At 34.9% G+C, this 57,671-nt stretch carries 58 protein-coding genes (2 of these 58 only partly in view); all 58 read right to left on the bottom strand.

Annotation, left to right across the window (positions count from 1 at the left end; genetic code table 11):
- On the bottom strand, window positions 1-223 hold the 5' portion of the coding sequence (locus tag I7804_RS09020; protein WP_248403023.1) for a hypothetical protein. The gene continues 869 nt to the left of window position 1, outside the view; the window shows 223 of its 1,092 coding nt (coding positions 1-223); the start codon lies at window positions 221-223; its stop codon lies beyond the left edge, outside the window.
- 160 nt (window positions 224-383) lie between these two features.
- On the bottom strand, window positions 384-539 hold the full coding sequence (locus I7804_RS09015) for a hypothetical protein (RefSeq protein WP_248403022.1): 156 nt from the start codon (window positions 537-539) through the stop codon (window positions 384-386).
- A 53-nt stretch (window positions 540-592) separates the two neighbouring features.
- Window positions 593-1,042 (bottom strand): DUF4869 domain-containing protein, encoded by a 450-nt coding sequence (locus I7804_RS09010; RefSeq protein WP_248403020.1) that lies wholly within the window; start codon window positions 1,040-1,042, stop codon window positions 593-595.
- A 186-nt stretch (window positions 1,043-1,228) separates the two neighbouring features.
- Entirely contained in the window at window positions 1,229-1,453 is a 225-nt protein-coding gene (locus I7804_RS09005; protein WP_248403018.1) for a hypothetical protein, read from the bottom strand.
- Between the two features lie 10 nt (window positions 1,454-1,463).
- Complete coding sequence (locus I7804_RS09000) at window positions 1,464-1,754, bottom strand: DUF4298 domain-containing protein (protein ID WP_248403017.1); 291 nt, start codon at window positions 1,752-1,754, stop codon at window positions 1,464-1,466.
- Window positions 1,755-1,820: 66 nt separating this feature from the next.
- Entirely contained in the window at window positions 1,821-2,597 is a 777-nt protein-coding gene (locus I7804_RS08995; RefSeq protein WP_248403015.1) for an Rpn family recombination-promoting nuclease/putative transposase, read from the bottom strand.
- A gap of 461 nt (window positions 2,598-3,058) precedes the next feature.
- On the bottom strand, window positions 3,059-4,348 hold the full coding sequence (locus I7804_RS08990) for a GNAT family N-acetyltransferase (protein ID WP_248403014.1): 1,290 nt from the start codon (window positions 4,346-4,348) through the stop codon (window positions 3,059-3,061).
- A gap of 443 nt (window positions 4,349-4,791) precedes the next feature.
- Window positions 4,792-4,983, bottom strand: coding sequence for a hypothetical protein (locus I7804_RS08985; RefSeq protein ID WP_248403013.1), 192 nt, complete (start codon window positions 4,981-4,983; stop codon window positions 4,792-4,794).
- Between the two features lie 149 nt (window positions 4,984-5,132).
- On the bottom strand, window positions 5,133-6,914 hold the full coding sequence (locus I7804_RS08980; RefSeq protein ID WP_248403012.1) for an RsiV family protein: 1,782 nt from the start codon (window positions 6,912-6,914) through the stop codon (window positions 5,133-5,135).
- A 361-nt stretch (window positions 6,915-7,275) separates the two neighbouring features.
- Window positions 7,276-8,445: a hypothetical protein gene (locus I7804_RS08975; RefSeq protein WP_027217147.1), complete on the bottom strand. Its 1,170-nt coding sequence runs from the start codon at window positions 8,443-8,445 to the stop codon at window positions 7,276-7,278.
- Window position 8,446: 1 nt separating this feature from the next.
- Window positions 8,447-8,854, bottom strand: coding sequence for a hypothetical protein (locus I7804_RS08970; protein ID WP_022755426.1), 408 nt, complete (start codon window positions 8,852-8,854; stop codon window positions 8,447-8,449).
- Window positions 8,855-9,139: 285 nt separating this feature from the next.
- Complete coding sequence (locus tag I7804_RS08965) at window positions 9,140-9,946, bottom strand: endo alpha-1,4 polygalactosaminidase (protein WP_248403011.1); 807 nt, start codon at window positions 9,944-9,946, stop codon at window positions 9,140-9,142.
- A gap of 163 nt (window positions 9,947-10,109) precedes the next feature.
- A complete protein-coding gene (locus I7804_RS08960) occupies window positions 10,110-10,817 on the bottom strand; it encodes a PDDEXK nuclease domain-containing protein (RefSeq protein WP_331477789.1) in 708 nt (235 codons plus the stop codon).
- 88 nt (window positions 10,818-10,905) lie between these two features.
- A complete protein-coding gene (locus I7804_RS08955) occupies window positions 10,906-11,328 on the bottom strand; it encodes a hypothetical protein (protein ID WP_248403009.1) in 423 nt (140 codons plus the stop codon).
- 231 nt (window positions 11,329-11,559) lie between these two features.
- Window positions 11,560-11,871: a glutaredoxin-related protein gene (locus tag I7804_RS08950; protein ID WP_248403008.1), complete on the bottom strand. Its 312-nt coding sequence runs from the start codon at window positions 11,869-11,871 to the stop codon at window positions 11,560-11,562.
- Window positions 11,872-11,883: 12 nt separating this feature from the next.
- Window positions 11,884-12,510 carry a class I SAM-dependent methyltransferase gene (locus I7804_RS08945; protein ID WP_248403006.1) on the bottom strand — a complete coding sequence of 209 codons (627 nt, stop codon included), beginning with the start codon at window positions 12,508-12,510 and terminating at the stop codon, window positions 11,884-11,886.
- A complete protein-coding gene (locus I7804_RS08940; protein ID WP_248403004.1) occupies window positions 12,498-13,676 on the bottom strand; it encodes an HNH endonuclease domain-containing protein in 1,179 nt (392 codons plus the stop codon). Before I7804_RS08940 ends, I7804_RS08945 begins: the two co-directional genes overlap by 13 nt.
- Window positions 13,677-13,744: 68 nt before the next feature.
- Complete coding sequence (locus tag I7804_RS08935) at window positions 13,745-14,164, bottom strand: hypothetical protein (protein WP_248403003.1); 420 nt, start codon at window positions 14,162-14,164, stop codon at window positions 13,745-13,747.
- Window positions 14,165-14,468: 304 nt separating this feature from the next.
- Entirely contained in the window at window positions 14,469-14,669 is a 201-nt protein-coding gene (locus I7804_RS08930; protein ID WP_027219126.1) for a hypothetical protein, read from the bottom strand.
- A gap of 174 nt (window positions 14,670-14,843) precedes the next feature.
- Window positions 14,844-15,155, bottom strand: coding sequence for a glutaredoxin (locus I7804_RS08925; protein ID WP_022755431.1), 312 nt, complete (start codon window positions 15,153-15,155; stop codon window positions 14,844-14,846).
- A gap of 12 nt (window positions 15,156-15,167) precedes the next feature.
- On the bottom strand, window positions 15,168-15,341 hold the full coding sequence (locus I7804_RS08920) for a hypothetical protein (RefSeq protein WP_248403001.1): 174 nt from the start codon (window positions 15,339-15,341) through the stop codon (window positions 15,168-15,170).
- Window positions 15,304-15,753, bottom strand: a complete 450-nt coding sequence (locus I7804_RS08915) for a class I SAM-dependent methyltransferase (RefSeq protein WP_248402999.1) — start codon at window positions 15,751-15,753, stop codon at window positions 15,304-15,306. The genes I7804_RS08920 and I7804_RS08915 overlap by 38 nt, the downstream gene beginning before the upstream one ends.
- Before the next feature lie 51 nt (window positions 15,754-15,804).
- Window positions 15,805-16,800: an HNH endonuclease gene (locus tag I7804_RS08910; RefSeq protein WP_248402997.1), complete on the bottom strand. Its 996-nt coding sequence runs from the start codon at window positions 16,798-16,800 to the stop codon at window positions 15,805-15,807.
- Between the two features lie 11 nt (window positions 16,801-16,811).
- Window positions 16,812-17,963, bottom strand: coding sequence for a cysteine desulfurase family protein (locus I7804_RS08905; protein ID WP_248402995.1), 1,152 nt, complete (start codon window positions 17,961-17,963; stop codon window positions 16,812-16,814).
- Between the two features lie 2 nt (window positions 17,964-17,965).
- Window positions 17,966-18,346 (bottom strand): DNA sulfur modification protein DndE, encoded by a 381-nt coding sequence (gene dndE, locus I7804_RS08900; RefSeq protein ID WP_248402993.1) that lies wholly within the window; start codon window positions 18,344-18,346, stop codon window positions 17,966-17,968.
- Window positions 18,347-18,350: 4 nt separating this feature from the next.
- Window positions 18,351-20,015 carry a DNA sulfur modification protein DndD gene (dndD, locus tag I7804_RS08895; RefSeq protein WP_248402992.1) on the bottom strand — a complete coding sequence of 555 codons (1,665 nt, stop codon included), beginning with the start codon at window positions 20,013-20,015 and terminating at the stop codon, window positions 18,351-18,353.
- Entirely contained in the window at window positions 19,901-20,227 is a 327-nt protein-coding gene (locus I7804_RS19280) for an AAA family ATPase (RefSeq protein WP_248405958.1), read from the bottom strand. The genes dndD and I7804_RS19280 overlap by 115 nt, the downstream gene beginning before the upstream one ends.
- A 53-nt stretch (window positions 20,228-20,280) precedes the next feature.
- Entirely contained in the window at window positions 20,281-21,822 is a 1,542-nt protein-coding gene (gene dndC / locus I7804_RS08885) for a DNA phosphorothioation system sulfurtransferase DndC (RefSeq protein ID WP_248402991.1), read from the bottom strand.
- Window positions 21,823-21,826: 4 nt separating this feature from the next.
- Window positions 21,827-22,888 (bottom strand): DNA sulfur modification protein DndB, encoded by a 1,062-nt coding sequence (gene dndB, locus I7804_RS08880; protein ID WP_248402990.1) that lies wholly within the window; start codon window positions 22,886-22,888, stop codon window positions 21,827-21,829.
- 67 nt (window positions 22,889-22,955) lie between these two features.
- Window positions 22,956-23,615 carry a hypothetical protein gene (locus tag I7804_RS08875; protein WP_248402989.1) on the bottom strand — a complete coding sequence of 220 codons (660 nt, stop codon included), beginning with the start codon at window positions 23,613-23,615 and terminating at the stop codon, window positions 22,956-22,958.
- An 8-nt stretch (window positions 23,616-23,623) separates the two neighbouring features.
- Window positions 23,624-26,692: a hypothetical protein gene (locus I7804_RS08870; RefSeq protein WP_248402988.1), complete on the bottom strand. Its 3,069-nt coding sequence runs from the start codon at window positions 26,690-26,692 to the stop codon at window positions 23,624-23,626.
- A 1-nt stretch (window position 26,693) separates the two neighbouring features.
- The gene (locus I7804_RS08865; protein ID WP_248402986.1) at window positions 26,694-27,479 is read right to left on the bottom strand and encodes a hypothetical protein; all 786 of its coding nucleotides are present in this window, start codon (window positions 27,477-27,479) and stop codon (window positions 26,694-26,696) included.
- Window positions 27,473-29,950 carry a helicase-related protein gene (locus tag I7804_RS08860; protein WP_248402984.1) on the bottom strand — a complete coding sequence of 826 codons (2,478 nt, stop codon included), beginning with the start codon at window positions 29,948-29,950 and terminating at the stop codon, window positions 27,473-27,475. The genes I7804_RS08865 and I7804_RS08860 overlap by 7 nt, the downstream gene beginning before the upstream one ends.
- 1 nt (window position 29,951) lies before the next feature.
- Complete coding sequence (locus I7804_RS08855) at window positions 29,952-33,011, bottom strand: SNF2-related protein (protein ID WP_248402982.1); 3,060 nt, start codon at window positions 33,009-33,011, stop codon at window positions 29,952-29,954.
- 30 nt (window positions 33,012-33,041) lie between these two features.
- Window positions 33,042-33,824: a hypothetical protein gene (locus I7804_RS08850; protein ID WP_248402980.1), complete on the bottom strand. Its 783-nt coding sequence runs from the start codon at window positions 33,822-33,824 to the stop codon at window positions 33,042-33,044.
- A complete protein-coding gene (locus I7804_RS08845; RefSeq protein WP_248402978.1) occupies window positions 33,817-34,386 on the bottom strand; it encodes a hypothetical protein in 570 nt (189 codons plus the stop codon). Before I7804_RS08845 ends, I7804_RS08850 begins: the two co-directional genes overlap by 8 nt.
- Complete coding sequence (locus tag I7804_RS08840; RefSeq protein ID WP_248402975.1) at window positions 34,386-35,561, bottom strand: hypothetical protein; 1,176 nt, start codon at window positions 35,559-35,561, stop codon at window positions 34,386-34,388. Before I7804_RS08840 ends, I7804_RS08845 begins: the two co-directional genes overlap by 1 nt.
- Before the next feature lie 25 nt (window positions 35,562-35,586).
- Window positions 35,587-37,104 carry a hypothetical protein gene (locus I7804_RS08835; RefSeq protein WP_248402973.1) on the bottom strand — a complete coding sequence of 506 codons (1,518 nt, stop codon included), beginning with the start codon at window positions 37,102-37,104 and terminating at the stop codon, window positions 35,587-35,589.
- A gap of 155 nt (window positions 37,105-37,259) precedes the next feature.
- A complete protein-coding gene (locus tag I7804_RS08830; RefSeq protein WP_248402971.1) occupies window positions 37,260-40,202 on the bottom strand; it encodes a UvrD-helicase domain-containing protein in 2,943 nt (980 codons plus the stop codon).
- A gap of 2 nt (window positions 40,203-40,204) precedes the next feature.
- Window positions 40,205-41,851, bottom strand: coding sequence for a UvrD-helicase domain-containing protein (locus tag I7804_RS08825; protein WP_248402969.1), 1,647 nt, complete (start codon window positions 41,849-41,851; stop codon window positions 40,205-40,207).
- A gap of 14 nt (window positions 41,852-41,865) precedes the next feature.
- Window positions 41,866-42,291, bottom strand: coding sequence for a hypothetical protein (locus I7804_RS08820; protein ID WP_248402967.1), 426 nt, complete (start codon window positions 42,289-42,291; stop codon window positions 41,866-41,868).
- Between the two features lie 740 nt (window positions 42,292-43,031).
- Window positions 43,032-43,766 carry a hypothetical protein gene (locus tag I7804_RS08815; RefSeq protein ID WP_248402964.1) on the bottom strand — a complete coding sequence of 245 codons (735 nt, stop codon included), beginning with the start codon at window positions 43,764-43,766 and terminating at the stop codon, window positions 43,032-43,034.
- On the bottom strand, window positions 43,766-43,996 hold the full coding sequence (locus I7804_RS08810; protein WP_027206638.1) for a hypothetical protein: 231 nt from the start codon (window positions 43,994-43,996) through the stop codon (window positions 43,766-43,768). The genes I7804_RS08815 and I7804_RS08810 overlap by 1 nt, the downstream gene beginning before the upstream one ends.
- Before the next feature lie 14 nt (window positions 43,997-44,010).
- Window positions 44,011-45,750, bottom strand: coding sequence for a transposase (locus I7804_RS08805; protein WP_027218046.1), 1,740 nt, complete (start codon window positions 45,748-45,750; stop codon window positions 44,011-44,013).
- Window positions 45,751-46,221: 471 nt separating this feature from the next.
- A complete protein-coding gene (locus I7804_RS08800) occupies window positions 46,222-46,680 on the bottom strand; it encodes a hypothetical protein (protein ID WP_248402962.1) in 459 nt (152 codons plus the stop codon).
- 20 nt (window positions 46,681-46,700) lie between these two features.
- Window positions 46,701-47,306: a hypothetical protein gene (locus I7804_RS08795; RefSeq protein ID WP_248402960.1), complete on the bottom strand. Its 606-nt coding sequence runs from the start codon at window positions 47,304-47,306 to the stop codon at window positions 46,701-46,703.
- A gap of 960 nt (window positions 47,307-48,266) precedes the next feature.
- Window positions 48,267-48,575: a hypothetical protein gene (locus I7804_RS08790; RefSeq protein WP_248402958.1), complete on the bottom strand. Its 309-nt coding sequence runs from the start codon at window positions 48,573-48,575 to the stop codon at window positions 48,267-48,269.
- 11 nt (window positions 48,576-48,586) lie between these two features.
- A complete protein-coding gene (locus I7804_RS08785; RefSeq protein WP_248402957.1) occupies window positions 48,587-49,996 on the bottom strand; it encodes a hypothetical protein in 1,410 nt (469 codons plus the stop codon).
- Window positions 49,989-50,414, bottom strand: coding sequence for a hypothetical protein (locus I7804_RS08780; protein WP_248402955.1), 426 nt, complete (start codon window positions 50,412-50,414; stop codon window positions 49,989-49,991). The genes I7804_RS08785 and I7804_RS08780 overlap by 8 nt, the downstream gene beginning before the upstream one ends.
- A 4-nt stretch (window positions 50,415-50,418) precedes the next feature.
- A complete protein-coding gene (locus I7804_RS08775; RefSeq protein WP_248402953.1) occupies window positions 50,419-51,549 on the bottom strand; it encodes a hypothetical protein in 1,131 nt (376 codons plus the stop codon).
- Window positions 51,550-52,016: 467 nt separating this feature from the next.
- Entirely contained in the window at window positions 52,017-52,436 is a 420-nt protein-coding gene (locus I7804_RS08770) for a hypothetical protein (RefSeq protein WP_248402951.1), read from the bottom strand.
- A gap of 336 nt (window positions 52,437-52,772) precedes the next feature.
- Window positions 52,773-53,897, bottom strand: coding sequence for a hypothetical protein (locus tag I7804_RS08765; RefSeq protein ID WP_022755906.1), 1,125 nt, complete (start codon window positions 53,895-53,897; stop codon window positions 52,773-52,775).
- A gap of 58 nt (window positions 53,898-53,955) precedes the next feature.
- On the bottom strand, window positions 53,956-54,108 hold the full coding sequence (locus tag I7804_RS08760) for a hypothetical protein (protein WP_248402949.1): 153 nt from the start codon (window positions 54,106-54,108) through the stop codon (window positions 53,956-53,958).
- A gap of 12 nt (window positions 54,109-54,120) precedes the next feature.
- Entirely contained in the window at window positions 54,121-54,774 is a 654-nt protein-coding gene (locus I7804_RS08755; RefSeq protein ID WP_248402947.1) for a M15 family metallopeptidase, read from the bottom strand.
- A 53-nt stretch (window positions 54,775-54,827) separates the two neighbouring features.
- The gene (locus tag I7804_RS08750; protein WP_248402945.1) at window positions 54,828-55,205 is read right to left on the bottom strand and encodes a hypothetical protein; all 378 of its coding nucleotides are present in this window, start codon (window positions 55,203-55,205) and stop codon (window positions 54,828-54,830) included.
- Window positions 55,206-55,430: 225 nt separating this feature from the next.
- On the bottom strand, window positions 55,431-57,206 hold the full coding sequence (locus I7804_RS08745) for a methyl-accepting chemotaxis protein (RefSeq protein WP_248402944.1): 1,776 nt from the start codon (window positions 57,204-57,206) through the stop codon (window positions 55,431-55,433).
- Window positions 57,207-57,370: 164 nt separating this feature from the next.
- The gene (locus I7804_RS18965) at window positions 57,371-57,505 is read right to left on the bottom strand and encodes a hypothetical protein (RefSeq protein ID WP_282570399.1); all 135 of its coding nucleotides are present in this window, start codon (window positions 57,503-57,505) and stop codon (window positions 57,371-57,373) included.
- Between the two features lie 143 nt (window positions 57,506-57,648).
- Window positions 57,649-57,671, bottom strand: the 3' end of a protein-coding gene (locus tag I7804_RS08735; protein WP_248402942.1) for a hypothetical protein. It continues 124 nt past the right edge of the window; the window shows 23 of its 147 coding nt (coding positions 125-147); its start codon lies beyond the right edge, outside the window; its stop codon occupies window positions 57,649-57,651.

Genomic DNA, 57,671 nt, shown 5'->3' with positions numbered 1-57,671 from the left:
TTGTAAGATACCTATGTGTTTTACCTACTGACATATTCATCGCATAATCTTTAGGTGAATCGAAAAGGAAGTCCCACCAGAAAGAGACTACATAGTTCTCTTTAGAAAAGCCCGCATTCGGGCCATAACGAAACAATAGCGCTGCCATCACACCTGCAGCCACTATAAATAAACCGAATACAATCCGGCTTTCTTTCTGATTTTTCTTTTGTTTTGTTGTCATAAATCCCTGTCCCCAAATAAAACTTTAATCATTAAAACCAATTCATTCTACCTTAAATCGATAGCATTTACAAATTGCACGGTATATAGTAGCAAAGCTCCCGATATAATGATATCAATCACTATATCGGGAGCCTCATATTCTTTATCATCCCCCACATTCATACCTTATATTTACTAGCATTAACAACTTCCTCAATGCTGTTATAAACAGGCTCTGAAAAAAGATCGTTTACTTCTTGAACCAGCCCAAGTTCCATAGTAAGCTTTATAAACGATTCCAGCGAGATCTGGCCTGTCTTTTCGAATTTCCGCAAAGTGGCATAGCTAACATTACTTCTTCCTGCCAACTGCTTTTGTGTTATTCTCCTTAAATCAAATGATTGTCCAATACAGATTCCACTAGATCAACACCATTGTGAACTGTCTTCCCAAGATTCACGATCTCAATATTCAAATTGTCTTTTCCAAAATCCATCAGATATCCAAGCCTTATAGTAAGATCTTTTTTCTCTGCAATTTTCAAAATCCACTTCGCACAGTTGTCACCACAAGCAGATGCATTAAATATATGCTCGGAATCATTATTCATAAGGATCAAAGTCTTAACGCCACCAGACAACCTTTCAACAGGTATAGACCCAAGGAACGGACTGTCTATAACTCGAGGTCCAATAACATCCGATTTATCTATATCCTTTATCATCTCAACAGAAAAGCTGTCAGTTATCCATTCATCTTCATAACTATTATTAAAAAACACATCCGGATTAAAAATATAATTATCGGATTCCAAATCTCCGTAGTATATTTTAAGCATGGCTGTATATTCTCCTTTTTTGATTATGCATCACTACCATTATAACGCATTTCCCGTCATGAATCTTCACAATCCTAAAACAAACAAAAGCCCGGACATTACATCCAGGCCTTCCTGCATATGCTCAATATCAGACATCTTAATTAATTGTACCAGTTTCAACGAATAGTGAACGAGCCTTGTTCACTATCTCCGATACCTATCCACATTAACCCCTTCTCTTCTCGCGATCCGTAGCAGCTCTTCATGCGACGCTTCCTTAACTTCAAGCGCATCCAGAAATCCAAGATCGCCCGAATAAGCCACCCCCTCGGCAAAAAACTCTTCGATCAGATCATCGCGAAGCCGCTCATAATCTATATCTCCGCCACCAGAATTCTTCTTATTATCATGATGAGAAAAAAAGCCCATGATCTCCCTCCTAGTCTTCGCCAGTCTCAATCATCCTCATAATCTCACTATTTCGCTCCAAAAGATCATAAATCCCATCCTCAGAAAGAACCCCACGCTTTATATCAGCAGGAATCTCGCCCCGCTCATCCATGGCAAAGTCCTCTTTCCACTGGTCACCGGAATAGTAATCTTCAAGCCATCGAACCTTGTCCTGCAAGCTCTTATAATCATCGATAGCCCTCTCCAATGAATCCTGCGCAGCGGTGACCTCATCGAAGATTGCTTCCATCTCTGAAATACGCTTAATCTCCCTATTCATAACACCTCTCATATCTGTTAAAAAAGCCCAGACATTCCATCCAGGCTTTCCTACATCCGATCAATATCAGATCATCTTATACTCTTCAAGAATCTTCTTTACAGCCTCCACTGTAATGCCCGATTTCTCAGCAATCTTCTCTATTGGCATACCATCTTCAAATCGCGTGAGAATTCGACCAATTTCAATTCCACGGTTTAACTCTTGATCCAATTGTTCTTTGTAAGTCATATACTCTTTCCTCCAAAGGCTCTTTTCTATGGCTTCTTTGACTTTAGCATCAATCCTGGATGTCAGATTACTATCCGCGTCTTTGCCTGCCAGATAATCTATCAGAGACTTCATATCTTCTGATACATCATCTTTGTCGCCACCGGCACAGATAAAGGTTCTGTTTGTACCATCATCAAGTAAAAGATTCTCTACTTCCCTGCACATAGGCTCGAATGAATATTTGTGATATCCCATTTTGAAAAGATCAAATGTACAAAGAAAAATGATATAACTATCAGGAAGTTCCTTGTATTCCTTACCTTTCTCCAGGTAATCAACATCTATCATTCCCTGATAGTATCTGCTTCTAAGAGGAAGCTCCAACGTATCAGACCTCTGCATTTCGATGTCGTAGACAGTCTTCTCATCATCCTCAAAATACACATCAAATCTTACGCCGTGGCCATCTTCCGAAACCTTGATAGCCTTCTGCTTTTCTGTCTTAACGATGCTGCCAATTTTGCGTCCAATGACAAGTTCAGTAAGTTCTTTGCACAGGTCTTCATTCTCCTGCAGAATCTTACAGAACATAAAGTCATCTTGGAACTTTAGTTCTTCATAATCCTTCATTAGTATCTCCTATTATTATAAAATTGGGGAATGTACTGTGCAACTGAATTGTTGCAACCATCTCGACTGAGACGTTATCAGAAATTCCAACGAAGGATATTCTAACATCGGCATCTGTCTAAGTAAAGAATTTTATTAGTATACCCCAAATACGCCTAATTATAGATACACTCAAATGTGGTACAATTCAGCTAACAAGAGGGATCCGCAGTCATTTTTCGCAGTTTGAGAATTATTTGTGAATGGAGAATAAAATGGCGTTAACTTACATAGATGACCTATTCATGTTACAAGTCAGATTATTTAGATTAGCCCAGGTACGCTGGAATAAAAATCCGAAAGAATGTGTGGCAATCTTTAATAAGTATGATATTAACTCATATATTGAAAAGAAGACATCGCTCTACCACCTAAAAAAGCCCAGACATTACATCCAGGCTTTACATGATTACTAATTTGCATTATGCTTTCTTGCATATATAAAGCAGATGATTAGTATTTCCAAGAAGTTCTCTCTTTTCACAAACTGATAAGTACCATTTTGAAATAGCTTCAAAGTCCTTGTCAGATACCGAGAAGTCAACCCTGTGCTCAAGAGGCTCTATAAGACCGTCTACACCTGTAGTTGTGATATGCTCTATCTCTTTTTTCTCAAACAGGTCTTCAAACTCAGCAACATCATAGCCAGTAAAGAGCTGCTCTTTGAAGTGTCTGACTTTATGATCATCCGTGAAGTTTTCAGCCTGTCCCTCTGACCAGTTGCCATAGAAATAGTTGGAATACATGATTGCGTATACAGAGATGAATGCAAACATGATAATTCCGCCTTTTTTGGTCACTCTGATAGCTTCATCTATAGCCTTTAATGCATCCTCCTTGTCATAAAGGTGATACATAGGTCCAAGGACAAGTGTAAGATCGTATGTATCATCTTCAAGATCTTTAAGGTCTGTAGCATCTCCAAGATATGATGCAAGATTTGAAAGATCCTTACTTCCTAAACGAAGTTTATCAAGGTTACTCTGGACGAATTCAACTGCTGTTACGTCCATTCCCTCCTTGGCAAGAGCTATGGAATAGCGGCCAGTACCTGCGCCAACTTCAAGGACTTTGGAACCCTTACCTGCGTAGCGGTGAATATAGTTCATGGTAGTCGCATACTCTAGTCTCCCATGAACAGTTCGCTCCAGTCTGCCATCTTCAACATAGCTGTTATAATATCCGCTTACGATCTCTTTTCTGGAAGACCCCTCTTTGATTGCATTTATTCTTGTATAATAATGTGTTTCATCTTCATGATGTATGTACGCGCCGTTCTTTAGTTGAACCTTTAAACTTGCCGGATTATCTTTGTTAACAGAAAGATATGCTTCATGGATACTAATTTCACGGGCTTTTTTTAGAGTCATTGCAAGTCCTTTGGTAGCATAACCCTTGCCTCTATACTTGGGAGATATACAGTAGCCGATGTGGCCTGCGCCTTCTCTTAAGGCATCATTTAGGCAGTGACGCAGGTTAAACACGCCTACATATTTATCAGTATCTACTAAAACGAAGGTTGTATCAGGAACAAAACCTTCCGGAAGCTCTCTTCCCATAGACCAGTTTCTCTTCTTCTCGATCCATTCAAGGAACTGTTCATAGTTATAGCCGTACACGCTGTTAATATAACCATTCTCGTTTTCCGGAAAAGTCATATAAAGCTCATAAGTCTTCTTGTAATCTGAGTCCTGTACTCTTACTAGTTCCATATTATTCCTCCTGTTATATAAAAAATTAAGCCCCATCAAACGTATGTTTGATGAGGCTTATAAGCAGGTGTTATGCATATACTGTTATCAGCTTATGCCTATTCCTTGATCCTCATCGACCATACCAAAAGTAAACCCCTGATTATTATTATTCACGGGTGTTTCGGTAGTATTATTAAAATTGTCAACAAGGATATAAAATGTCATATTGATATTCTCCGCAAAAAGCATTCGCACACGCTACACAGCTACTGCTTTTCGATCAAATGTTTTCTGTTAGTATACTTTCAGCTTTTGTGATTGTCAACTATAAAAAATAATCAAAATTTTCTCGCAAAGATGCTGACTGGACCTGTTGTAGTCTTCAGTATAGGCATAGATACGCCTTGCTCCTTTATCCTTGAAAAGGTAATCAAAAAATGCATACGCTGCTTCCGTGTAATTTACAATCCTCTATCATCCATGTCATCCTCAAAGTCAAGCCAGGCATTCAGTCGATCATCTTCTCTTTCACGCTTTAACTCTCTCTGTCTTCGGTCAAAGTCCTTGCGCTCCTTCTTGCTCATACCGCCTACAAGGCTCTTATATTCTTTATCTGTAAGTCTTACATCTTTATCTTTTTTACCGAAAAGCATAGAATCAACGCCCTTTCTAAATAACAACAGCCACTTACAAAGACAAAAATACAAATCGTCTGTTATCCATGCTACTACTTTAGTTAATTATTTAATCACAAAAGCATTTTATAAAGGGATGATGCATCGAGGGGCCTATCCTATATGTATCAGCCGACATACTCAAGACCCGGGAAGATATCCTGAATAGATACACCGTCAACTGTTCCTTCATATCCAATGTTATCAATATATAATCTAAGATACTGCCCGTCTGATGAAAGAAGATCTACAAAAGATACTCCATCAGTTGATACAATAGTAAAGCCTGTACCGGATTGTACAGTTATCATATCTCCTGTAGACTCCAAGCTATCATCAAGCTTCTCCATCTTAACACTCTTTGCTGATACGATATCTTCTGTGGAGACTTTAACAATAACGCATGTTTTAGGATCCGCCTGCGGCATTCCGTCATCGCCAATAGAGTAATAATTGTAGTAAGTGAAAGTTCCAAGGGCTGAGCTTGTGTCAACAATTATAAAACTATCTGCACTTGAAAGCACCTTAGGGCCGCTATACTCTGTATCTACATCGATCCACACTCCAGTATAGCCAAAAATATCTACCTTCTCACAGCCACCATCAGTTACATCAAATACGTATGTATCATAATAATCATTGCCAAATGCAGTCGAAAGATGAATATACTCTCTGCCGTCATCCATTACAAAATGATAGACATTGTAAGCTCCCGTTTCTTCACCATAGTAGTCATCAAATTCAGCACTGCCATCTCCATATACAAGAACAAAGCTGCTCTTCTGACTGTTATATATTATGTAATTTTCATCCTCATATGCTTCATTTTCAGACTCATAAAAAGGTATTTCTTCTTTGTAGCAATATGTCCTACTTGTATCGAATCCAAGATTTTCATTTACTATCTCTTCGTCATAATCAAATACAACTTCAAATGAACCGGATGCATAATCAGCTATGTCATACTGATTGAATACTATATGTATACCATCTATGGTCATATACCAGTTGTATCCAAGCTCGTAATCTTCAGCGCCGGATTCTATACTTTTCTTTTCATCAGGATCATACTTATAGTGACTAAGGGATTCGTCAAGATCAAAGAAAGTTCCTTCGCCGTCTTCTGCATTATCAATGAGGTCCGCTTTAATAATTGTGGCAAACTCGTCTTCTGAAACGCTTACAACATCACCAAGGCTTATCTCTTCGCCATTTGAAACGTAATAGTTGTAGCCATATACTGCATAATATCCATGAACTCCTCCACCATAAAAATCTTCAGTTTCAAGGATACTCAGTACCATACTATCTGACCTTGTTATCTCCTGATGTTCATCATCATAATATTCACCAAAATAATCAGGATCAGATTCATATTGAGACTTAGCCATACCATACATCTCTTCGAATTCTGAATCATAATTATCAAGCATAGTATCAGCACTGGCTTTAAGTGTCTTAGCAAGTTCCGGATATTCATCCTCAAGATCAGCGACAACCATTATAGCGTTTTGTGATTTCTCACAAAGATCAACTTTTTTACCGTCGTCAGATAATTTAGAGCCTGATCTATTAACTGATTTATATGAAGGAGCTCCGCTTCCATATACGTTTACAAGCTTATATTCCTTCTCTTCTGAATCTGACTCTTCAATTTCTTCTTCCTCTAAAGTCTCAGCTTCAGTCGCAGCATCGCTAGAAGATTCATCCTCTTTGGAGCTATCTTCATTTGATTCATCAGTCTTTTTAGTATCTTCTTCAGACTCATCTTTGGATGAATCTTCACTGCTATCTTTGGCAGCGCACTCTTCCTTAGTATCGCTATAGCCAGGCAGTTCAATTCCCGGAATAGAACAGCCTGATAATAAAAGTGCTGCGCATAAAGGCGCAATTATGTTAGCTCTTTTCATTCCTATCCTCCACATAATTAATAAGTCAAACACTGAAATAGTAGCACAATTATCTGTTATATACCAAAGCATATGACCAAAATACAAACTTGGTGGATGAACAGAAAAAGAGCCAGCAAGCTTCTATAAAAGAAATAGAAGCATCCGTAAAGATGCTTCTATTGTTGTTAAGCCTTCCACTTAAACGGCAGGAACTCTCCGGTTGTTAAACCTTCCACTTAAACGGCAGGAACTCTCCGGTTAATACATCTTTAAAGGACTTTTATTTCTTTTTCTACTTATATTTTACAACAACTGCTTAATGATTCAATTGACAAAATACTATTGTATTCATTCGCTTTCTTTGTACAAAATAATCACTTCAAAACCTGATCTCACTAAGATTTGCACCTGAAGAGAACTTCTCATACATATCTATTTTCCTACGATACATCTCAGTAACAAATTTGATTCTCTCCTCACTTACCTGAGAATCTTTACGATACATATCCTCTATATAATAGGCATCAGGCAATAAGCTAACATCTATAAGTTTCCTGTTTTGAACATATTTAAGAAGTTCAAGTTCACTTTCCTTAAACCCTTGAGCCTGCTGAGACAGAACAAATTTATCTGTTATTGGAACTATATCTCTTTCGACCATCATGCTCTTACCACTGTCATAAATTGGGGCCATCGATATAAATTTTAAAGATTCCGCATCCCTTAATACAGAGATGTTAGTAAGATGCCTGTCTCTATTACTAAAAATAAAGTCTATCAGTATCTCAAATTCAAGATATTCTCTTACTATATTTCTATCAAGTCCATTCTTATCACACACATTTATAAAGTGCTCATATCTTGAAATATTATTTGGCTTTTGTTCGCTTGTTATAACTGCATATGCTGAAACAAGCTCTTTTTGCTGAGAAGTAAACAAGTCGGAAATGCAGCCATAATCATAATTCTTGCCATCAATATGCAGGAGCGAATAGCAGACACTATCTCTGCCCTGAGCTTTTATAGCATCGCCTATTATCACTTCATTGATGCTCTCACTGGAATAGATATCGTGGTTCCCCTTAACAAGTTTTCTGATTCCATTATCTATAATCCATGTCTTTTCCAGATTACCCTGAAGAGACGAATTGGGCTGATATTCCCTAACTTCATCATCGTTATAACTGATGTTACCAAGCAGTAGATTTTCCTTAAAATCATTATCAAAAAGATTAACATCTTCCCATGTAAGTCCAGATCCCAAAGGCCTGATCCAATAATAATCAGTCAGGCTAAGGCCCAGATTGTGCGTAAGAAAAAGACCACTTGTCTCGATCCCATTTTCTCTAAGCATTTTTTCAATTTTGCCCTGCTTTATAGGAATTGCTCTATCTCTCCACCATTCGATGATACCCCTGGGACTGGTCCTGTTTTGCAAAGGCAAAATATCGAGATTCTCCTTTTTACCAAGCTTTACAATATTACCGTCTTCACCAATCTGAAGCATCATTATTTCTTCATTTTTGCGCATAAGCGTAAACATAGCCATATTATTCACCACCTAACAGATCACTCTCATACTCATTCTCTAATGACATCCAGGCATAATCAGAAATGAAATTCTCCGGTACATCCTCTCTCTTATCAAGCAGCTTAATCTTACGGACACCATCAATGATATAATCCATCTCATACTGATTATCCTTAGACAAAAGAAGCTTTCCAGAAATCCCATATTCATCGCTATGGGTATCCTCTACAAAAACATCTCCTCTATCCCTATATATAGCTTCTGTAATGGCCCTATTAACAAATTCTCCAAAAGATTCACCCATATTCATAGCATGATTCTTAATAAAATCAAGATTGCCTTTACTCGTTCTAACCCTGATCTGATCGGTTGAGTTTATATATTTCTGTGTCGCAGCCTTCTGCGCCTTGGTATAAATCGCACCCATAATACACCTCTTATAATATAGATACACTATATTTATATGTATAGTGTATCTATATACAAAATGCTTGTCAAGGCACTTAAAGCTGCTGTCTGCGCTAGGGTATCATATAGAGTCAGGCAGCCTTTTCTAATATCACTACTTAACAGGGACCGTTTAACAGAACACAGATATCAATTCGAAAATTCCAGGTCACAGGCAAGCGTTCACATTCTGTTAACTTAACACGGTACATCATTTAGATCATAAAAGTTCCATGACTGCAACATCCTCTAAATATCAAGAAAGTCAGAGATCAAGTTCCAGTGAATCCGATATATAATACTTAAAGCCATGCGCCTTGCAATAACGGCGTATCTTCATGGACAAAAGCGGATCATCAGTGTATTCCAAAAGGTATATATCAATGCCCTCATCTGCATATGTCTCTATATAGTCCTTAAAATATTCCTCGTCATCTGCAGCAGCTTCATGGAACTCTTCCTCGTCCCAGTCAATACTTGTAAGTACGGATTCCTGATTGATACCTGTTATGATATCATCTGCATCCCCGCCTTCATCTGTATATGCAGTAACAAAAGCATCTCCGCCGTTAACAACAACCTCTGCTCCTGTAGCTATGAGACCTTTCATGATAACAGTAAGTCCTTCAAAGATCTCCTTTTCAGGATACTGATAATAGACATCACAATTATCTACAAAAAATCCATCTATTCCTTTATCCAAAAGGTCAGGCGCCAGTATATCAAGGATGAACTCCTGCCATCTGCCTGAAGAGACATCTACCCACTTCTCTTCTTCCCAGTGTTCATAGACATCAAGTGTCAGATCTTCATATTCATCATAATAATCACGGAACGATTCTATAGAGCCAACGTTTATATAGCTATAAACCTCATGGCCCTGCTCCTTGAAATCCTCTATATCCTCTTTGTCAAAATACTGGGCATCTATCACCACCGTCTTATAATCCGAAAGATCCTCAAGATCGCCATCATAGCTTAAGAACACGCCGTACTCACCCTCCCCATAAGAGCAGGCTGATAAGGCCAGTGCTGTTATAATTGTAGCGACTATTAAGTTATATTTTTTCATTCCATACCTCGAGTTCTTCTGACGTTTTCTATTCTTACGATATTTCTCAAACTCGTAGCATAGTCTCTAAATACTGTTGCCCTTGAAATATCAAACTCCTCTAATCAATATGATTTCATAATAGTACCAGGTTCAAAAAAACTATCTCAATGTCATAATCTAACTACTCTTCAAGTTGCGGAATATTAGCCAATTCCTGCAGTTTCTTTCTCAGCACTTCCTTATCCGGCAACTGTAACTGGTACTGCGATACCATCATCGGAGACATGGTACGGCTCATTGCATATTCGACCACCTCATCATTCTTTGATGCACAGAGAATTAAGCCAACACTAGGATTTTCATCAGGCTTCTTCACCTGCCTATCAAGTCCTTCCAAATAGAAGTCCATCTTTGATACATATTCCGGTTTAAATTTGCCGGTTTTAAGTTCAATAGCCACAAGGCAGCGTAACGTTCTGTGGTAAAACAGTAGATCTATCCTGAAATCTTCACCACCAACGGTTATGGCATATTCTTCATCGATAAACGTAAAGTCCTTACCTATTTCAAGCATGAACTGCTTCATTCCGGAAATCAGGCCTTTACGAAGGTCTTTCTCAAGGAAACCGGTTGGCAAATCCAAGAACTCTATTACATAAGAATCCAAGAAAGGGTTTAACTCAGCTTGAACCTTTTCCGGCAAGATTTTATCCTTTGAAAGCATATAGCGCTCATAATATCCGCTGTCCATTTGGCGTTCCAACTGTCTTTTGGTATAACGCTCTTTAATTGCAAGCCGAATATAGAATTCACGCTCTTCATCGGATTTACAGCCTGACATTATCAACAGATGATTTGTCCAACTCAATTGTGTCACCAGTGGTGACATTTTCTTATCTTAATGGTACAAAATACCAAAATATATCCTACCATGAATAGCACTTGTTTTCAATGAAAAAGCGTGTAACCATGCGGTTTTATCGGGTTATATCATTCTTCTTTTGTACCGGTTTTCTTTCCTCATTCTGTCGTCTTGCTTCTTCCTGCGCCTCGGCAAGTTTTGCCCTAAGCGATACCCTTGTCTGCTCCGCATGTCCAGCGATCTTTCTTCCTATTTCCTTAGCCTTTTCGATTACCGATGTCAGCTTCTTCATCATTTTCTTCAGTACCGGAAGTGTCTTTTCAGGATTTGGAATCTCCACATATACCTTCCCGTTGCTTGATCTGACCGGATGTTCCAGTGCTTTGGCAAAACCGGTTATACTGTCGTAGTCAGCTTTATCTGCCCCCAAGTCTGTCAGTCCGTCCTTAAGTTCTTTCAATGCCGGGAGTTCTTTTTTCTCTAATTCTTCAAGCCATTTTTCTGTGTCTTCTTCGGCAATCAGCTTTGCTTCCTGCATAATAGTACCAGGTTCAATAAACTCATTTTAGCCACTGCTCGCATCTGGGCCAGCATGATCTTTTTAGTCCTCTGTGGTTTTTACTGTATTTCCCAGTCAGAGAATAAAAAAATCCAGCAAAGGGATAAACGTTTACACAGTGTGATTAACTCCACTTTTAAACATTCATCCATTTGCCGGATTCTTCCCGATGCTCTGCTCGCTAATCAATATGATTTAGGAAAAAACTTGTCAGCACCCTTTCCTGCCGTTCTTGTGATCATCAATAGAACAAGCCCCCAGCGTACCATACTCAATAAGTCCCGCATCAGCCGGGTCGATCGACACCCTGCCATCCTCAAATACAAAAGCAGGGATACCTACATCACCGATTTCCTTGCAATGATCAAATACAGGATTGGTATCACGAAGTCTTGTGAAAGCACTCATATTACGGATATTCTCACCGATATTTATGTACTCGAATTCATCTTCTCTGCCCTTGATCTGCTCATGAACGTAATCACAATATGGGCAAGTGGGCATACCGTAGATCTTGATCATATAGACCTCCTATCATTGACATATACCAATAACATTGATCCACTTCTCATCTTCTCTTCCCGGTCTTGAGTCACCACCAACTACACTACTTACAATCTCAAATCCCGCTTCCTCAAAAAGCTTAGTAGCGCTCTCCTCAGTATAATCACTAAATACTCTCTCTCCTCTGACAGTCGTTCCCTCGCCATACTTAAAGGATGCGTAAATAGCTCCACCAGGTTTTAGAGCCCTCTTCATCTTCTGTAATACCTCCGGAAGATCATCTGAAGGCACATGCAGCAGCGAAGCACACGCCCAGATTCCATCAAATTCCTTATCAAAAGAAATATCTTCAAAACGCATATTAAGAACTTCCCTGCCAATATACTCAGAAGCTCTCTTGCACATCTCCTTGGATGCATCAAAAGCTACAACATCATATCCTTCTGACAAAAAAGCCTTACTATCTCTACCACTTCCGCAGCCAGCATCAAGGATCTTGCCCCCATCAGGAACATATTTCAAAAAGCCACTCCTTACTCCTGACATGTCAGCATTCACAGAGCCCTCAAAGAAGCTGTCTGCGTTATTGTTATAATATTCAACATTCTTATCTATCATACTAACCTCAAGCCATGTATCAAAGTCTACCAGTTCCAAATCTCATACCCCTGCCTTCTGGCAGAGTCATACACCGGTTGCATATTCTTCTCAAGAATCCCAAAGAACTCCTCTTTAGAATTCCCCTTACGATATAGCTCCTGCCCTGCCCATATAGAATGCAGATTGTCACGAAGGCAAGACTCAAAAAGCTTATGAATATGCTCCTTGTCATGGATCATCTCGTATAACAGATACTGATTCTGGGCAAATCTCCTGAAGAAAGGATCCCACTTTGGAAGTCTGTTATTCTTAGCAGAATTAAGCGAAGAATCCATCGGCATAAGATTCCATAGCTCATCATTCATAGCAAAAGACCACGGAATAAAATGATCCACATCATAACTCTTAGTCTTTATAGGATCATCCGTAAACACATCTATAACATTGCTGCATTCAAGAATTCCATCCCACAGCTTATGAACCCTGTCAAGCTTACGCATCTTCTCATCCATGGGCGCAAGCTTATATACAAGTCCCGGAACCTCAGGATTATTGTTCTGAAGCCACTTAACCTTCTCATACTGAATCCAGCCCAGAATCGCCACAGTATTATCCTGAATCATCTTGATCCAGGCCGGTTCAAAATACACTTCCTTCTTAAGCTTACTGGAATCACCAAGAGTATACGGCAATAAAACCACATCACTACTAATACTTTTGATATATGCCGTCATCCTCCTGATACTGCCCCACTCAGCTTTCTCCTCAGACCTTGAGAAAAAACCTGCAAGAGCCCTGTAAGGAACCATGTTAGTAAGCTGCTCTTTAGAATCTTTCAACTCACTGTCATGTTCTTTGATTGCATTTATAATCTCAACCTTAGAAGCGTTAGATGGAAGACCGCTTAGATCCGACAGCTTAAGAATAGCCCGTTCCAGGCCATCTCTTATCTGACCATCAAGCTGTATACCGCTTAAATGGATATGGAATTCACGAACAGAATACCAGGCACTTGCGATCATCTCATTTATAATGTCATCAAAAGTAGTCTCACTTACGCCTTCAGAGATCAGCTTCACTATTGCTTCAAGCCAATAGAACTTGTAGCAATAGGAAGGATCCTTCATCATAAGTGAGAAGCCCTCAATGTCTAAAGAGCTGTAATACTTATTATCAACCTTAAGACGGTATTCAGTTCCTTGGGAAAAGAGATTATCGCTCATAGTTAAATTGACATCTATATTTACAATTTCTACATAATAGTACCAGGTTCAATAAATTCTTTAACATCCTAATAGTTAATATGAAATACAATGCGAGGCTTTTCTCCCTCTTTATTCTCGATATCTATTTCAAACCAAAAATCGATGTCTTCGCCATGGCTTGTAGGCTGATATATTACAAAATCCGTCTCGCCCAAATCGTCATCATCATCATCATCGAAATAATCACTGTCTTGCCAATCCAAAGAGTCTTCTTTGAAAGCGTCAAAGACAAAATCAGCGCCATCTTGTTCATTCCATAATGATAATTGACCTTCGATCCAGTCCTTAAAATCAGCCATTGCCTCATCACGCGTCATACCATCTGAATACCAGGATTTATTAATATCAACATTATCAGGAATTTTGTCATACTCCCCTGAAGCGATACCATCAATCAACGCTTTAACTGCATCTCTAACCATCACTCTAAATTCTTCTTGCTCCAATTTTATACTCCTTTATCCGTAACACTACAGATTCCATTCAAAAAATCAATGTATTCACTTGGAATCTCTATTTGAAATTTTTCTTTTACTTTTGTAGTAAATCTACTGATCTCATCATCACTTGCCGGTTCGTTTACTTTGTATCCCCAACCGACAAATTCTTTTTTATTTTCTCAATCTCTTTTTCCCACATTTTAGTGTCCATTGGCTCTTTAGCCTTATCTCCTATCCTTTCTTACATTTATCTCTTCAACTTTTATATGGTTAACAGAACACGGTACTTTAGCCTTAGTTTAGAAAAAATTCATGTAAGCACAGCAATAGCTCCGCCAATGATCAAGGCAGGTATAGCCAGCATCAATACAAGACTTGTAAGACAGCCTCCTGAAGCTGTCTTATTCCCTCCTGCATTGCCGGATTTCTTGCTGTCTTCATGGATCTCATTTAATATAAAGAAATCCATCAGCTCATCATCGTCATCATCACCATCTGTGAAAATACCCATGATTCCCCCTTAAAGTCTCATTCACGCATGAGACTCAGTATTATAATTTCCACACAGATTCATTTTTATCATAAACAGCACCTGTGATTTTCTTTATCTTAGCATAGTCTCTAAATACTGTTGCCCTTGAAATATCGAACTCCTCTAATCAATATGATTTAGGAAAAAAACTTGTCAGCACCCTTTCCTGCCGTTCTTGTGATCATCAATAGAACAAGCCCCCGGCGTACCATACTCAATAAGTCCCGCATCAGCCGGGTCTATCGACACCCTGCCATCTTCAAATACAAAAGCAGGAATACCTACATCGCCAATCTCCTTGCAATGATCAAATACAGGATTGGTATCACGAAGTCTGGTGAAGGCACTCATATTACGGATATTCTCGCCGATATTTATGTACTCGAATTCATCTTCTCTGCCCTTGATCTGCTCATGAACATAATCACAATATGGGCAAGTGGGCATACCATAGATCTTGATCATATAGACCTCCTATCATTGACATATACCAATAACATTAATCCACATCTCAGCTTCTCTTCCCGGTCTTGAGTCACCACCAACTACGCGGCTTGCAATCTCAAATCCCGCTTCCTCAAAAAGCTTAGTAGCGCTCTCCTCAGTAAAATCACTAAATACTCTCTCCTCTGACAGTCGTTCCCTCGCCATACTTAAAGGATGCGTAAATGGCTCCACCAGGTTTTAGAGCCTTCTTCATCCTCTGTAATACATCAGGAAGATCATCTGAAGGCACATGCAGCAGCGAAGCACACGCCCAGATTCCATCAAATTCCTTGTCAAAAGAAATATCTTCAAAACGCATATTAAGAACTTCCCTGCCAATATACTCAGAAGCCCTCTTGCACATCTCCTTGGATGCATCAAAAGCTACAACATCATATCCTTCTGACAAGAAAGCCTTACTATCTCTTCCACTTCCACAGCCAGCATCAAGGATCTTGCCACCATAAGGAACATATTTTAAAAATCTATTCCTTACTACTGACATATCAGCATTAACAGATCCTTCAAAGAAGCTATCTGCGTTAATGTTATAATATTCAATGTTCCTATCTATCATATTTAATCTCATGCAATTGAATTAATTATTACTTACAAAAACATATATCTATTATTGATATTCTTTATATCCACTAAGCATTGCATACTTCCACATTCGTTCAATTACATCATCTGAATACTCGCTCATCTCTGTCTCAATAATAATGTCGTGCGAAGTTTTTATGCAATTATTCCTTCTTTCAATCTTTACAATATACTCTCTTTTAGGAATTTTATTATTTTTTTTGCTATTACAAGATGGACACGCCAAAACGAAATTCCAGATTTTATCGTCTTTTACAAATGACCATGGAATAAAGTGATCTACATGAGCTTTATCATTCAGTTTCTTCCCGCAATAAAAACACGTATTTTCTTCAAACTCTCTTCTGAGTAACTCCCTATATATAGAAAGATCTTCACGTTTTGGAGTTGCAAGTTCAAGTTTTTCGAGAACCTTAATTAAAACATTCTCATCATTCACCTGCTCAAGAAATTTTGCCCAGGAATAATAGTTTAATCTTTCTAATTCTGATTTATACTTTAGCATGAAGTCTGAAAAAACAGGATTTAATGTTAATCCATCATCAGCAAGATCAAAATCATAAATAAGCCCATCAAAATCTTCATATAATGCGCCAATCACATACTTCCTGCACTCTTTTGAGACTTGCTTTATAAGCGATTTTTTCAAATCAATATCAAGAGACTGAAATTCCAACACACTAATTATTGTATTATCAGTTACAGCCTTAATAAAAATCGATTCTATTCTTGAGTACTTTGATTTTCCATCAGGTCTCATTTGCCGTAAATCATATTTAACCACTAAATTCCAATAATTTTCGGCAAATTTAGAGAAGATCTCTTCATATGTATAGTACACACCTTTTTCAGTTTTCTTCCCATTGAACGCATTATCAAGCAGAGACTTTATTAATCCAAATTTATAGGTATTCCTCTTTTTGCTGGAATCAGAAAAAACATAGTTAAACAAAGACCATATCTTGTCATCGCTTACAGCATAATCTTTTATACTTCCAAATGTTTTATCATATCCTGCCATATTGTATACCTTTAGAAAACCAACCCTTTTGCAACTGTTAGTAATTCTTTGATATTCTTCTTGACGTCATCTAAATCAGAATCCGCTCCCCAACTAATTCTTATAGCCGATGATATTTTATCCTTATCAATCCCCATAGCTGTCAGTACATAGCTAGGACTATAATCATTAGATGTACATGCGGAACCATTAGATACCCCACAATACTGTTTAGATGAAAGCATCAATGCTTCGGATTCAATTCCATTGAAACTAACATTTATTGTATTAGGCATACAATAATTCTGATCACCGTTATATTCATATTCTAATCCAGAATCCTCTATTATCTTCTTGACTACATTCTTTATTTCAAGGCAATGATCATAATTAGTTTTATATTCTGCCGCTGCAATCTCACAAGCTTTGCCAAGGCCTGCAACCAATGCCACTGGTATCGTTCCTGGCCTTATACCATGCTCTTGCTGACCTCCATATGTTATAGCCTTTATAGGAGGTAATTTATATTTTTTCTTTTTTAAAACTAATGCTCCTATTCCTTGTGGACCATTAAACTTATGTGCACTAAGCGAAAGCATATCGTATTTAGTATTTCTAAGTTCTTCAACAAGCTTTCCACAACTTTGAGTTGCATCCACATGAAAAAAAACATCTCTACTAGCCAAAGTTTCACCTAGTAAATCTATTGGCTGGATGATTCCTGTTTCATTATTAGCATGCATTACACTAACTAATAACGTATCATCTCTTACTAAATCTAATATTCTACTTGCACTAACTCTTCCATCAATTTCTGGATTAACTATATCAATAGAAAAGCCATCTTTCTTCAAACTTTTTACAGTTTCAAGCACAGCCTTATGCTCAATGCTAGTAGTAATAACATGCTTTTTGCCTACAGAATTTGCATAATCTATAAGTCCTCTAATCGCAATATTACTACTTTCAGTTGATCCACTTGTAAAAAACACCTCTGTACTATTAACGCTTAAAAGATTTGCGACACTTTTTCTTGCCTGTTCTACAATTTTCCTTGCGTTATCACCATAATCATGAGTTCTGCTATCAGCATTTCCAAACTTATTGGTATATACCTCTACCATATAATCAAGAACTCTCTTATCGATTGGTGTCGTTGCATTATAATCTAGATATACTCCCATAATTATTCCTCTATTGAAAGTTTTAACAAGTCATCAAGGCTTTTTATAAAATTGGTTCCACAAAGATATGCTAGCCCTCTTTCCAAATGTAATTTGAAATATTTTGCAAGGGTTTGTTCATCAGTTGGAAGGCTCATTTTCTTACACCACGCAATCATAAGTGCATCATAAATATCACTATACTCCCCGCCGAAAGTATACCATGACATTTCAACATTACTATCCGCAATAATAGGGACATCTGTTGGAATCGTATTTTCTGATAAAGAAAAACACAAAGCCCATCTACATAAAATATTCCAGTTTTTTATACCCGTTTTACCTTTTAATCTTCCAAGCTTTTCTTTAGCGGCATTTGACAACTTTATCTGTTTTACTATCATATATTTATTCCCATCCAAAATAAGTTTTTGTTAATGAAGTTGTTTTCTCTTCGTCATTGTATTCAAGTGTAAATCTATCTCCTACACTGTCCTGCATTAGCTCATAATACTTCTCATCTATTTCAGAATCTGTAGACAGTATTATTGTCTGCTCACTTGCATTAGGGAAATAAGTTGTAATCAATGATTCTCTATGCGCTGAATCTAGTCTTGATAATGGTGTATCAATAATAACCGGAAGCTTTTTCTGAGAGCAAATTGCTAAAGACCATAACAATGAAATTACCATCAATTGCTTTTCTCCTGCAGATAAGCGCTCTTTAGTTACTATCTCTCCATCTTTATTTAAATATGTAAGATCCAAAGTTTCAGGATCCATCTCAATATTAGATACCAAGTTCTTCTTATTTGCTAATTTCTTGTAGCATGAAGTCATTGTTGAAGCAAGAATACTAGTTTTTCTTGCTTGTAATCTAATTCTATATTGATCTATTATATCTTTCGCCATATGAGCATACTTAACGACTCTTTCGTCAGAATCCACTGCTTCAAGCGAAGATAATACACTTTCTGCCATCCTACTAAATTCAGCAGATGTCAAAATATAATTACTATTTATGCTTGATCTCTTCTTATGGTAATCTTCTATTTCAACTTCGCAATTAGCAATTTCCTTTTCTGTTGATTTTATAGTCTTATATAGCTCACTTAATTCTTTCTCATTGATATCAACAGACAAGTATCCGTCAATTACATCTATATTCTTTTGATATTCCTTTTCATCATCTATGAGTTTTTTTGTCTGCTCTTTAGCATTATTAAGGCCATGATCATACAGCATACCGACTTTATATAATGTTGCGTCTGACAGATTATATATGTTTTCACTTTGATTAGCGTTGATTTTCTCTTTCATAAAAGATATAAACTTGTCAGTATTTTCATCTTTCCCTTTAAAATCAGCGTACAATTCATTTATTTTACTTAGCGCAAAAGAAGATATCCTCTTATCATGCTCTTTTTCACCTTCATCTCTAATATCAGCTAATAATGGCATCACTAGTGATAAAGGCAATTCTCCTGCCGCCATCTCAAATCTATCATCCTGATTGCTGGCAAGTGCGTTAAGCTTATTGGCTCTCTCCTGCATTAAATCATGTTTTTGTTCAACAATATCTCCACCTTTTACTTGATATTCAGAATTAAGATTTTCCAATTCGTTAATTAATCTAGTTTTCTTTTTCTCAACTTCATCTATCTCTTCATCAATCATTCTTAATTCTTCACCGACAGCTTCTTTTTCATTTCTAAGCTCTTCCAATTTAGTAAGATCTTGATTTGATGAAATTTTCTTGCCGATTCTTGTAATTAATTTACTAATATCATTATCAAGAATATCAAGAACTGATATTCCAAGCATAGCCTTTATTGATTCTTTCATTTGGTGGCTAGTTTCTTCTACTGCTAGTTCTGCAATTTTCTCACCATCGAAGAAGAAAAAATTAGATAATGCGCTTGGTAATATACTTTCTACGAACATCGGCCAGTTTTCTGTTAAAAAAGGACTATCTTCGCCATTCTTCTTAACCCATATTTTCTCATGTACCCTTTGGGTATTTGAATCCCATTCACGATGAACTTGATATACTTCTTCATCAGAATTATCCATAGAAAAATTATTTCAACAAAAGATGACAGTGTACCATCTTTCTTGTTAATATATGATTTCAAATATTGACCATATGATTGGTATTTACTCTCTGTATATGCAAATGAATTCGAACCATAAAGGCTTAATAAAACCGCTTCTAGAATTGTCGTTTTACCTCTTCCGTTCATTCCGCCAATTAGAACAACGGGTTTCTTTCCAGTGAATTCCATTATATTTGTATCTGCATAAACTCCAAAATTATGCAAAATAAGTTTTTTTATGATCATTCCTTATCTTCCTCGTCATCATCTGTTTCGTATGGTTCATCATATGAATCATCAAGTGCAAGCGCATTGTACTTGCCCCCAAGATCTCGTTTTCGTTCTGTTTGTCCTAGATAAAACTGTCTTGCATCTTCCTCGTTTTTGTAATATGTTCTCTTTATTGTATTTTCTAATGCATCTGCTATACCTTTTCTCTGATTTAATCCACTAGACTTATTCTCAATATCAACCAGACTATAAGCCATTTCAAATGCTAATTCTTCATCAGGATATAACTCTTCGACAACTGATTTTAAAATATCCCATTCCTCTGACTGGAAAGAATTAGAACTAATCCATTCAGGATCATCAAATTCCTTTCCTGTCACCTCTTTGTATATTCTAGGGAGAGAATCATCAAACTCATGCTTTTCATTTACCCATATTCTACGGATATTTCTAAGCTCTGGAAGCGTAATTAATTGAAGGTCAGCAAATTCAGCAGGACCATTTTCATTTATATCTTTTTGAACCTCTAATAAATCACGCAACCACTCTTCTCTGACTTCCTTCTTATAAGGGCCATGATATAACTGCTTATAACTTCCCTGCAGATAACCTGCCATCTTTCTAAAGCTTCTTCGCTCTCTATCATGTTCTTCATCACCAAATTTATTTCTAAATTCTAGTAATGAAGACATCCATTCCTTCTCAGAATCGTTTGCTATCATAGCTTCCATTGATTTGTCCTTTTCAACCATGGTACAAACCCAGCAACCAAATCTACTTCTTCCACAGCTCGGAAGTCCTTTGCCTATCATAAGTGGACATTCTCCATCCGCAGTTGCTCCTCTATATAAAGTAAGCAACTCCTTGTTTGAATATCCCCAAGGATTCTTATGTTGCATTAAGAATACCCAAACATCATTATCATTCCAATCTTCAAGTGGAGAGAAAACAAGTTCGTTCGCAAGTGAAGGATTAGGACTAAGAAGTTCTCTTACACGCTTTTTTTCATAATAAGCCATGGTTTTAGCACGTCTCGCACTTTCAGCTTTACGTGTGCCAATTACCATAATTATTTCGCCGTGCTCTGCTATTTTATCTTTAACAAAATTATTAACAGGCTGTATTTTCAATCGATCTGTACACCAACGAAGTTTTTTTCTTGGAAACGGATAACCTCTACCTATAAAATTAACCCAGAATGTATTGTCAGCTGCAGGAGTTAACTGATGTGTTACAAATGGCATATCTTGTTCTTCAGCTGCCTCATCCATAAATTCTAGTGATCTCTTCACCCATTTTGATACAACAGGTGATTCAACTAAAGTATCTGTATTTATAACATGAACTGTCTTTTTGCGAAGCGATTTCGGAAGTCCTTGTATAGCCATCCAAACCAATTGAACTGTTGCTGTACTATCCTTTCCTCCGGAATATCCAATAACCCAAGGAATATCATCACATAGATATAAATTCCTTACTGTTGTTAATAAACATCTTATGGATTCATTCGTAATAGTCACTTCACTTTTTTCATTACTTGTATTCACGTCCATTTTGTCACCTACTTATTTCTTTTTCTGCCTCTTTTTCTTCGTTAGAAAGAGGTATACCGATTTTTTTCTTAATTAGATTTGCAGCTAAAACTATTGCTTTCTCATTATTTATCATTCTACCATTGGGTTTTATTACTCTTTGCTGCCATTCTTTATGACTTCTCTTCCAATCAATTGTTTCTAATCTTATTAGTAACTTTTCAAGATCACTTTCTTTGCAATTATCAAACAAGCATCCGCCAACACGGCCTAAAGCTTGTAAAACCACGGCTTGTGCTGCAATATACTTTTCTCTTAACTCTGTTTTACTAATAACTCTCTCATGCATATCTTTCCAAGGAACCATATGTTCTGAAACAATATTCCAATAAGCAATACAAAAGTTCTCAAATTTATCATCACAAGTATATCTTCTAAGTATTCGCTTATTAGCTGTATACAGATTGTTTAAAGTAAATAGCGATGATGAAAACTTACCTAAAATATCTTTTTCTTTATCAATATATTCATCAAAAAATGAGACGGCCTTAACTACAGCTCTCGTACGTACTGCAAGCTCATCCCTTGAATCATATAATTCAGCTATTGAATTGGAAGTCTTAACTGCATGCTTATTTAGATCTGTAAACATTTGTTGACTTCTTTCCAGTCCCATATCTTCGTAAAAAACAACCGAAATTGTTTCATCTGATAGTTCTGGAGCTTCTTCAAGTGCTGCTAATATTGCAGCTTTTCTATGCTGCCCATCATTAATTAAGAAATGAGCATCCATAGATACTTCTAAAATGCCCAAATCTTCTTGGTCTGTTGAAACAAATCGATATTCGCCATCTATACTTGCTGCTAACGCTGAAAAGACATAAGAATCTCTATTATTCAACATATACCTTTTTATTTCTGGAATTCTGGATTCATTTAATTTCCTCTGAGCTCTATGCTCTGGGAGAACATATTCTTCATCATTCGGAAACAATGCTGATATCATTTTTAACGGCACCATAGCAATATAATAATCTTTGCCAGCCTGAACGCCTTTTACCACAGGAAATTTATAACAATAGTTCATATCTTCCTCCGCAAAAACACCCTACTTAAGTAGTATACTTAAGTAGGGTGTTCGTGTCAATTGATATCTACAAAACAAGCTTTATTTTAGTCAATAATCTATGATCTTCAAGCCAATTCATAGTAGAATTTTTCACATCTGCCAGGCTAATATCTTCTCCATCCGTAATACTTATTACAAACTTCTCCGTATCCTCATCGAGCGAAAGTGACTTTATCAACTCTTTGCTTTTTTTTATATAGTCTGAAATCATATCAATTTCTTTATCGTTTCCTACGTCTACTTTATCTATATCACTTTTAAGTTTCCCTAATTCATCAAGAACTTCGCCATTATCTATAATATTTGCTAACGCATTGATAAGTTTCGCATAAGAATTAATACGGTCATTTTTATAAGTACGCCATATTTTTGTAAGATAATTTTTTTCTTCTGTGATTCTAGTTTTCAGAAAGCTCATATTATTTAGAATATCTTCTGTATTATCTAGCTCTATATCTTTTCTTATAGAATTCAAATATCCCCTAATTGATTTAATATTTTCCTCTTCTAAATCTTCGAGCTTCTCATACACTTTTCTTTGGGCGTACAATTTTATAATATCTACGATAATAGGAGACAAGTCCATCTGAATCTTTTCAAGGTCACTAACATTATTTTTAGCAACCTTTGAACTCAAATACTTGTTTCCCTGTTTTATAGAATAAGAAATATCCTCTATTAACATAACTTACCTCACATATTACTAACACTATCTAGGCTAGCTTTTATCCCTTCTTTGATTCTGGTTGCTTTTTGATCTAATGATCTATCAATATTTGAAGTAAATATACTATTTTTTTCTGATATCAATTTTTCAAAAGCCTCAAAAGCACACACATATTTTTTCAAGGTCTCAGTATTTAATTTTGCTAATAACAAAAATACATCATCGCAACTCTTCGTTCTTGATATCTTGTTAAGAGAACGAACTAAATTCAATAGCTCCATAGAAAATGAGTCATCATAAATTACCTTTAGTGAAACATCTTCATAAGGCAAATTACAATCATTTCTTATGAACTTCAGGTAACGTAACATTTCCATATTGGTTTTATTTACTATTTTTTCATCGATGTCATTTCCAAGCCATTGCTCTAGTTTTCTCTTTGAATTTTTGGCAACCTCCAGCTCTTCATTCATTATGTCATCTTTGGATTCCGCAAAGACACTTAATAGTTTTAGAGCCTCTACTATCAAAGCATCATTAGGTAATACTCCCTTTATTACAAAATCCGAAATAATCCCCTCTTCTAACACCTTTTCAACAACAGAGGACAATCTAGTCTCATCAATATAAAAGTAACTGCTTTCATTACTACTACCTATATAAGTTCTAAAACGTATATTGAGTAAATCCATTATTACATCACTATTATCATCCATCCTAGAATCAATAGAAGACCATTTATCACTTTTTAAAGCAAAGCTTTTGCTCTTTCTATTTAAAGAAAACAGAGCCTTTATTACATTCTTTTTATCAAATGAGCTTATTTTCCCTTTTACAAGTAAATATACCATTGCTGATTTCACTACAATGTAATCGATATCCTGTTCTCCAGCAATTTCTTTTTTGATTATGCTTACCAATTCGTTTCGGTGGTTAATTAACCATGCTTTGGCGCTAACAAACTGTTCGTCACCATTTTCATAATCCCATCCTTTATAAAAATTATAGTTATACAATGCCCTTAATAACTGGTACGATTCAAGATTTCTATCAATCTTAATTATGCCATTACCTGAAACATTCTGCCCTTCAATATAGATATTTCTTGCGTTTAAAACTTTTGATACTAAGTTGTAACTCAGTCCCTCATGCTCCCAATTAATGTTTTCAAGAATATATTTACAAATATACTCTTTAGGTTCTCTTATGATTTTCAATTTTACAGCAGGATCATCATACCAGCGCTTAATTTGGCTTATATCGTCTTCTAATTTTTCTTCTTGTCTAGATTTTTTCTTTTGGACTTCTATTTCTTTTTGATTATGCTCAATAGATGCATTCTCTTCTGCCTTACCTATGGCATTAATGTTATCGTTTTCTTTATTATCATCTGCCGAAACAAAAACTGATGTAGCTGAAGCTCCAAGATGTAATCCAAAAAATTCAAAAAGTGTCGGCGGAACATCGCCTATCTCGCCATTTGCGCCACGAGAAAAAGTTCCATTCCCCCAAATTTTAATTAAAATTTCTCTTTCCTTTTGTTCGCTTATAGGATCAAAATTTTCATTTAGTACTTCATCCTTTTCTTCCATTCTTCCCAAAGTAACTATACTTGCATTATGAAAATTACGCTCTTCGCTAATAATCTTAGGTCCAAAACTTAGCCACTTTAATTCAACATGCTTAATTACATCTTTCAAAAAACATCTAGGTGACTTTGAACTATCTGGAAGTAGTCTGTACATATTCAATAGAGCATTCCTATTAAATGGAAATACAGACATTTTCTTTCCATTAACCATCACATCTGCAAAATCATATGCACATTCCCAAACTGGTATATCTCCACCCTTTTTTGTATACCACTTATCGCTATCATCTGAAGATAAATTAATAGCATTAATATACTTAGCTGCGAATTCAATAATCCACTCATCTTTTTTCAGCAATGATTTCTCTAGAATAACAACATTCCTAGTCAATCTCTCTTGTAAACTTGTATGAAAACGATCAAAAAAGGCATCTGTTGATCCAATTACCGAAAGAATACGACATAGATTATCATTGCCAACATCGGTATGCTTATTGATTAATACTTCTATGATTTCACTATCAATTCCTGTAAAAATATTAATATCTTCAATAAAAAGAGACAATTTTTGACCGCGTTTTTTTAACTCAGTTCTGATTTCGTCAAAAACATCTCGTAAATCGCTTCCAGAAAAATTCAACGTTCTTTTTATAACTATCTCAACAAGTGAATTTAAATATTGTGTTACCTTCAAACACTCTTTTTTATTTGTAGCTAAAAGTTTAGCTAACTCAAGTGTTTCCCTGTCTGCCTTATGATTTGAAGACTGCAAATGCTTAGCTATATCGGAAGGAGAGAACATAATAGCATCATCCTCAAATATATCTTCTCCATCACGTAGAACTATTTTTCCAGTTATTTTGTTACACAACTTATCTATTGGCCCATCTTCGCACATAAAGATAGTCTGTTCTACAACAGGATCAGACAAATAATGATACAGTTTTTCTTTTAGTATCTTATCAATATTATCTCCCTCATAATTCTTAACTCGCACCTTAAGAGTTGAATAGACCGTATCCCTAAACTCCACATCTGACATTTCTGTAGTACCAGCACTAATTTTGTCGAGATAATATTTAGTTCTATCTTCTGGTAGAATATTAGCATCAAGAATAGTTCTAATTGTTGCCTTAAGGGTGTTTTTAGAACGCGGAATAAAGATGCTTTTTTCTATATTTTCATCATTATTCTTTCTAAATTGATAATATAGCCATCTTACTAAATGTGATTTTCCACACCCATTTTTACCTTGTATCATAATAAACTGATGATTATTAGCATTTGCTATCATATCATCAAGAAGATCATCTTCGGTAAATACAGTTGCATTGTCATAAAGATTATCTTCAATAAAAAGGTGCTGTGTACTACCTTCAATAGGTTTAATATAATCAACTAACGAATTAAACGGCATATGCGTAAGCATAAAATCCGCTTCACTACACTCTGTTGCTGTTGTATTAATTACTTTATTGATTCTCTCTTCTGATATTTTTGTCATTTCAGCACACCTTTATATTTGTAAAATTATTTCCTTTAAGTAATATGTTTGACTTACTTAAATGCCAAACATCTCCTATATCTTTCATAGTTTCTATTTTTATCATCTTGGCTTGTTCAAGTATTCTAATAGCCTGTGATAATGGATATGAAACATTGTTTTCATGAATACAAATTTTAATAAAGAATAATTCACTTGCCATTTTATCGAAAAACAACTTTGCCGGAATATATCCTTCCTGCTTGAGTTCTTCATGGTCTTCTAGATAATCATATAAAATACTATCCAGAGCATACGATACTCTTCCTGACCTATAACCATTAAAGGATATTATCCCTAACATCTCACACCAAAACAAAAAACCATGAACCGTATTATGGTCTATACCATCTATACCCATAGCTGGAACAAAATCTTCAGCCCTTGTATACTTATCTAATTTACGATTTTCAGAACCAATGAGCCACTCAAGCATTTGACTAAACTTGTTAGAGCGTTTTAATTCTAATTTTGTTAACAAAGATTTCGAAAATGACTTATAATCCTTTAATTCCTCACTGCTAAAAACACTTGATATTTCTCCCGTTTTTTCATCTTTTTTGATAAAAACATTTTCAGAAAACTTAAATACTTTATTAAATTCATCTGAACTATTTTTATCATCTTGAAAAGCTGTCATCTTTCCTTTTAAATCATCTTCATTACATACAGTTGAATCAACTGCTTTACATAGATAATATACCATCATTGGCATATATTCCTGTCTTAATGAATCAGGCATTAACATACAACATCCTCCAATAATATGGTTGTAATAGGAATAGCATATTCTACTATATCTCTTAGAAAGTGTTCTTCCTTTTCATAATAAAAATCTTTTTCGCAAACATAAACTATGTTCAAGCCATCAATATCATTACAAAGCTTTTCTATTTGCTTCAACATCTTAGCCTCTTTGCCAGTATCTAGAAACAACGTTATGGTACCGACTATATACTGTCTGGGCGTATTTACAAACTCATCAAAAGTTAGCAAGAGATATTCATTGGACATATAATTTGTAATTTTATTCTTCAATTCATTGGTAAAGTGCTCACTTACAATAATATCTGCTCCAGAAGCGATTAAATGTTCCACAAGCAAATCATGATCATTACTACTCATGCTGCGCTCGTAAAAAAGCATTCCTCGACTATGCAACTTCATATACATAGAACAATTATTTTTAAAAGAATATTTTCTTGAAGCTTTAAATTGCCCATTATAAATTAGGCTAATTCTTCCTTCTGGAAACCAGTTAGAATACTCATTTTTTCTACAAACCGGACACCCATTACATCCTCCATCTGTATATGGAAATTCCTGCTGAAAATAATAAGAAAAGCAATCTTCATTATTCTTTGATAGCATTTTCTCAACTGCTTCTCTCGCCTCTAATATTGATTTCCTTTCTTTTTCTCTTTGCTCTTCAACTAATTGTTCAAATGCCTCATTATCTCTTGAAGTAAAAAATTTCTTCTGTCTAACAGTAATCACATATGACTTATAACCACTAGTAAACGAACGTTTAACATCAACAATGTCTAAAAAACCACATCTGATAAGAAAGAGCAAAACATTCTGATTCCATCCACTATTTTTCTGTCCAGTCTTTGAATACTTCAAATGTTCTGGTGTAACACTTGAATCAATCTTATAAAAATTTGGTTCATCTCCTATGACAGCATATGCCTTAATATCATTCCACCGATCAATAATACTTCCTGTTTTTAGCAATCTCTTATCCGTAATATCAGAAACATATCCTTTGTCAATAATAGGACAAAATAACGTGAAACTTAAAGATGAATATCCATCTCTTCCACTTCTCCCGACTTCTTGATAAAACCTACTTATACTATCAGGCATGTAAGCTGTAATTACAGTTCTAACATCAGCCTTATCTACTCCCATTCCAAAAGCAGATGTTGCAACCATAATATCTATTTCATCATTTCTCCACAATTCAATAAGTTGATCACGTTCATTATCCGAGGTATCTCCGGTAAACTGTTTCACTCTAGTAATACCCATACTCTTTATAAGCTCTAGATATTCATCACTCTGCTTCTTTGTTCCCGTATAAATAATCGCTGGCTTTGGAACAGATTTCACTAACTTTTTAATTTTGTACATTCTATCTTTTTCGCTAATACAATAGCTAGAGTAATAGGAAATTTCTGGTCTAAGTGACTCCCCTCGATACTCAATGAACTCACCAGATTTAAAGATACTCCTCAAAGTATCTGAATCACTTTCCGTAATGGTTGCCGAAGTTAATATCGTATAAATCTTTGACTCATAATTATTATACTTCTCGCAAAGAGCTGGAATAAACTGAAATTCTGGTCTGAAGTTCATTCCCCAATCTACAATTAAATGTGCCTCATCAACGACGATTGCAGATAAGTTACCATGGGCTGCTGAATAGTTTAGTGCATTAACAATTTTATAATTTGTTAAACTTTCTGGTGATATATATAGAATTGTCTGCTTAGCATTTTTTATTTGTTCGCATAATTCATCCATGTATGTTTCTGATTTTTCATTTCTCTTAGCAGAGTAAAAAATAGATGATATCCATGGAAGACGTGCAAATATTTTATTATCACTCTTTATATGATCTGAAATAAGTGCAACTGTTGGAACTATTACAACAGTTAATCCTGTAAACTTTCCACTGGCCACTGCATATTGCCAAAGCAAACTCTTTCCATTTCCCGTAGGAAGGCAAGCCAATAAACAATCACCTGGATTCATCTTTTTCAATGAATGAATCATTAGCTTTTGCTGAATGCTTATATATGAATCGTACCCGAAATAATTTAACAAATCTCCATCAGGGTATGATCCCAAAGCATTTCGTTTTCGTTCAAATGAATATGAATATTTCAAATCATCATTATCAGTTAAAGACCAAGGCTTAACAGCAACTATATTATTTGAATCATCAAAATATAAATCTAAACTCTCAGAATGATTTTTTAGATATTCATAATAAGATTCTGATATACGTATATTAGACTTTTCATAAAGCAAAATTTGTCTCAAATGGCTAACAGAATCATATAATGCATTTGATTCTATGCACTTTATAAACCTAACAGCAGGTGATATTAAAGACTTATTAGCACAACACATATCATTCAGCAACTTAATGCTCTCTTGAGCTGTTTTTTGCTTTTCAATATATTTTTCTACTATCTCTATTATTTTCATATTATTTCTCTAAGCACACAAATAAGATGCTATCCAAAACGCCATTAGCTGCATTCATAGCTTTCCTGAGCGCCTTGTATAACTCGAGTTTTTTTTCATCATAAGTATTTGATACTTTCATCTGATTGTTTAATTGACACTTAAACTCCAGATCTTCAATTTTCTTTTCAAGAAGTGCTTGTGCGAAAGTACTTTTTTCTATTTCTGAATACTTCGATTTTGTCTCTTTAATTGCGATTTTTACATCTTCTTCTAGGTCTGAATAATCTAATATATCTTCAATTTCGCTTCGTGAAATATCTTCACAAGTTTTATTTAGCAGTCCGTTATCCACACTATTAATGATATCTTCATACATCATGTATTTTGAATCATTCATAGGATAAACAATCTTAATTCTATTATTTGTGATAAATTCATTTGTTAAGGGTAAGAGATCTTTATCCCACTCGCCAGAAAAGTAATCCGGAATATCAAGATCTAGATTCCATGAAAGAATAAGTCCCTTCCATTCTACATCTGAATCATTAACTTTTACAGCTGAAAACCTTCCATCATTACTATCAATAACCTCTTCAGATAATTCTCTAACAATAGGGTGCTGACAGGTTAAAAAATCCACATCCTCATATTCTAGTGCATCTTTAACAAAGAAAGTCCCTTCGACTTTGCAGTCGTTGTGCTTTGAACTTTCATAAATATGTATCTTCGCTCCTCTATAAGGATTTGAGCTTAGCTTGCAATCCCCAATTTCTTGTGCTTCTATCCATGACGCAATTGCATCTTGATACTTTAACGTGGAACTCTCATCAAAATGCTTCATTAATTCGTCTTCTATATTCTTGTATGAATCATCTGAATGTTGCAACATAATAGACAAATTTTCATAACTAATCTGATCTTCTGCAATCTTTTTTAAATCACATAAGGTTTCAGATAAATTTTCAAATCCTATCTTAACCCCTTTTTTTAGATGATCCTTAATTGCTGAATTCATATCTTCAAATACTATTTCTATTCCACATAATGACTCTTCGAAAATATTAAGTGAGTTATTATAAAGATTAAACAAATCTTCTTCTACTGTATCCGGTTCATAAAAAACGATATTCTTAACATTATGATTATGCTTTCTGCCTATTCTATCCAATCTACCGATTCTTTGCTCCAAATCAGCTGGAGACCATGGCATATCATAATGAATTATGTATTCTGCAAATTGAAAGTTTCTTCCTTCACCTCCGGATTTATCACATACCAAAATTTGACATGCTTTGTCATGTTTAAATTTATTAACTGCTATCTGCATTCCAGCTGGACTTAATTCACTTGAAAACTTTGCTACTTTATTATCTCCAAATTCCTTTACTAGTCTGTTATATATCAGGCTAACAGTCTCATAGTAATCTGTAAAAATAATTATTTTATCGCCAGTTTCAATAAGTTTCTTTAATACTGGTATTATTGTATTAAGTCTTAAATTCGCCATTCTAAAGTTTTCTTTATCTGCACTTCTACTAATGGCCTGTAATGTGTTTGGAAAGCACTTTTCTAATTTATTACGAGTTATAACGCCGAACAAGGCACCAATAGAGCTAAACAAAGCATTACAAATTTGAATAGCTTTATCTATATTAACAATTTCATTTGATATGCTCTCATCAAGCTCAGCTATGACTTGATCTTTCAAATCACGCTCATTAAGTCCAAAGTCAAATGCGCCTGAATCAATTGGAATTGCTTCATAAAGAATTCTTTTTGTAGTTGGATCTAAAACAGATTGTCTTCTATGTCTTATAAATTTTGAATCTATCTCATATGTAGCAGACAGATAATTAACTGCAATATATGCTATATTATAAGAATCATCTTCTTGCTCACTCATCCGCTCCAATAATTCTTTTAAATAATCATCATTTACAACTTCATTTATTCCATTTAATCTTGTCAAATAATCTTCATAAAGAGCATATTCTTTATAATATCTTAAATTCTCAGCTAGATAATTGACATCATCTATTATCTTCTCTCTGATTTTCATTACATTATTAAATTTATTAATTCCAATCGATGTATAGTGATGAGGGAATAATAGGCGTAAAAGATTATAATACTCCTCTGTCCTCTGCAAAATTGGAGTAGCACTAAGCATAAGGTAGTTTTCTGTAGCCTTACTTATCTTCATTATACTTGCATAAAGCTTATTATCTCTAATTACTTTATGAGCTTCATCAACAATCGCAAAATCCCACTTAGCGTATTCAAAATAATCTGCTGCATATTTCTTATAATCATCAAATCCAATAATCAGTACTTGAGGAATCTTCTTCTGAACGACATAAGAGTGGTATATAAACACTTGAGCGTCTAAAGAAAATTTACTAGTAGCTTCTAGTCTCCACTGTTGTACAAGCTGGCTTGGAACAACAATTATAGCTCTATTAACAAAACCATTTCTAATAGCATACTTTAAAACCACTAGCGCTTCTATAGACTTTCCTAATCCAACCTCATCTGATAGCATTGCCCTATATGGTTTGTTAGCCACAATACCACGCACAGTTTCCAGCTGATGTTCATACATTTCTATTTTGCTATTTATAGCTATATCAAAGCCTTCCATAACAAGTGAAGAATTAATATAATAATCACTTATATTTTCTCTGGATCTCCACAACGTGTAATTTGTAATCTTATCTTGTTTCAATAAATCAACAGTTGTAACTGCAGCGCTCTCATAATCTGCTATTAGCTTAGCCTCACTTACAAGTCGAACTTTATTAGTACCAAAAAACTCACAATAATACCCATGAAGACCTGTCTTTGTCATTTTTTTTGACTTTTCCAGTATTCTGACAGATTTTCCCTCAACCAAACAGATTGAACCATTTTTGATCCTTGCTCTAGTTAGCTCCTTAAGATTAATCCTGGTTCTCTTCATCATCATCGCGCTATTATGTTTTTCATAACAAAGGACTATTGCAACGTCAGAAAGCTCTTTCTCTATCTGACCCAGTATTGTTTTTTCTTCACCATTAGAGTTTTCTGCTCTAAATTTCACATACATTCCTAACGAAAACATCGTTATCTATTAACCCCCTATTTTTTTTGTTACGCATAACCCTGTTTTGTCATGCTTAACAATCAATAAATAATTCCCGTCTTTATGCTCTATCCTAACTTCAATGGCATCACTATAACCAAAGAATGGAAAAAACACATTTACATACTCTACATCATTTGTTATTACTTTAAATACAATATACGGTTCTATATCACTTGCTATATTGCACTTACCCATGTGCATACCTTGACCATCATTTAAATCAATTATAATCTCATCTTCGTATTCCACTTGTATCCTACTTAAGTCTTTATTACTTCCTATTCGAGTAATATCTACTTTATATCCATACTCTTTCAATAAATCTAAAAATAACCGCTTAATAATCCCAAAGCCATCGTCTACATTCAACTGAATGTCTTTATTATTAACTCTTGCCATAATAACTGGTAATATTTCTGTATCTAATACTTTGATAATTCTTTCTTCAATGCCGCCTAACAACACTTCATTGACATTGTTTTCTTTAGACTCAATAATATCTGATACATTATTTAGTTTACTTTCTAGTTCCTCATTATTTATTCCGTTATCGATGCCATTTTCAAAAAGCTCAAACCTATATTCTGATAAGCTATCCCAAAATGAATCAACATCATATACATTAAGAAAGCCATCCGTAACTAATCCATCTACCAGCACAACTAGTATCTTTTTATATAAATAATCTTTATAACTCATTGATGAGTTTTTTGAATCTTCAGAAATACTATAGCCTTCTTTATCGATATGTAAATATGTCTTAGCCATACTCAACTACCATTCCACTAAAAATTAGTTCATTACCAAAAAAAGTCTGATCAAAATCAAGAATCATGTAAATATTTTTCATCGAGTTAATAGCATCTACTATTTTTTTTTCATTTATTTCGCTACTTGAACTATCATTCCAAAAATTCACCCACTTTGAATCATTGATTATTGCATTATATATTCCTTCTATTCCGCAGATTTCAATTTTAGCGGCAACTGCTTCACCTAATCTTTCCAAAGCATGAATCTCACGAATTTTAATTACGTTATTTTTAACAAAATGATCTCTCAAACATGCTGGATATGTTGCCATACAATTTAACGTATTAATCAAATTCACTCTAGCGTTCGATTCAATCTCTAAAAGCTTTATTATCTGTAGTTCATGAGTACCTTTAATCACTCTTTCTTTAAAAATCAAATAATCTCCAATTGACTTCATTTTTTCTTTTATGACATCACACATTTCAACGTAAAAAAACTGTTTTGTCTTTGAGTCAATTCCCCATATAAATTCTTTTTTTTCCTTTTTTTCTATTGCAACCGTTAACAACTTCATTAATCTGTCACCTTGTCATAATAATATTTCATACAAACAGAATTAAAATTACATTCCTGACATATCTTCTTATGCGGTACATTCTTGCTCTCCAAATAATTACCATTTATATAAGCTTTTATATCTTCCTGGGTTGCAGAATTGAAATTCATATAATTTACACCTTTATCTTCCCACTTTGCTATCAAAAAATCTCTTTTTCTTTGTAAGTAATCATTCTGAGGTCTTGATGTATAAAATTTTTCTTCAACAAATCTCCTAATATCAAAAATATCTGCTTCATCAAGGAATGGAAACCAGTATACAAGGTATTCCTTTAATTTTATGAATTCTTTATCGATATTCTTTTTACTATATCCGCATTTCTCACTAATCCATGCACATGCTTCATTTTCAATAAAGTACTTAATATGATATTCATCAACATAATAAACATCTTTTCCTATAACTTTTGAAAGAAAAAACTTATATGCACATATGGAATAAAGTTTCTCGTCTCGCTTATCAAAGCTTACATCAATTATCCGACCATCAGTTTTTACTTTGTACTCAATATTTTCTAATGGATTAGGATCAATAGAAACAGCTCTTTTCAAAGGTTTAACCGGCTTTATCATATCCACTACAAAAAAAGGTCTTTGCTTTATCCCATCCTCATCTTGAACATAACTAAAAGTAATACCAGCCTTTGAAAAGAAAGCTCCATAAAACAGATAAAACAGTAAATAATCTTTTTTGGTATCCACTATATTTTTTAACTGCTCAAAATAAATACTCGTACCTTGACAACTATTTAGCATTTCTTCATCAAGCGGCCATGGAATCATATCTTTTCCATTAGAAGTCATGTTTTTCATAGACACTAATGAAAATTCATACATTCTACGTGATCTTTCGCAAAGGAAAGGAGCTCCATCCAATTGATCAAAACCTCGAACAATCCAATCACTGCCACTCATTTTTCTTTTGGCTGCAAGATAAAACTGTAATGCATTTTTTAAGTCATTCGCTGATCCATGTACATCAGAATCTTCAGAAAAGCTCAAACATTCAAGCAACATGTCAATAAGTTCTCGCTCTTTTTCGCTAATTAACGAATTATCCTCTGTAGCATTACTTATAAAATGCATAGTATCATTAAAGTGCTTTTTATAGTCCACATCCTTTTTTGACAAGCTTAGGAATAATTTTTTAGATATTTTATTTATTGTACTTATAAATATTAAAAAACTTTGAATATCTGATTCTGATAATGTGTAAAAGATAAATATTTCCACTGTTGTTCATTTTCTCGCTAATTTCTTTTCTCCTTGAAATTAGCTCCTGCCCACGAGATAATACTTCATCAACTTCTTTTAATCCCTTAAAATACAACTGAAGCATGTCAATTACTTCTGACATTTTTAAATTGTCATGCCCTATTCCAACTACTGAGCATTCTTTTAATTCCTTGAAATCAATCTCAACTCTTGATTCATCGAAATTCCACATGGAATATATACCTTTTACAAACCGTCCAATAGGATATGCCATAAAAGGTTTATCCGAAAATTGATCTGGGAAATAATTTCTCAAAATATCATTTACATTGTCAGGCTTAACTGCATAGAACTGAACTTCCATACTACTCAATGGATTATTTTTATTTCTTTTTTGAGCGCACGTATACTCATCTCTTATTCTGTCTGTAAATTCTGTCAAGTATCTATATTCTCTAAACTGTGCAGTAGAATTATCTTTAATTCTATTTCCGCTACAAACATCAGCTATTCTTCTTCCGACGTCTGTACCTCGACTAAAATTAAGCGAACTTATATTCTCAAAGTCCGAATCTATCCACTCATATGCCTTTTTCCATACGCCATATATACTATCCAAATTATCGACATAATTAAAAAGAAAGATTATACGGATTCCTATTCTATCAAGCACTTCCAGCGTTTTTATTATTTCTGGTGTAAACCTTAAGATACCATGAAATACAAATGTACCATAATCATAATTATCTAATTCATATATTACTTTTAGATAATCAGCTGCTTTTTTCTTATTCCACGCGTTAGTATCCTCTTTATTACATACTTCGGCTAAAAAAACTTTTGCATCATCCACTGTTCTAATTGATAATTTAGAATCTCTATTTAACTGATAATTTATTTCGTTTATTAGTACTGCTTCCATAGAAGCTCTAATTGTTTCTTTAGATACATTTTCAATAATGTTATCAAAGGTTTTTCTATAATCATTTTTCACTTTAAGATATACATTATTAAAAAATGCTTTCTGTTCTTCATTATGGCAATACGTTTCAAAATTCTCATCTGCATTCGCATATACTAAAAGTTTTACTGCTTCTATAATTGAAGCTTTATTATGATTGAACGCTTTTTTGCAATAATCTGATAATCCCGAATTACTTTCATTCGAATTAAGTGAATCTATCGCATCAGACACATTTAAATAGAGCTGCAAGTTATCAGTGGCTCTATCTAAACCTCCTGAAAAAATACAATTAGTAAACTGACTAACTGCACCAATAATAGAAAATGAGTCTCTTCCATATTTTTCTTCTAGCCCCTGCATTAAGGTATCAGATGCACATACATGTGGATGCCTTTTAATTAATTCACGATCTACAGACATAAAAATCTGTTTAGGATCATTATATGTAATTATTCTTGGTGAATTATTCCACTTAAACATCATTTCTCTTTCCATGAAGAAACTCTTATCCTCCAATCACAATAAATCTTGCCACTTCAAGCCTTTTGTTTTTTTATCTGATATCTTTTTTAAATAAATGATACTTTCTTTAGCTCTTGTTAAACAGACATAAAGAATTCTTGCTTCTTCGCAACTTTGATCATTTCTTTCTATTTTTTTCTATTCTCATAGAATGGGTTAGATAAAGAATCTATCTTCTGAGATTCCTCATCCACATTTAGAACAATACGATATCCAAAGCCAAATTCATCAATTATAAAATCCGATTGTTTTCCCGCTCCACCACCAGTAATTTGTATATCGCTAAAAGGCATAAATACCCAATCATATTCCTTTCCTTTGGCTCTATGGACAGTTCTACACTGAATAGCAGATTCTTCTTCAATTGATCGTTCTTCTTCTTCCTGCTCTGTTTTTATCATTATTGATAGATAATCAATCAATGAATTCAAAGTAAGATAATCTCCTTCAAAATCTATTGCGATTTTTTCGAACATTTTATCTAAGTTACATTTATAGCTTACTGCTAGAGCATCTTTTTCCAATGATGTATCATTGTTCATCTTTGAGGCATAGATATCCCAAGGTTTAATATCTTCGGTAATTTCCTTAAGAATTTTTAAAATAGGCTCAATTTTCAGTCTATTCAAATAATCATTCCACTTTATTAACGTACTAGGCAATTCACTATAGAAGCATTCCAGCAACCCATCTTTTTTTCTAATCAATTTTGTTTTGTCTAATTGTTCATTTACATAATTTGTTGAATAAAGATTATATACAGCACCAACATCTCCGCAGTCTCTAAGAGCTAATATCAATTTATATAAATCTATTGCTGCTTCAGTCTTATATAACTTACCTCCGATATCGATATCAATGTTTTTAATTCCATTATTTGAACAAATCTCTCTTAGTTTAAGTATCTCAGATCTTCGTCTTACCAATATTCCTAACTTCTTTTTATTATTCCTTCTGTCATCGTTTTGACAACATTCTTTCTCAAATCTTTTTATTACCTCAACTATTCTATGCTCTCGCTCTTCTTCGGTAACAATATTCATACTAATAACACTAGCCGGAACATCTGGATTAATAACACCTTGTAACTTATCATCTCTAGAGTATTTTAATAACTTTTTAGCAGATATTTTTTCAAAAACACCATCCATATAGTTTAACAATTGACTATTGGTTCGATAGTTCTTTTTTAAAGGATACTCTTTTATTGAATATCCCAGTTTCTCCTCTAGCGTAGTAAATGCCTTATCATCATCTGCTCCTCTAAATCTATATATACTCTGTTTTACATCTCCAACCACAAACAGATTGAATTTAAAAAATCTCTTAAACAATGCAACTAGCTGAATCTGGGTATCATCTGTATCTTGGAATTCATCTATAAATACATGTTCAATATTCAACGATTTCTTAGGAACAATTTTACCCTCACTCATCATTGCTGCTAATCTATGCAGATAGACTATTATATGTCCTGTAGTAATTCTATTTCTCTTTTCGCATTCCTCTTCAATACTTTCTACAGCTTCTGGTATAGCTTTAAGATATTTCGAAATGGCATTATTGCCAAGCATTTCATCATTAAAAAATGTTTCTTTACAAGTCTTAAGGTCAACATTTCTATTTTCAAACTTATTTATTATTTCTTCTATTACCTTCTGCAATTGATAACTAGTCAATAAACTCGTGCTATCTCCATTTTCGATAACTGAATTAATCAAATTTCTGATAGCATCTCTTTTTATAAGAGTTGCATTAGTAATCGAAAGCTCCGTTCCCAATCCTAAATAGTATGCATACGATTTAATAATGCTTAAACTCAAAGAATCAATTGTACTTATCCTCATATTCTCTATACTCTCAACATAGCTGAAGTATAAAGGATTATATGTTAAGACAAAAAGCTTATTGAAATAAGCTTCAAGTCTTGACTTCATCTCATCAGTTGCATCATTCGTAAAAGTAATAAGCACTAATTTATTTAAAATATCATTTTCATCGTATTTTTTTCTCCAGCATAAATATGCTATACGAGAAACTAAAAGGTACGTCTTTCCCGTTCCTGCGCCAGCTTTCACGATGATATCTTCAGTATTAAGATGCTCTACCCTGTATTGTTCTGCATTGAAAGAAACAATACTTCCCAGGTGCTCTAACTTTTCCCAATAATACTCGAGATTATCTCCATTTGTTATTTCAAAGTCATCAATAATTTCTGTACAACTATCAATGTAACAATTAAATATGTCTCCCTTAGAACATAGCCTATCTAGTTCACCTATGCTCTTAATATATTCACAAATTTTATTTCGTAGCAATTCAGCATCTTCTCGAACTTTTGTAAAAAAGAAAATTTTCGTGCCATGTTTCCATGAATTGAATAATTTATCTATTTTTCCTTCATCTATTTTTTTAGTTTTTACACATATAATAGAATAATCAGCTTCCTTTACCTCATCTTCTTGTATTATTTCATCGTCATTTTCATCCATACAACCATCAGAAATAAAGTTTGCATATTCTTTTTTTATCTCTTCATTAAAGCCATAATCCAGTGCACCAGGAAGACTCACTTCATATGTTGTCCTAAAAATAGTCTCTATTCTCAATGAAAGAGAGCTAAAATTTACCAAGTCCTCCTTTGAAATAATTAGTTTATCAGCGCAAATACGTGTAAGTTTTTTATCTGCTATATCTTTCCTTGTAAGGAATGGGAAACAAGCAGCTCTAGCGATATAAACTTTTTTCAAATCCGGATTATCAGCTGTCATCTCCAGCAATTTCTTCCAATAGCGCTGTGCCTGCTTATACGGTGAATACTCCATAGTACCATCACTAAGCAGAATATTATTATTATCTATTGCAATAACAATATTATTTGGATAAAATGCTTTAATTTCAATAATAAGCACCCCAAAATCAGGGACTAATAAAATCCAATCTACTTCTTGAGTATCCAATAAATAATTATGAAAAGATACGTAATTCTGAGGTAAATACTGCCTCATTTTATCCCAAATATCATCTTCTCCTACTGAATTACCATGAAAATCAAATTTTGGAAATACCATTTTTATCCCTCTGTATATGTGACGTATAATTCATCTCTAGCTCTTGTCGCAGCAACAAATCTAGCACAGTCAGCCTGTTTTAAATATTTCTTCTTTGCTTCTGGATCACCAATATTCTCATACTTATTAGTTATCCAGTTGCCATATTTTTCTGCTGCAAATATAATTACAACACGGAATTCCAAACCTTTTATTCCATAAACATTGCATAGACAAACCCCATTAGAATCTTGAGGTATAACATCATCTTTCAAAAACATATGATCAACATTATGCTTATCTAAAACACTCTCAAATTTACTTAACTCATTAGTATTCGGAAATACCACACAGATTTGGTTAGGTTCTGTTCCTCGTTGTATAAGCCCTGCAATAGTTGCAACAACAGCATCTCTTTCCCTGGCCTCATCCTTATATCCCTGAACAACAGGGTCATTTCCTTTTACTATTGACTTGTAACTCTTCATATACTCATTTTTCTCTTCGCCTTTAAATAAAACTGCAGTAGCGTAATCACTTATTTCTTTGGTGGTACGATAGTTCAAATATAAATAGTGCGTTCTACCAACAATGTTAATTCCAACATCACTTTTCCAAGAACGCAAATTAAATATTCTTTGGTTATCGTCAGCCAATATCATTACAGAATCAGAGCCTGATTTTACACAGGAAATAACAGCTCTTAATTTGCACGGTTCCAAATCCTGTGCTTCATCAATAATAACTGCATCATAAGTTGGGGATATTTCATTCTTATCTATTAGGTACAACAACTTCTCTGCTCTATTTACAAATGTAGCTATTCCCCTTTTCCTCTGTTCTTCATAAAGTCTCCTAAAAAATTCCCATACAGCCTTTCTATTGTTTTCGTTTAATCCAACACCCATTCCTGTTCTATCTGCTTTAAGATACTGTTCCAGCGAAACAATTCCATAACGTTCAATAATCTGAAAGTACTCATACATGTAAAAATCAAATGAATACTTCCATCTTTGTGTGCTATATATAAACTTAGCTAGCTCATTGAACTTCTCCATCGAAACAGCAAGAGTATTGTGTCCAAGCTGTTGTGCTATAAAAGCGTCTACACCTACAACATCAACATTATTTGTTATTCCTCTCTGCGTAAATAATTTATCTATGTTATCTGAAATATATCTCGCAAGCTTCTTACTATAAGTACAGAATAATATCTTCTTGTTATCTTGCGCTTTATAGACATTCTCCGACAGAAAAGCAGCTCTATGAATTCCCAATACGGTTTTTCCTGTTCCAGGTCCGCCCTCAACAAGCATAGGACCATTAACATGAATACTGGCATACTTTTCCTGAGATGGATGCAGAAAAATAGTCCATTTATCAAATGATTCATTTTCCATCAAATACTCTAATTCTTCCATGCTTTGAGTAACATAGAATCTTCTTTTAGTATCTTTTTGAAGCAAACTTTGACTTATATCAATTTTATTTTCATCTTGAATTTCATTATCTTTCAACTCATTATAAACAACATCAAATTTCTTTTCCCCAGCATACAAATCCATCAATGCTTCTTGCAGTTCTTCAGGAAAAATCTCAATATATTCAACAAAGCGCTCATCATCATCTATTGTTAATAAATTACCTGCATGTATTTTTGCTATACCCAATTTAATCAATTCTTTTAATGTGATCCCATTTTTTCTAAAACGCCTTCGCCCTCACTAACATCCAAATTCTGCTCATTCTCGCCAAATTCGGATAATAATTTTTCTTCCTTAATTACATCAAAAATATACGACGCACCAAAATCCGTCTTTTTAAAATACTTCCCTTCGCACCAGTCATAAGCAGCATCATGATGATCTATGTAGAGTAAGAAACAGCTATTCCCTTCCAAATAAAAAATCAATCGAATATCGCTACTAACCCTTGCACTTTTAAATTTAGAATCACACTTTTCTCTATCTATTGCATGGACTTTAAGCGATGGCGTAGAAATATCCTGATTCATCTGTTTTATCGTATTTGTAGCTTGCTTTCTTTCATTTACACTCAGCTTAAAAACGCTATACATAAAGCAATCTGTAATAACAATGTCTTTCTTCATAAATATCTCCATTTAGTATTAGTAATTATTATAATTATAAATCTTTTATTATATTAAAATGAAAAAAGAACATAAATAATACAAACAAGCCAAAATACACCAATAATATATTTTATATATTATCGTTATATTGAATTATTAATAGTAGTTCACCCTTATATATGAATTACTTTATAAATCAATAATTAGAATATATGTATTGTGAGAATATATATCAGTGGAATAATATTGCCCAAAAAAAAACAGCTAAAAATCCTTTAGCTATTATATTTCAAAGATATCAATTCAAAAGAGCCATATTGCCAACACACAAAACATAAAGCATATATAAGATAACAACCACATTATTTAGCAGAAAAGAGTCGAATATGGCCTGTTCTTAGTTGATATCCCTTGATAGTTACAACATTTCATAATACAATTCACCTCTTTATTAAGTCTTGTATATGTCAGTTCAACTAAGCAGTTAAGACTATTACGAATATATCACTTGCTTTATACGAAGTCAACGAATTTTTGTGCAATTCTACCAAACGCCAAAAGCTCAAAAATCAGCATTAAACTTGCTAGTTTCCCTTGAATTTTCTAGCACCCCTAGACTTTAGAATAATTTTTGCTCCATTGTGCACAATTCACATTATAATAGTTTACTCTTATATTGCTCATACTTTATATTCAGTTGCCTCTAGGGTTTGCCTCATTTTCCACGATTTTTCCGACTAAAAGTCGTCTTTTGTCTCTTACCAACCTCTTCTGAACTTGGGCTCATATCCGTCATCTCTACCATCTCCATTGCATGAGATGACATTGAATCCATTTTTCTTTGCCCAGGCTTTCACATCATATTCCAGTTCAAAATCTTCAACCACCGGTTGGTAATAATCATCGCAGGTGCAATACTCTTCAAATTCATGGTCGAGGTACTTACATAGTTCCTTTTCATAAAACTTATAAATCGCATCTGCCGTAACAAATGGATTCTTTTTTAGCATACTCTTCAGACCATCTGTTTTCCCGGCTTCCTTAGTCGGCTTCAATACCATGTCCGCATCATAGTAACAGTCCACTGTACCATTCCCTGCATCCCAGACAGAGCATCCTTCCCATCTGAAAGTATGCTCCTGTTTCAGGAACTTCGATAGCCCTTCACTGTCTTTTGCTTTCCACTCTGTCTTGTTTCCTTCCGAATAAAGTACACAGAAGATCTTTGACAGCAGATCCGACATTTTCTTGTTGAAACAGCATTTCTTCTGTATAGCCTTTGACAGTTCCTCCGGCTCACAGCCTTTCTCTGCATCGCTCACAAGCCCGCTCACCAGAAAACAAAGCATCGCAGCAGTAACCGCGTTGTCTGCTCCCATATATCTGTTCAGTTCTTTATAAGCATCATAAGGTTTCTCCAAAAGATACTCGGGTCCGTTTTTATCTATAAGTTCCTTCAAAAGCGTGACAATTATCTCTGTCTGATCAGTCATCATTCTGCCTCTTCCTGGCCGGAGCCAAGAAACTCCAGTACTTCCTCATATGTCTTATCGCTCTTTAGGATTGCCTTTACAAGTTCATCCCTTCTGAGCGCATCCCGTTTGTCCAACAGATCACTAAGTCTTGCAAGAGCAGCATCATACTGTTTCTTCGTTCTGCTCACCTGTTCCTGTGCCTTCTCTATCTTAGTTTCAAGTGCATCCATCGATGTCATTCTAGCCATATCATCACCCTCCATCAATCTGCCATCTCAAGCATCTTGCTTATTTCCTGCGCCCTGTATTTTACATTTGCATCAGTAAGTCCAAATGCCTTGAGTATTGTCTTTTGCTTCGCTGTTATTGCATGGTCAAATCTGTATACCCCATCAAGCTGACGGGACATTTCGATTTTATCCAGCTCTCTTATTGCAGCAGGAACTGTCATGTAATTAGGCTTGGTAGCCATTTCCTTCATCTCATCCTTGAGATAGTTGTACATACGGTTTCTTATTATCAGCGCAACAAACTCGATGAAGATCTTAGATGTGGCTGATTCATCAGAACCAATCCTTAAGCAGTGATTGCCAAGGAAAGTCTTGTCTGATAAAAACAGTTTCTCGGATGCATCCCTCCCTTTATAGATTTCCAGCGCTTCCTTTGCTGTCATCTTTTCTGATGTGACAATAACAAAATATCCGCAAAGCTTAAGTTCCAGCTCTATAACAGGCATCTTTTCTTCAAAAAACACAAACTTCCTTGCTGAACTATCTGCTGTGTCCTTATCTTTCTTTCCAGTCTTCTTTGCATTCTCGTCATAGTGCAGTTCAAAGTATGTTTCCATTCCAGGTCCAAAATCCCTGAACTGATTTATATGACTGTTAAGAAAAGCCGTAAGCTGATTTATCTTCTTCTCTACGCCGGTACGTTCATCTGCTTCCAACGATGAACTGTGATACAGATGTATGTATCTTGGCTTTTTATCTGTCCCAAATAGTTTCTTCTCAATGGTCTTCCCATAGACCTGATAAGCAGGTATATTACACGATCTGCTCGTTTCAAATGATCCCTTATTCTCTAGCACCCATTTCTGTACAAGATCAGCCTTGCCTTTAAGCATCATGACAAAACTGTATCCGCTATCTTCAAGCTGATAGATGTTATCCTTACTAAAATATCCTCTATCAAGAACAAATCCTATCTTCTTATATCCATAGCCCTTAGCCTTTTCCACAGTGCACTGGAACTGTGACATATCATTGATACTGCCGGGGTATATTTCGTAAAAAAGTGGCTCCCGGTTCTTTGTGTCATAGGCAATTGCGTAGTTAAAAATATCCGTCTCTACATTTTCCTTTGAATGACCGACTTCTACTATCCTGAGGTCTCCAGCTTCACATATCTTAGATGTTGAATCGTATGAAAAATATATCCTCTCCCGGTGATTCCTTTCCGCATTCCAGTCATTCTGGAACATGACACTGGTATCTGCATCCATAGTATTGAGGAACTCGCTGACTTTTGAATCACTATATATCCTCATACCTTCAGAAAAGAGAGGGTGACTATAGGCATACGCAGGATAATGCTGGGCACGGTTATCTTCCTCAATAATTGAGTATGCCACAAGATCAAGAAACAGCCCCACATCCTTCCACGGAAGATATCTCCCTAGGATCTCAGTGAGCTTATATTCATTAACTATCTTCCTGATAACAACCCATGTACCGATCCGTAGCCCACAGCTCCTTGATGATCTGTCCCTTTCTTCTGGGAGCTCAGTGTCAGGGAAAAACTTGATGAAGTTTTCATTTGGCCGCATTATACGCTTATCTTCATCAGCAAGCTTTCCTATCGTTTTTCGCTTTACATCTGTATACTGCTTCTCAGTGCTATAGACTCTGTCATACTCAAACTCGACATATGTTGTGTTGCCTTTCGTCCTGAAAGTTATCTTTCCCTTTACCTCAGGCACCTTCACATAAGCATCCAGATACATGTGTTTTCCTCCTGTAGTTTTAGTCGGAATTCCTACTAAATATATTCTACCACAGGAAGCCATTTTCGGCAACAAAAACCAGGCTCAAACGCGCATTTTTACTGAGTTTTTTCGATTTTCAAAGCGCCTTTTTTGAGGCGGAATCCCTTTTAGTCGGAAATCCTATGGAAATTCAGGGTTTGAATATTGTGAAGAATAATAACTCTCCCCTTTGTAATGCTCATAGAAATATCTATCATCGTCACTATCGTACCTATCAAACAGTAAAACAGCAAAACGTAAAACGGCTCCTTGCAGCAAAACGTAAATCATATACTTCCATTCTAGCCAGCTACTCTTCATTCTTTCACTTGATAAAGGTTGTTTAAAATCATCCACATCTATAAGCTAATCGAATAAAGCAGAAGCGCAGACGCAATTCCATACCTAAAATGACTAACCGTACGAAAGTATCTGCGCTCCCAGTTTAATTTATCCAATCTGAAGAAATGCTTTTAATTCATCAACCTTAGTAATGCCAGGGATGTACTCTATATATTCTCCCAACTGACTCATCTTATCTTCTGATAATCTTGTGTCATCAGCATACACAAGTACAGTCTTTAGTTTCTTAGCTAACGGAACAACTTCTTCATCAAACTCACTTGTTTCTATATACGCTTTATCAACTATCACAACTATAAAGTCTGATAATAATAAAGCATCTTCAAGATGAGAATCATCGGAAGAATTGCCTAAATCATATTCTTCCAAAGCAGTTACATTACATTCTTCTAACAATATGCATGATAAATCCAAGTATGTATCATCCACTTCTTTGTCTGCCATTTCTCTACTAAGAGCAACCATAACGTTTCTATATTCAGGTCCATAGATTTCCCTGTTTTTATTATCAGCATCCTTGTTAAAGTAAGAATATATATAACTCAAAGTAGCGTACTTGTTCGATATCATCTCACATGAAGTAAGAAAAAAGAATAATAATCATAAAAATCAAGTAGACGATACCCATTTTCAAAAAGCAATATTTTTCTGAACGCTTTAACCAGACGTTGATCGCCTATCATATTGTTAGGTGCAACATAGGCGTATACTTTAGAATTTCTCTTTAATACTTCTTCTCCAAATCCAGCAATATACTCATTCATACTAGCAATGGCTTCTTCGCATGAATCGATGTCATCAATCATAAATGTCTTCCATTTATTCTTTCCTTCCACCACTACATTAATTCTTACAATTGGGCATGTCGGCCAAAAAGTCATATCCCATCCCAATTGCAAAGGAATATCCTGTAATAACAGAGCCTTTTCATTAAAAGATAATGGTGATGGCTGAATATCCTCGTATTCCAAAACCATAGTTTCATCATCCGGATCGCCATCAATGACCAATTGAAGGGATTCTTTTTTTCCTATATTCCTTTTATCCGATCTAGCCTCTAGCACGAAAGCATCAACTGCTTCTATCGTATCAAATCTATAACGCGCTCCCTCTTTTTCTCCTACTTCGTAAATACTATACTCAAACTGAACATCATGACCATAAAAATTCATTTTACATTCTCCTTGTATTATCTATTTGTTCTACTATCCATTATCACTGTTATTCTCTTGAAGATGGCCATCTCAATTGACGTAATATTATCAAAACGCAATTTTTTCTTCAAATAGTTTTGATGATTTTTGTTGACCAAAATCTATTGACTATAATCCGTAGTATAAAAGTCCAAATGTTCCTTACGTTTATTGAGGAGCAAAGTCTTTAACACATACAGATATATCAAATCGTTTTTTCTGATCTTATATTTTTGTTTTAAACTCATAATATATTTTCACTACAAATAGCATACAGCATTAATAGGCCGTAATTATTCCGGCCAAATCGTATCACTATAACACCTTCTACGCATAACACTTAGGACACGTAACTGTACTACGCTATTACACCAATTTTTCTATTTCTTAAAATTCCATAACCCTTTTTACAATAATATCATCTCACTACTATTATCGTCGTTCTTATTAGCACAATCTACCTGAATATTGCTAATTTGTTATTGCTTTTAATTAACTCTCGATGATAGCCACTTCTACTATTCCCCTCCAGATACGCCACCCCCCCTGTCATTGGATCTCATTTTCCAATGGCAGGGCTTTTATTCCTCATTAAGGGCAATCAAAAACAGCTCTATTCATGTTGCTGCTACAATATGTCCAAACATATAAGTAATGAAAATAATAAATACAAAAGTCTTATAACCCCAACTCTCTATGATGTAAAAACCATAGAAGATCTTCATTTTCTGGCGTTATTAATGCTTTATGACACATATTTATGTGAATAAAAAGTCTGGCTGGTCTCATATTACTGAGACCAGCCAGTTTTCATAAATCATTAAGTATCTAATACGTTTTTACGAATGCAGCGACACAATTATCAGTTTTCCAAGTTAAAAATACTGCATTTTGTATGAACAGATTCATAATGCAGTTTTTTAAGATGACAACTATGATTTAGTGAGCACTATAAAAAGGATTGAATCCAGTCTTATTTCTTTCTACCAAATTTGTTTCGTCAATATTGTCAATGCCTAAATCACTAGCACTACAATCATCAAACATGATAACCTGGACGTTTTCTTTATCACAGATTTTAAAAAATTCTTCAAATACTGCTCCAATTGCTTTAGAATTATCTTTGCTAAAGGGCTTTGAGATATGATCAATTACAAACATCGGAACAATAGGATATTTCTTTTCAGAAACAAATAAATTCAAAAAAGCAAGGTACCCACATAACTGAATTAGTGTATGTCTTGCCATACTTCCTTTATTTATTTCAACATCTTTTCACTCAAATAATTATCAGATTTTGTTGTTTGTAATCTATTCCCCTTTTTTATATATTTTATGTTTACATCATGCTCTAAATCAAATTTTACAAAAGGCGATGCATCAACAGCACTACTATATAACTGATTTATTACATCGGAAAACACATCTATTTTTTCCTTGTTATCCGAAGCACGTAAAGTACGTAATTTTCTTTTCAAATCAGAAATACGCTTTTTTAATTCTTCTATATCAGAAATATTGTTCTTTATATTCATACTTAAATATTCGCGTATCAAAGCAACCGCTTTAGCTTTATCAGTAATAGAATAAAATCTATATTTTGAATTAAGAAGTCTCATTGCATGTCTAATATTGGCTTGTTGTTTTCTTAAAGCAAGTACTGTTTCATCACTTATAATATATTTACTAAATGATATACTATTTTCCACATCTTTTAACAAGCCGTTTATTGGTTCTATTAAATATGACATTTCTGGATTTTCTTCTACCAGCCCCGCTAAATTGGTCAAGAGTTTCTCTCTGTTCTCATTTTCCTTTTTAGTATGTTCATACGTTGATACTGTTGTTTCATAAGTTTTTATTTGCTCACTAATATTACTATAGATGACTTCCAATTCACTTATAGTATTCCTAATATTTTCATGAGAATAATCTAATTCATATTCTCTTTCTTGTAATGATTTCAGTACATCTTCGACATTATTACCATTGAATTTAATATCAATATTTAGCTTTAGCAAATTATTATTAACTTGTTCAATATTATAAAAATATTGTCCTTGTTCAGCTTCCTTTTTACGTAATATCTCCTTTAACTCTTCCAGTTCGTTTAATATTTTTTCAATATTACTAACGTTTTCATTAAAAATATAATCGAGGATCGGTCCGAGCTTAATAGCGTATTTTATATTTCTACACTTGTCTAAAAAATCCCACGTTTCACCCTGACCATTCTCTCCTAAAAAATTAAACATTGTAAATGTACGATATGTATAATTTTCTCCTGTAAAGTCTCGTAATCTGCGCAACTCATCTTCATTATGAGAAAAAACATTCCCAAGGCAATCTCTATATTCATCAATACCAATAGCCTCTGTTTCATAATCATTGTTGTCACAGAAATAATTTTCTTCTACACAATTAGTTCTTGTGAATCTGTACTTTTTTTCATCGTTTATTATTTCCATAACTGCTTTTACAACAGTTCCATTATTCCAGTCATTAGTATTAATATCCGAAGATGATCCAAACATATAATCGATAAACTTATAAAACTCTGTCTTTCCAGTATCATTTGACCCCCTAAAGAAATTGATTCCTGAATTGAATTTATATACATATTCTTCACCTTTAGAACTAATCAATGTAATGCTGCAAATTTTAAACACAGTGCAAGACCTCCTTTATGAACCGCTTATCACTCCATCGCTTACTTTCAGTAATCGCTTTCTTTTCAAAGTTGCTGAGTTTTGCATAAATACTTTTATATTTTTTGTTAATAAGATGAACATATTTATCTTCTACTGAAATGATTCCAGATTTATTCATAATATGTATAGCTTTAAGAATAAAAGGAATCGCATTTGAAAAGCCCTCAAAATCACCACTAATAACTGATATTTGTTTCTTTACAATATCATTTTTAGTATTTGCAGTGTATATACCCTTCTCAAAAAAACGAGTCTTATTTAAAACATATGAATAGAACACAAGTTGTACAATGCTAATATCGTTATGTTCCATAAGAATTGTATAAACTGCATCTACATACACACTGATTTGTATAACTTCATATTCTCTATTCATCACATCAATCCTTCCATGAAATCTGTAAACCAGGATCAACTCCATCCTTTGTTAAACCTATGCAAACACCATATTTTATTTGATCATTCTTTGCATATCCGTTAGGCAATTCCTTAGTTTTGTCTAACCGATTTCTTGGAGTATCTTTTTTGATATACTTTAGCCCATCTTTTGCATTACAAAAATTATCATGGGCAGTTACTTCAATATCATCTACCAAACCCACTTTACCCGCTTCGTAGTATCTTAAGCGACAATTAGCATAGTATTCTCCATATATCAAATGTCGCATTATTGAGTCTTCTTCTAATTTACATTCACATAACTGCTTATACTCTCTCGTATTCGCTATAGCTAAATCAGAGAGATTTATTTTATTCACCCTTTGGAACTGTGAGAACGAAGGTTCAAAGTGTTCATCGTTAATAGAAGTTATGACATTATTTTGTATTTTACCAGCGTCTTCATATCTAAGCGTATATGGGTTCCCCTTTATCACACACTCAAGAATATTAAATGCAACATTAGACAAAAACTGACGTATTCGTTCAATATATGTATATTCATAAACAGAAGAGGCAATAAGATAACTATCATATGCTTTTTTAACTTCCGCTTCTATATTTGATAATATTTTTACCTCTGACTTAGATTTTACTTTATTACAAATCTTTTCTAGCTCATTCTCCGAATACTTATACGCCTTAATCCTATTGTTTATAGAATTTGTTTTTTTGTCATTTTCATTGAGAATTTCGTCGACTATTTCCGATGTCAAAACCTTCTTAAAAATTTTTTTATCAGTGTCACTTCTATCAGTTATTAAACAAAACTTATCAATATCATTATTTTCTATCTCTGCTATCATCCAATTCTTTACTATTTTTTTAGCTTTGGTGTGATTTATGGATGTTTTTTTTACCTGTATCGAGGTACGTTTATTCGTGCCGATTCGTGATACATTCAAAAGATTCTCTTTATTATCTAACTCTTCTTGTTTCAAATTTGTTTCAACATCATCTATTGTTTCAAATGAGACAAAATCTCCTGACCGCATAAATGGAATATATATTGCCAAAACCAATATTTGAAATGCAAATCCTCCCAAACTATAAATACCGCTTTTATCTTCCATGCTTTTTTCTCCTTTATCCCGTATAACTCAGGTATATCATAAAGAATTCTTTGTTTAATGGTATCAGGTACAATAAACTAGCGCTCTTGCTCCCGTAGCTTCATACTTCAATTTTCCTCAATTATATGATTACTAATTCATAATTATACTATTCAAAGTATTTATATAGAATAAGAATTTCATTATTTTTTCGTTCTCTATAGATTTTTTTCTAAATTAAAAAATGCCAGTGACCATAAATTACGGTTACTGGCATCAACACTGTTACTTGCATCTATGCTTTTATTTGGTTATTTCAATATAGATCAAGAAGAGCACGAATAATATGTATATTATTAAATCTATTTTCCCAGTATTAATTCCGGAATAGCCTTCGTAATAGTCTTTTCCCTCATAATGCTCATAGAAATATCTATTATCGTCACTATCGTATCTGTCTCGCTTGCTCATATCAGGATTCCCTTCCTTTAATACTCATCATTCCAATAGTCTTCCGCTGCATCATAAGCTTCGTCTTCATCCTCGTACTCGTCTTCGTAGTCGTAGAATTCTTCGTACTTGTCATCGGCGAACTTGTCTGCAGAGTCGTAGTCGTGTACGTCGTATGGGTCGTAGCTGCCAGAGCTGCTGCCTGTCGTATCTCTTTTGCCAGAGGAGTTAGTGTTCTTCGTGTCTTCGGATTGTTTCTTATCGGTATCAGAGGTGGATTGGCTGCTTGAATTAGTGCCTCCTTCGTGATATAGCTCAAGCTTTACTATTTCTCCATTTCTTTCCCTGTATCGATAAGTAGTATACTTACCATTCTTCTTACTTACTTCATAAAAATCGCCATAGATACTATACTCAGCTACGCCATCAGTAAAGATACAGCATTCTGTATGATCCAATTGTAAATGCAGATCTTTATATATTAAATTCCCGGAATACGGGCATTTATATTGCTCATAAAGCTGATAATATTTGCTACGATTATACAGATCAGCCAGATTTTGGTTTATTTCATCTTCGACACCGATGAGTATATAGCACTTATCTTTATCTGGGAGTTCACGAAAGCTTGCATCCATTTTTACCGTTACATCGACTCTATCATAGTTAAGCCAATATCCTATTCGGTCTTTGGTAGTACTGTCGTAATGGCTATCGATAGATGTAACTTCTACACTTACTGATTCTACATGGTCGCTGTCTTTGATCTCATATGTTAATACCTTTCCGATATTTTATTTTTGCATGGATAAATAATCAATTATCGCTTCGATTATCTCCGGAGATTCATAATCTTCTTCAAGTCCATATGTTAATGCATAGCTGAAATTATCTGCCATACATTCCTCCGGATCTATTACATATCCAGTATTCATACCAAATACATCCCAGAAATTGTCGGCATCATCAGGAACGTAGTAGATATCAGAACCATCTACTGGCACAAGAGCAGTCTCCATGCAGTCAAAAAATGAATCGCCTTCCTTTTCAAAAGGCTTGGTAGCTATGAGAACTGTATAGCAGTCTATATCTTCACCATTAATATGGAAAGTTGCATAGGCATTGTGATGTTCAACATCAGGATTTGAAATATATTTATCAAAAACTGACGGAGGAATATCATATTCATTATCCTGAACTGTAAAATTTATGATGCTGTACATATAAGCTCTAAAATCCGGATTATTTCTGGTCAGGCAATGGAATATTTCGTGCCACAAAATAGACTTTCCATATTTGTAATAATCAGGATCGTCTGATGTGAATAAGTCAACAAAGCTCTGACCAAAATAAATCTGTGTTCCATGAGTATATGCGCCGCTACCGTTTTCTTCATCCTGAGTAGATTTAATAAATGTAATCTCATCGACTTCAGGAATGTAATATCCATTTGAAGCAATATCTTCTTCAATTTCCGCCATCAGCTTATCAATAGATTCTTTTTCAGAATCGGTGAATTCTAGCATCTGGGATACGCCAAATTCCTTATAATCTTCAATTGTTCCATCTTTTTTGCCGGTTTTGTATTGAAGATCACAAGTACTAAAGCCATTGAAGTAATCTTCATTTGAAAGAAAACAGCTAATAGCTTCATCCTGATCAGCAAAATGATAATTAAAGGTTTGGCTATCTGTATCAGTTGTAATTTCAGTTTCGATATCTGTATCACTACTATCAGCTACATCAGCATCAGGTTCTGATTCCGTAGTATCTGAAGAATCCAAAGTAGATAATCCATCGCCTGAATCTGTTTCCGTATTATTGTTATCTTCATTAGCAATGTTTTCTTTATTACAACCTGTTAAAAGAAAACTGGTCATAACAACAGCTAATGTGATACTTACTATTCTTTTTTTCATATAATTTCTCCTTACGAAATTTGTGTAAGTCCTGCGATTCGAACCTTGTGAATTAAAATTAAGTTTTATCCTTATCCTTCCTCATGGCGTCTCTTATTGCCATAGCCAGCACCTGCTCTGGCGCATTGGCAAGAGCATCCTTCTTAGGATTACTCTTTGTTTTTATAGACTTAAGATCTTTTTTGGGATTATTCTTGGATTCATCTGACATAAACGCCACCCTTTATTTCAAATACTTAATTGAAATAGGAAAATCAAAATATGTTTCAGGATAAGGTTCGTTCTCCAAAGTAAAGTGCCACCATTCGCAGTCAATAGGTTTAAACCCATTCCTTATCATTACCTTTTGGAGAGCCATGCGGTTTTCATACTGCTCATCTGTTATGCCCTTATAATCCGGATGAGATACTTCGCTAAAATGGTCAAAGGGACTTCCCATATCAACTTCTTTACCCGACTTCATATCAAATAAAGTCAGATCAACAGTACTTCCCTTGCTGTGACTTGAATTCTTTGCTATATATCCTTTTACAAAGAGTTCCTGTTTTTCAAGATCCGGATAAAAATAAGGCTTCATCCTGATATCAGTATCTTCTATCCCCCACAGAACAAAATGCTTAACCGCACGGGCTGGCCTGTAGGCGTCATATACTTTAAGTCTGTAACCCTGAACCATCATCTCATTACTGACACTTTTCAAGGCTCGAGCCGCTTCTTTGGTCAGTAGCGCCACTGGCTCTTCATATCCATCAATCCTGTCACCTATAAAATTATAAGTGGAGTGATACCTTATTTCCTGAATTATGCCCGGTATATAATCTGCAAGAACTACAAAACCTGAAGAATCCATTTCTTCACTAATGTATTCTGCCTTCATGAAATATCACCCTCCATACTCGCCATATTCACAACCAATTAATAGTACCAGGTTCAATAAACTGAAAACTCTGCAATCTCGTTTCCCTGAAGTTCATTACCCGTAGTAATAATAGGTGCGCCAATGCGATTATGAAAGTCATTTGTAAAAAGGATTTGACTATCCCCTGCTATCATCTCATGGGCAACTATATCTTCAATCCTGAAAATATGCCAGATAGAATAGGCAAGGGTTTTACTGTGATATCCGTCCGCACCCGCAAAAGGCATTTTGGCAAAGGCCTCATCCGGGTATTCACTCACAATCTGTGTGATCTGCTCAAACATTTCCTCACGGAAAGCCAAAAGCTTCTGAATAGCATCTTTAAAGGTTGCTTCCTTCGTCAACAATTTCTGTATTTCTTTATTGTTTTCTGACCATGATTTGTCCATAATCTATCTTCTCTCATCGGTTAATCCAATATTATTCCATGGTGCTTTCTTACATTTTAATAAAATCATATCAATAAAGGCAAGCCTTACCCTTAATCTTTTAGCACAAAAGTAAACCACTAACACCGTCCCCCCAGGTCCACTTTCGGCACACAAAAAGGGGCTGTGAAAAAATGAGAAATCATTTCTTCACAGCCCCTTTTATTAAAAAACTATTAAATAGTATTATACGTTTATAAACTTCTTTGTACTGTCGCTAAGTTTGTTCGTAACCTGATTGTTATTATCCATGGCCTCTCCGATTTCTTGAATTTCTCCCACAATCTCCGTAGAGTTGGAAGCTGAAAGGCTGATGGCCTGTGTGGACTCTTCAACAGAATCGGTGATTGTAAGAATTGAGTCTGCCATGCTGTGCATTGTGTTATCAAGAGAGTCTGCCTTCTCAGTAAAGCCTTCAAGAATTTCATTCATTATCTCTGCTGTACTCTCGTATTTCTCTCCTGTCTCAACAAAGGCTTCATAATCGGCAATAACAGTATTGTTGATAAAATCTACAACCTCGATGGCATTATTCGAAAGCTCCTGAACAGCCTTTGTCACATTCTCACTTATAGTCTGAATATTTCCGGCTGTCTGTCTGCTGTTATCGGCAAGTGCACTGATCTCCTGCGCAACTACCGCAAAGCCCTTGCCGGCATCACCTGCTCTTGCAGCCTCAATGCTGGCGTTAAGTGCAAGAAGGTTTGTCTGGGAAGCTATATCGAGGATAACCTTGGTAAGTTCTCCGATCTGATTAACCTGCTCACTTTCCTTTACTGACTCATCAAGGGTCTTGCTGAGCGCCTCAACTCTGGCACCTGTATTCTCCTTCTTCTGCATAGCCTCATTCTTAATGGTATCAGCTTCCTTCTGGATCTCGTCTGCACGCTCTTTTCCTGAAGCAACCTCATCATTGATGCTCTCCACCGCATCTCTTACATCATTGAGCTGCTCCTTAATGTTAGAAGCTGTAGTTGACACATTGTCCATGCTGGCTGAAAGCTCCTCAAGCGCCGCTGATGTGTTGGTGATGTTGTCGTTAGCCAAAGCGATCTGTGAGGTCATCTTGTCTGCGGAATCTGTAAGAATGAGTGTTCCGCTCTTAACATCTTTCATTACGCCCTGCAGGGTTTCAATAAAATCATTTATGCCGTCTCTTATAAATACAAGCTCATTTCCGGTCTTAACATTTACTCTTGCTGTAAGGTCACCCTTTCCGGCGTTGATATCATTTATAATTTCCTGAACAGAGTCGGAAATCTTAACAATAACTTTGGTGATAAGAACAAATGAAACATAGAGGTTCAAAAGAAGGCACACGATAAACACAACCATTCCTGTTACATTCATGACAGTTATTTTACTTCTTGTCTGTGCCATATAATTTACAACATTACCCTTAAGTGCATCCACCGATGCATCAAGGGTTGTCATGCCTGCTTTGACACCTTCCATGTTAGTCATATAATCTCCGGTAAGTATCTCCGAGGCAACACGTCCATCGCCGGTTGTCATCATGATATTGAACACTTCATCAACGTTCGCAATAAGAGCGTTTGCCGAAGCATCAAGCTGTGTCGTTGCGTTTGGATTGCCATATATAGTAAACTCATCGCCGATTTCTTTTACAAGAGTGGTCACTTCGCTCTCGTAGGATTTAAGCTCGCTTCCGATTCTCTCTTTATCAGCATCAGTGTAATATGACCATAGTCCCAGTGCGCTCTGGATCGTTCCGTCAATCCTGGCCAGATCTTCCTTAACTGTTCCCTCTTTATGAACCAGCTCGGTTACTCCGGCAATTATACCCTGAGCACTGTCAGACATGGATGATATTCCATCGTTAACAATGTAGCTTACTATGTTAAATACCAGCAACATCAGAATATTAAAGAACAAAATCTGAACCGGAATAGATTTGAAAAAACTGACCTTATTCTTCTTGTTTTCAGTTGTCCTTGACATAGCGATACTCCTTTCAATATAATAAATGTCCACTTATATACATTATACAGCTAAATAATGCATTGTTTTACGTTTTATATTTTTTTAATAAAATTAAATAAAAATGCATAAAAACACAAAAAAACAGGCAGCCTTACCAGCTACCTGTACAATCTTTGCTTTATTCACGGAACCCAGGTGATAAGGACCTCGGCATCTCCGTCTATTGTAAATTCTCCGCTTCCCGCAGTCACAAACAGCGACTCTCCTTTTTTAGCTCTGATGCATTCTCCCTGACATATAACATCTGCACATACCACATCTCTGTCTTACCGTGCTGGCCTTCGTTGGCCTTGGCATATACTTCATCGGGATGTACCTGGATTGAAAGAGGCTTCCTTGCATCTATGAGCTTTGTCAGAATAGGGAAGTCTTCTTTATCCCTGCAATCACTGCCAAGACACTATTTTCCAAGAATATCTATAT

It is taken from the genome of Butyrivibrio fibrisolvens, assembly GCF_023206215.1.
GTDB classification, from domain to species: domain Bacteria; phylum Bacillota; class Clostridia; order Lachnospirales; family Lachnospiraceae; genus Butyrivibrio; species Butyrivibrio fibrisolvens_C.
The sequence above is the reverse complement of the archived record's forward strand: the minus strand, read 5'-3'. Positions and strand labels throughout refer to the sequence as shown.

Coding starts and splice junctions, on each gene's coding strand:
- I7804_RS08960 (WP_331477789.1), bottom strand. CDS start 10,817: ATGTCACCACTGGTGACACAATTGAGTTGGACAAATCATCTGTTGATA.
- I7804_RS08990 (WP_248403014.1), bottom strand. CDS start 4,348: ATGGAACTAGTAAGAGTACAGGACTCAGATTACAAGAAGACTTATGAG.
- I7804_RS08875 (WP_248402989.1), bottom strand. CDS start 23,615: ATGTTAATAGAGGATATTTCTTATTCTATAAAACAGGGAAACAAGTAT.
- I7804_RS08920 (WP_248403001.1), bottom strand. CDS start 15,341: ATGGCGAGGGAACGACTGTCAGAGGAGAGAGTATTTAGTGATTTTACT.
- I7804_RS08975 (WP_027217147.1), bottom strand. CDS start 8,445: ATGGCTATGTTTACGCTTATGCGCAAAAATGAAGAAATAATGATGCTT.
- I7804_RS08845 (WP_248402978.1), bottom strand. CDS start 34,386: ATGAAGTTGTTAACGGTTGCAATAGAAAAAAAGGAAAAAAAAGAATTT.
- I7804_RS08930 (WP_027219126.1), bottom strand. CDS start 14,669: ATGGGTATTTTCACAGATGGTGATGATGACGATGATGAGCTGATGGAT.
- dndC (WP_248402991.1), bottom strand. CDS start 21,822: ATGGACGTGAATACAAGTAATGAAAAAAGTGAAGTGACTATTACGAAT.
- I7804_RS08765 (WP_022755906.1), bottom strand. CDS start 53,897: ATGAAAAAAAGAATAGTAAGTATCACATTAGCTGTTGTTATGACCAGT.
- I7804_RS09005 (WP_248403018.1), bottom strand. CDS start 1,453: ATGGGCTTTTTTTCTCATCATGATAATAAGAAGAATTCTGGTGGCGGA.
- I7804_RS08835 (WP_248402973.1), bottom strand. CDS start 37,104: ATGGAAAGAGAAATGATGTTTAAGTGGAATAATTCACCAAGAATAATT.
- I7804_RS09000 (WP_248403017.1), bottom strand. CDS start 1,754: ATGAATAGGGAGATTAAGCGTATTTCAGAGATGGAAGCAATCTTCGAT.
- I7804_RS08965 (WP_248403011.1), bottom strand. CDS start 9,946: ATGAAAAAATATAACTTAATAGTCGCTACAATTATAACAGCACTGGCC.
- I7804_RS08865 (WP_248402986.1), bottom strand. CDS start 27,479: ATGTTAATGCCTGATTCATTAAGACAGGAATATATGCCAATGATGGTA.
- I7804_RS08910 (WP_248402997.1), bottom strand. CDS start 16,800: ATGGCAGGATATGATAAAACATTTGGAAGTATAAAAGATTATGCTGTA.
- I7804_RS08810 (WP_027206638.1), bottom strand. CDS start 43,996: ATGGCTAGAATGACATCGATGGATGCACTTGAAACTAAGATAGAGAAG.
- I7804_RS08745 (WP_248402944.1), bottom strand. CDS start 57,206: ATGTCAAGGACAACTGAAAACAAGAAGAATAAGGTCAGTTTTTTCAAA.
- I7804_RS08780 (WP_248402955.1), bottom strand. CDS start 50,414: ATGAATAGAGAATATGAAGTTATACAAATCAGTGTGTATGTAGATGCA.
- dndB (WP_248402990.1), bottom strand. CDS start 22,888: ATGAACTATTGTTATAAATTTCCTGTGGTAAAAGGCGTTCAGGCTGGC.
- dndD (WP_248402992.1), bottom strand. CDS start 20,015: ATGGATAATTCTGATGAAGAAGTATATCAAGTTCATCGTGAATGGGAT.
- I7804_RS08940 (WP_248403004.1), bottom strand. CDS start 13,676: ATGAGCGATAATCTCTTTTCCCAAGGAACTGAATACCGTCTTAAGGTT.
- I7804_RS08795 (WP_248402960.1), bottom strand. CDS start 47,306: ATGAATTTTTATGGTCATGATGTTCAGTTTGAGTATAGTATTTACGAA.
- I7804_RS08830 (WP_248402971.1), bottom strand. CDS start 40,202: ATGGTATTTCCAAAATTTGATTTTCATGGTAATTCAGTAGGAGAAGAT.
- I7804_RS08905 (WP_248402995.1), bottom strand. CDS start 17,963: ATGGGAGTATATCTAGATTATAATGCAACGACACCAATCGATAAGAGA.
- I7804_RS08760 (WP_248402949.1), bottom strand. CDS start 54,108: ATGTCAGATGAATCCAAGAATAATCCCAAAAAAGATCTTAAGTCTATA.
- I7804_RS08775 (WP_248402953.1), bottom strand. CDS start 51,549: ATGGAAGATAAAAGCGGTATTTATAGTTTGGGAGGATTTGCATTTCAA.
- I7804_RS08850 (WP_248402980.1), bottom strand. CDS start 33,824: ATGGCTAAGACATATTTACATATCGATAAAGAAGGCTATAGTATTTCT.
- I7804_RS08955 (WP_248403009.1), bottom strand. CDS start 11,328: ATGCAGGAAGCAAAGCTGATTGCCGAAGAAGACACAGAAAAATGGCTT.
- I7804_RS08805 (WP_027218046.1), bottom strand. CDS start 45,750: ATGTATCTGGATGCTTATGTGAAGGTGCCTGAGGTAAAGGGAAAGATA.
- I7804_RS19280 (WP_248405958.1), bottom strand. CDS start 20,227: ATGGAATTCACTGGAAAGAAACCCGTTGTTCTAATTGGCGGAATGAAC.
- I7804_RS08815 (WP_248402964.1), bottom strand. CDS start 43,766: ATGACTGATCAGACAGAGATAATTGTCACGCTTTTGAAGGAACTTATA.
- I7804_RS08980 (WP_248403012.1), bottom strand. CDS start 6,914: ATGAAAAGAGCTAACATAATTGCGCCTTTATGCGCAGCACTTTTATTA.
- I7804_RS08755 (WP_248402947.1), bottom strand. CDS start 54,774: ATGAAGGCAGAATACATTAGTGAAGAAATGGATTCTTCAGGTTTTGTA.
- dndE (WP_248402993.1), bottom strand. CDS start 18,346: ATGATAGTAAAACAGATAAAGTTGTCAAATGCCGCTAAAGAAAAGCTT.
- I7804_RS08790 (WP_248402958.1), bottom strand. CDS start 48,575: ATGGCAAGACATACACTAATTCAGTTATGTGGGTACCTTGCTTTTTTG.
- I7804_RS08950 (WP_248403008.1), bottom strand. CDS start 11,871: ATGATCAAGATCTACGGTATGCCCACTTGCCCATATTGTGATTACGTT.
- I7804_RS08985 (WP_248403013.1), bottom strand. CDS start 4,983: ATGCTTTTCGGTAAAAAAGATAAAGATGTAAGACTTACAGATAAAGAA.
- I7804_RS08820 (WP_248402967.1), bottom strand. CDS start 42,291: ATGAAGAAAGACATTGTTATTACAGATTGCTTTATGTATAGCGTTTTT.
- I7804_RS08970 (WP_022755426.1), bottom strand. CDS start 8,854: ATGGGTGCGATTTATACCAAGGCGCAGAAGGCTGCGACACAGAAATAT.
- I7804_RS08870 (WP_248402988.1), bottom strand. CDS start 26,692: ATGACAAAAATATCAGAAGAGAGAATCAATAAAGTAATTAATACAACA.
- I7804_RS08750 (WP_248402945.1), bottom strand. CDS start 55,205: ATGGACAAATCATGGTCAGAAAACAATAAAGAAATACAGAAATTGTTG.
- I7804_RS08860 (WP_248402984.1), bottom strand. CDS start 29,950: ATGAAAATAATAGAGATAGTAGAAAAATATATTGAAAAGCAAAAAACA.
- I7804_RS09010 (WP_248403020.1), bottom strand. CDS start 1,042: ATGCTTAAAATATACTACGGAGATTTGGAATCCGATAATTATATTTTT.
- I7804_RS08915 (WP_248402999.1), bottom strand. CDS start 15,753: ATGATAGATAGGAACATTGAATATTATAACATTAACGCAGATAGCTTC.
- I7804_RS08995 (WP_248403015.1), bottom strand. CDS start 2,597: ATGAAGGATTATGAAGAACTAAAGTTCCAAGATGACTTTATGTTCTGT.
- I7804_RS08925 (WP_022755431.1), bottom strand. CDS start 15,155: ATGATCAAGATCTATGGTATGCCCACTTGCCCATATTGTGATTATGTT.